Source organism: Almyronema sp., from assembly GCF_052168255.1.
In the GTDB taxonomy this organism is placed as follows: domain Bacteria; phylum Cyanobacteriota; class Cyanobacteriia; order Phormidesmidales; family Phormidesmidaceae; genus Sphaerothrix; species Sphaerothrix epifaneia.
In genome coordinates, this window is sequence record NZ_JBQLZL010000064.1 from 101,029 (window position 1) to 150,466 (window position 49,438).

A 49,438-nucleotide genomic window follows, 5' to 3' on the forward strand; every position below is an offset into this window, starting at 1 on the left:
ATAGTTGGGTGCGGTTCTTGACTGAAGCTATTTTACTGTCGGTAACAGGTGGTTTAACAAAAGCCCCTACTAGAGTGAGCGACGGCGGACTGATTGGTAGCGTAACGCCTTTTCAACCTCTAATTTCTTTAACAGCGGTAATGGTTGCCCGCAGCGTTTCTAGCGAAATTGGTCTATTTTGGGGGGTGATGCCTACCCGGCAAGCAGTCGAACTTGATCCCATTGTGGCGTTACGCCGTACTTAGATATAGGGGCTTAAGGAAAATTGCTTGCTGACATTTGCTTCCAGCGACTCTTTTGAATTCATGTCTTCTCATGCCCAGCTTAATCCTTGGATCATTTGCCCACAGCCGACTCCCCAAGCTCGACTACGGCTATTTTGCTTTCCCTATGCCGGGGGTGGGGCGGCTATTTTTCGGGCTTGGGCTTTCCAGCTACCGCCTGAAATAGAGGTTTGCCCCATACAGCTACCGGGTCGCGAAAACCGATTTTCGCAAGCGCCTTTTACCCGCATGCTGGCGCTCATCCATGCCCTATCGCCAGCCTTATTGCCCCTGTGCGATCGCCCTTTCGCCTTTTGGGGACATAGCATGGGGGCTTTGGTCAGTTTTGAACTGGCTCGCTACTGGCATTATCGAGGTTTGGCTTGTCCTCAGCATTTGTTTCTTTCCTCTCATCAGGCTCCTCACCTACCGCGCCAAGGCGTCAAAATGCATTTGCTGCCAGAGGCTGAGTTTATTGCCGAACTGCGTCGCTACAACGGTACGCCAGCAGCCATTTTGCAAGAACCTGAACTCTTAGAACTGCTCTTGCCAGTATTGCGAGCCGATTTTGCTGTACTTGAAACTTACACTTACCGAGCTGGCCCGCCTTTGCCCTGTGCAATTTCTGTTTTTGGCGGCGATCGCGATGCTAAAGTCAGCCAAAAACAGCTATCGGCTTGGCAGATCCATACTCAGGCGCAGTTTAAGCTGCGGCTTTTAGCAGGCGATCATTTTTATCTCAAAACGCAACAAACCAAGATTCTGCAGGCGGTAAGGGAGGATCTGCAGTGTCTCTAACCTGTACCTTAGCAACCCCCGACTGGCAGCCGCCGCCAGCTGATTTAGAACTGCCTGCAGGGACAGTCCATCTTTGGCAAATTCGGCTAACGTCTTCCTTGGCTCAACAATCGCTTTGGCGGACGCTACTCTCAGCGGATGAACATCAGCGGGCTGACCAGTTCCACTTTGAACGCGATCGCCAGCACTACATTGCCTGTCGAGGGCAGCTCAGACAAATTTTAGGACGCTATCTGGCAATCCCCCCTGCCAGGGTCAGCTTTGCCTACGGAGCTTATGGCAAACCGACCCTGGCCAACTGGGTTAGCCGTCCTCTCAGCTTTAATGTTTCGCACTCGCAAGCGATCGCGCTTATTGCCATTTGCCGCGATCGCGCCGTAGGGGTGGATTTAGAATACGAGCGACCCATTGCCGTGGCCTCGCTGGCACCCCAATTCTTTTCCCCTAGCGAACAGGCGCTCCTGTTAGCGGCTGCAGATCAGCAAGCTCTGTTTTTTCAGCTTTGGACTTGCAAAGAAGCCTACCTCAAAGCTACCGGACAAGGAATTTCTGGTCTGGAGCAGGCTATAGCAGAGCTGAATTTGCCAGCAGCTCAGCAAGTCTTTTGTCTAACTACATCAGCTGCCAACCGCCAAAGCTGGGTTTTCTTTCCCTTTCGGCCTGCGCCTGCTTACACAGCCGCCCTAGCCTTGCAGGGAACCCAAGCAGCGATCGCTTATTTTCGGCCAACCGACTAACCTGTCTGCGATAGCGTTTCTGCCGCTTTATTGACAGAGAGGGACAAAGCATGGTGAACCGCTTCTCGAAAAAGCGGTGCGGTTAGCTCACCTTTGACCAAAAAAGCCTGAACGCCTAACTGTCTAGCCTGCAAAGCTACCGCTTCATTGCCTTGACCCGTTAAAAGAATGACGGACGGCGATCGCTCAGGAAACTGCTGCTTTAGCTCAGCCAAAAACTCTAGACCATCAGCATCCGGTAGTAAATAATCCAGAACGATAGTGTCTGGAAACTGCTGATCGCATTGTTCCAGGGCAGTTTCGGCACAGGTGGCTTCTCTGATCTGGTAATGAAGATTTGAATCTTTTTCTAAGAAACGGCGATAGGTCACCCTATCTTCAAGACAGTCATCAACTAATAAAACCTGATGGCGAATCATAAAGCTCTTTACTGAGAACCCGGCAGCAAAACGGCTTTGAACCAGTAGTGAAAAAAGTCATCGACGGTTTTTTTCAAAGCCTCAATGCCAATGGGTTTAAGCATATAGCTATTGATTCCATACTGGTAACAGACATTGATGTCTTTAGGGTTGGAAGAGGTGGTCAAAACCACAATAGGGATGGTTTTAAGCTGCTCGTTTTGCTTGATCTCACGAATAACATCGCGGCCATCGGTGCCGGGTAAATTCAAGTCCATCAAGATGACAGAAGGTCGAGGATACTGGTCAAAATCCGTGTACTGCCCTTCATGATGCAAATAGTCCAGCGCGTCGTCGCCGTCGCAGACCCGACAAACAGTTTCAGCAATGTTCAACTGCTTCATCGCCCGGGTGAAGGCATGGAAGTCTTCGTCGCTATCCTCAACTGCCAGTATCAACCTGCCTCTATCTGTACTCACACTTAATTTTCCTTTGAGATGAGAGATTGAGCGAAGACCAATGATGGCCTGACGGTTCAAGTCGGCAGCGTGAAATAAAAGGTACTGCCTGTCCCATAATTAGATTCAATCCAAATCTTACCGCCGTGGCGCTCCACAATTTTTTTAACAATTGTCAGCCCGGCTCCTGTGCCTCCCCCATACTTGCCAGGGCCGTGCAACCGTTTAAAGATCCGAAAAACCGAATCTAAATGACGCTCGCGAATACCGATGCCGTTATCTCGAATGTAAAACGTCTGCATGGGTTGCTTCCCTTCTGCTGCAAGTGCCGCATCGGCCAGGGGCAAAACGCCTATTTCAATTTGTTTCTGCGTCTGAGTATTGTATTTAAGGCCATTGCTAATCAGGTTGGTAAATACCTGCTCTAGCAAAACGCGATCGCCTTGTACCCAAGGGAGCGGCTGGGCAATTTGTACAGTGACTTCTGTTTGGTCTTTACTCATATAAAAGACCTCAATGACCTCATTGACCAAACGATTGACATCGACAGGGCGCAGGTTCATTTCTTGCCGCCCTAGACGTGCAAACAGCAGCAAAGAGTTGATTAAATCCTCCATTCGCTTAGTCAAGCGAACTAAAGTCTGTAACCGCTCAACCCCCTCTTCGTCCAGGATATTGAGGTAGTCTTCTAGTAGAAACGTAGAGTAATTGTGAATACCGCGCAGGGGTTCCTTCAGGTCGTGAGAGGCAATATAAGTAAAAGCATCTAACTCTACGTTGCTACGCTCTAGCTCTAAATTAATAGCAGCCAGCTCATCGGCTTTACGCAACGCAATTCCTACAATTGCACTTTTTAGCTCTAGCGCTCCTTCAATTTCGCAGGGTAGCCAGGGTAACGACTGGCCAGTAACCGTTTGCTGCCAAGCTTCAAAAGATTTGCGCGGATAGATCGTATAACTGCCATCTGGCTCTACCTGAACAGGTTTATCAGGGTTGCCAGCCCAAGTCACCTGTTGCAAACGCTCTCCCCGAAACCACAAAACAAAGTTCTTTTGAACCCGCGTAATGGTCAGCGCCAGTAAGCCGCTGGCATCGGCTTGAAAGGTCGTAGCTGGCGGATACAGAGTTGACAGCGCATGAGTCACCAGAAGGTCGTTTTCTAGGTGGTTAGGCAGCCATTCGAGCAAATCTTGAATCTGGCTTTCACTCGGTACTTTACCTATTTGGGTTAAATGCCCCTGTGTACACACCACTGCTCCATCGGCACCGACTAGATCCAAAAGTTCCTGACGATCTTTGACAAGCGCGTCAGTAAATTCTTCCGCACACGATATCCGGTCAGTAAACTTCGCCTGAATAGACTTCAAGCGGACTTTATAGTCAAGATTTTCGTTAGCCTCTTTAGACGCTAGTTCTAAAGACATGACCTGACCTAAAAATTCGCAGATCGTTCGCGTATCGTAAGGTACAAACTTGGGAGTTATATGGTGACAAGAAATTAACCCCCACAGCTTTTTGTTTTGTACTAAAGAAATAGACATTGAAGCGCTGACCCCCATGTTTTTCAAATACTCAAGATGAACGGGGGAAACGCTTCTTAAAATGCTGAGGCTTAAATCTAACGGCTCTGCTGCTACGGTGGCTGATTCGGTACTCAAGAGGGGTACGGGCTGGTAGTCAACATCAGGAATCAGCCTGAGAGGGTTTAGCGTGTAAAGGAGTTTTGCCTGTTGGGGAACATCGGTGGCAGGGTAATGTAAGCCCAAGTAAGGTTCTAAATCAGGTTGCTTGTCTTCAGCAATGACAACCCCTGCGCCATCGGTATCGAAACGATAAATCATCACTCGGTCAAAGCCTGTCAGCCGCCGAACTTCTTTAACCATGAGTTCACAAAGCTGGCTAAGATTTTCGGCTTTCTGCATTTTTGCCAGAATGCCTTTGGTCGCGAGATGAAAGCCCCAAAAATTGCTTTGGGAGTCTGCCGTTTTGGGTTCAAGCTCTAAAATCAGTTTGTCTTGCAAAGATCGATGCAGGATGCCGTTAAAGTAAGCCAGCTGAGTATCTGTTTGGATCGTGATCTCAAGCGGATTGAGTACGGCAAAATCATCTTTAAGACTTTGCTGAATCACGTCTAGCTGCTGGGAGGTCAGCAGTTGAGATAGGGGACGGCCTAAAAGTTGGGTTGGTGGTATGCCTAAGTGAACTGCGGTGTTGCTGCTGAGCTGCACCAAGGTGAAGTCTGGCTCAGACAAAACAAAAAAGATGCCGTGCGGTTGAATAAGCCCAGGAATATGGATAGGTTCGCGATCGCAGTTGTTGAGTGTAACGGCTTCGTTAGCTGCAATAAATTGATGGAACGACATTTAAGCAAAGTCAGCAAAAACATTAAACAGCGGCGATCGCGGGTTGCCGCTGTAGAGTAAAGCCTCTAGGCTGGCAACTAACGAGAAAGAACGCTCAAAGACAACCTAGATCAGGTTATCTCTATCATAAAGTCCAGACTGCTGACTCTGGTTGAGCAGTCCTCAAGTTGAGTAAAACCGTCTCAACGCTTACAAGATATTTTTTAACGAGCAGAATTAGAGGTGATGACTAAAGCGGGCTGTGAAGCTTGCTGAATGTAGCTATCAGCATGTTTGGTACATTCTAAGAACTCACTATAATCACAGAGATCGTCGAGTCCAATAAGTCCTAGTAAACACTCAGCTGCCAACCAAACAGCCGTTTTGAAGAGGAGTGTTTTCCACTGAACCATAAGGGCACACTATCCCAAGCAAGCTAATCAAACATACGTCTGTGTTAGCTAGGGATATGCAAGGTCGTTATTCCACAACGCGAATACGCCCCTGATTTAAAGCTTCATAAATTCGATCAATTAAAGCCTGATCGTGGCGGCTAATTTGACGTTTGGCATACAAGCTCATGAGCAATCGTTGATCATATCGGGTTAATCTGCGCGTCGAAAAAATTTTTTCAACTGTTTCTTCGATTGAATTCATGTTCTTCTTCACCCCGTTCCAGCTGATAAGCACAAGCATTGAATCGTAAAATCTGCTTCTGAGACGCTCTCTCTGCTGAGTTAGCTGACTGTCTGTGTGCTTAACTTCGCTGCGTCTAGTTACAATTTAGACGTAAAAGAAACTACGCAAATCAGTGAATTTAAGTAATTCAAACCGTTTTAAGTCGGGGCTAACCGTCTTTACACGTCAGTAGAATCAAGCAACAGACTGCTTCAGTCGCAGATGATTTTGGGTTGTTTTCCCTATTAAAAATGTATAAAAGATATCTAATTATTTCATCCGCCATCCAAGTGGAAAGCTTCGGTCAGACAGCGGAAATCCAACCGCTTTTTTAGACCGCGAAGCTCAGCGGCTCTAGAAAGGGCTGGCAGAGCGGTAGTTACTCAAAAGCGCGATCGACTTAAACAAGCGATCGCGCTGGTTAGGGTTAATACGGAGTTAATACCGCCAAGAATTATACGGCAGCTAGCTCAGGGCGTTTGCTGTTGCGAATACTGCTGATTGCGTCGGCATAGTCATCAGCTTTAAAGACGGCAGAACCAGCAACGATAGCATTGGCTCCCGCTTCAAGCACCTGCCAGGTATTGTTTGCTTTCAAGCCGCCATCTACTTCAATCCAGGGGTCTAAGCCGCGTTCGTCACACATCTGACGCAGTTGGCGAATCTTTGGTAGTACGGCAGGAATAAAGCTTTGCCCGCCAAAACCAGGATTAACGCTCATGATCAAAATCAGGTCGCAAATCTCTAGTACATGTTCGATTAGTACCAGTGGCGTAGCCGGATTGAGCACTACACCTGCTTGCTTACCCAACTCACGAATCTGTGAAAGGGTACGATGCAGGTGAGGAGAAGCATTGTGCTCTGCATGAACCGAGATAATGTCCGCTCCAGCTTTCGCAAAATCAGCGACGTACTTTTCTGGTTCTACAATCATCAGATGGACGTCAAGCGGCTTTTGCGTCACTGGACGGATGGCTTCAACAATCAAAGGCCCAATGGTAATGTTGGGCACAAAGCGTCCATCCATCACATCTACGTGAATCCAGTCGGCACCCGCTTTGTCGGCGGCGCGCACTTCGTCTCCCAATCGACTAAAATCAGCCGATAAAATTGATGGAGAAATGACAATTGGCTTATTGGATTTAGTGTCAGTCATGATGGACGGATACTCCTGTCTCCTCGCTGCGTATTCATCGTAACAAAATCTTTAGTTTCCTCCTAGCTATTTGGACTTCAGACTTTGAGCAAATTAGCTCAACTGACGCTAGAGTAGGGGCAAGCTAAACTTTTGCTGCCAATTTTCTTCCAAGATTGCCTACGCATTTTTGTTAAAGGTCTATGAGCTGCCGTTTCCTCTCTCAGCTGACTTCTCGACTAACAACGCGTTCTCTGGGGCTGGGTAGTCTACTCAGTTTGACCGCAGGCTTGCCAGTGCTAGCCCTTTCTCTCTCGATTGGGCCAGAAGGAATTGATGCTAGACGCTTGCATGAACAGCCCTACGACTTGACGGGTCGCAAGATTGCCATCGGCCAGGTAGAAATTGGGCGTCCTGGTCAGTTTGGTCTAGATAAAGTGGCTTATGAGATGATGCCCGTAGCGGTACGTGCCGTTTTTTTTCGCGATCGCTTAGCTAGCCCCAATCAGTATGTAGATGGTCATGCCGCTAATGTGGCCAGCGTCATGATTAGCCAAGACAAAAACTTAACGGGAGTAGCGCCTGGGGCTACGTTATATTCAGCCGCCATTGGCCCCCTGCAAGGTCGCAATGGCCAACCGGAAGAATGTTTGGCCTCGCAACACGTAGCCCTGCAAAACGGGGGTGACGTCCGCGCTATGAACTTTAGCTTTGGAGAAGCGCTGGGACGCGATCCGCGCCCTGATCCGATGCTAGATGGTAATGCCCTGCTTACTCAATGCATAGATTGGTCGCATCGGGTTCATGAAATGCTGTACGTGATTGCCGGAAACCAGGGTTCGGGAGGAATTCCCATTCCCACCGATAACTTCAACGGCATCAATGTTGCTTTTTCTACAGCCATTGACGGTCGCTTTTACCGGGTAGACTACGCCAACATGGGCAGTGAGCCGATTTACCGCCCCCAGCGATCGCCTGCGCCTGAAACTAACGTGGGGCCGCGTCGCTCTATTAATTTGGTAGCCCCTGGCGGCAATTTAGAGCTTTTAGATCCAGATGGACATCCGCGTCGCACCAGTGGCACTAGCTTTGCCGCGCCGCATGTTGTGGCCACCATCGCTTTGTTGCAAGAATTTGGCGATCGCCAAATTCGTACTGGCCCTGACAACTGGAACTTAGATGCGCGTCAGCCAACGGTGATGAAAGCTATCTTGCTCAACTCAGCCGATAAAATTAAAGACTCAGGCGACGGCTTGCTTCTGGGCATGACGCGCACCTTACTAGACGAACAAAATACCACCTGGTTAGATTCTGACGCATACCGAGATCCGAAAATTCCGCTGCACGCAGAACTGGGGACGGGCCATCTTAACGCTTTTAGGGCTTATCAGCAATTTCAACCTGGCCCTCAGTCTGCAGACGCGGCTGTTCCGCTGATTGGCTGGAACTACAGCGCCCTAGAATCTCCCGTACCGCCGACTGATCTACCGCGATCGCAGCCAGCAGTGTTGTCTCAAGATTATGTTTTTGAGCAGCCTTTGCAAGGGGGCAGTTTTCTCTCGGCAACATTGGCATGGGAGCGTTTGGTTGTTCTTCAAGATGAGAATCAAAACGATCTCTACGACATTGGGGAAACTTTTGCCGATCGAGGGCTAAACAACTTAGATTTGTACTTAATGCCAGCCGAGGCAACAGACATCAGCCAAAGCCTCTGGTCTTCCGTCAGTGAAGCTGACAGCGTCGAACATATTTTCTTCCCTATTCCTGAAACGGGACGCTACAAGCTACGGGTAGTCTATCGTCAACAGGTTAATGACGAATTGCTGCAACGATATGCTTTGGCTTGGTGGGCGGTAGGTGCTAATTGATGGGGGGGCACTCAACCTTAAACGATTTGGGTGCCTATATAAAAGGGTAATGATTTTTTCTTGAAGAATCCGTAAATGTACGGGTCATTAACCTTTTGATAACCTTAGCTTGTGGGCTGCTTAATTTCTACTCAGTAGTTTTTTCTGAGTGGTCAAATTAACAACCTTTATGCACACTTCAAAGTTTTTGGGTTTGGTGGCGTCTAGCTTAACTTTGGGAGCGCTGGCGCTACCTGCAACGGCTGATGTTCAGTTAACGCCTGTCGGTGGCTATCTGACTAACGTTTTCAATGAAGGCGCTGCTGAAATTTCAGCTTACGACCCGGTCACGCAGCGTTTGTTTGTCACCAACGCCAACGCCAACACTATTGACATTATCAATATTGGTGATCCAACGCAGCCAACCCTGGTCAGCAGCATTTCACTGAATCTATTTGGTGGTGGTGTTAACAGCGTCGCTTTCAAAAATGGGGTGCTAGCGGCTGCTGTTGAGGCCGACGTCGCTCAAGATGCGGGTCAGGTGGTCTTTTTTGATGCGGATGGTGTGGTTCAGGGCGCTGTTGCGGTAGGAGCGCTGCCTGACATGTTGACGTTTACCCCAGACGGTAGCAAAATTCTTGTTGCCAATGAAGGCGAACCCAGCAGCGATTACAGCAACGATCCGGTTGGTTCAGTCAGTATTATCGATATCTCAGCCGGGATTGGCGGAGCCACTGTATCCGAGGCTGGCTTTACCCAGTTCAATGGAACTTCATTTACTCAAGCCAGCGGCGTGCGTATTTTTGGCCCTGGCGCAACCGTTGCCCAAGATTTAGAGCCAGAATATATTGCTATTTCAGCTGATTCAACAAAAGCTTATGTCTCTCTTCAAGAGAACAATGCCCTTGGTATTTTAAATCTAACGACGGGAGAGTTTGAACAAATTGTTGGCTTAGGCTTTAAAGACTACAGCCAGCCCGGTAATGAATTAGACAGCAGCGATCGCGACGATGCAATCAATATCGTTAACCGTCCGGTGTTTGGGCTGTATCAACCTGATGCGATCGCGACCTTTGAAGTAGCCGGCCAAACTTACATCATTTCGGCCAATGAAGGCGACGCTCGCGACTATGATGCTTTTGCCGAAGAAGAGCGGATCAAGGACTTGGTGCTTGACCCTAATGCGTTTCCCAATGCAGCCGAACTTCAGGCTGACGAGGCTTTAGGCCGCTTAGCCGTTACCAGTACCCTGGGAGATGCCGATGGGGATGGCCTTTACGAAGCGCTATATGCGTTTGGTGGACGTTCGTTTTCAATTTGGGATGCAGCAGGCAACCTGGTATTTGATAGCGGCAGCCAGTTTGAGCAAATCGTTGCTCAAGCGTTTCCTGAATTCTTTAATTCTGACAACGACGAAAACACCTTTGATACCCGCAGCGACGCCAAAGGCCCTGAACCTGAAGGGGTAACCATTGGCGAAATTGAAGGTCAAATCTATGCCTTTATTGGCCTAGAGCGTATTGGCGGCGTCATGGTTTACAACATCACCAACCCCACCGCCCCTACGTTTGTCCAATACGTCAACAACCGCGACTTTAACGGCAATCCAGAAGCAGGTACCGCAGGTGATTTAGGCCCAGAGGGGCTGCTATTTATCTCAGCAGCCGATAGCCCCACAGGCATTCCTCTACTGGCTGTCACCAACGAAATCAGCGGCAGTACTCGCTTGTACTCGATTACGGATAAACCGGCCTCGGTTCCTGAACCGATAGCTACTACGGGCATTGCCTTAGCAGGCTTGGTTGGGTTGCTGGGACTTAAGCGTCGTTCCTAAGGACTATCCCCGCAGTACGGCTGAGAGGGTTAGCTTAGAGATAGCCACAAGCATTGGAACCCTTCTGCTGCAAGTTGCTGACAGAAAAGCTTTCTTTCTTTTCCTAGCCCTCAGTCTGCTGCCTTTCGCCATGACCTAGACCGGGGGTGTCAGCATAATTCCAAATGATGACACCCCTTGGTCTGCTGGGACGTGCTGATCTAGATAACGTTCTATCGCTAAAGCTTGGGTAGTAATTCTGGTAGTAGGTGAGCAGGAATTTGTTGTAAAGCTTGCTGCTGGCGAGCAATGCCGAGTTGTTGCTGCTGTAGTCGCAGATTGTTGGCGATCGCCTGAAGCGTGGTTTCGCGGGCTTCGGGTGAAGTTTGCCATCCCTCCCAAGCTGTGAGGTAGTGCTGTAAGCCTTGAGTCAGGTGGTGAGTCTGTTCTGTCTCGCTGAGCTGTCCAGATGCGCCTAAATAGCCGTGAACCACCCCTAGACTGTAGTGGACTGAATAGAGGTCTAACGATTGGGCTGAAGCTTGTGGATGGCCGAGCTGTAGAACGTTTAGCGTTTTGCTATAAGCGGCGATCGCCTGCTGCCACAACTGGTCTCGCTGTTGAACTTGCTTTTGGTGGCTAGCCAGTTCACAGTAGGCGGTGCCTAAGTTGTTTTGGGTAGCGGCACAGGCCGCTGCATCTATTTCAGGTGTGCGGTAAACCAAAGCCTTTTGGTAGGCTGCAATGGCCTGCTCTAGGCTAACAACGGGTTGGTGGTGCTGAGCCAAACTCCAGTAAGCAACGCCTAAGTTGTTTTCAATCATGGCGTAGCGAAGGGGTTCTTGGTGGGGTTGGCAATATTGCAGGGCTTCTGTGTAAGCGGCGATCGCCTGCTGAAGGTGCTGTCTGGGCGACGCCTGCTGAGCCAGCCGCCAGTGAGCCGCCCCCAGGCTGTTTTGCAAAGAAGAATATTCTAAAGCGGCTGTTTCCGCAGAGCGATAGTTGAGAGCTTGGTGATAGGCGTCTACGGCTTGAGTCAGGTGGCTAAGCGGCGTTTGGAAATTGGCTAAAAAGCTGTGGGCAGCGGCTAAGTTACTGTACAAGCGTCCGGTCGCTTCTGGCGTTTGGTCAGCTCTTGTGTTTAGCGCCTGCTGATAAGCCCGAATGGCCTGTTCCATCAGCGGTAGCGCCTCCGCAATGGCTGAGGTTCGCTGGGCTTTAATCCAGTAGAGGCTGCCTAAATCGTTGAGGCTATCACTCCAGAGGGGAGAATGTTCTGGCAACCAGCGTAGACCTTCTTCATAGGCTTGAATTGCCGCAACCAGGAGTTCGCCATCGTCGTCACCCGCTACCAGGCGATCGCGGTAGACCTGGCCAAGCTGTAGATAGGCGTTGCCTGCGGCTGGATCAACCTCCTGGGTTAGCGCTGAAGGGGGTTTGGGCAAAAGCGCTACAGCGGTTGCCGTCTCTTGACGGGTTTGAGAAGAAGCCGCTGCGTCAGCCGCCGGAGATAAGGCCTGCGATCGCGAGGGCAAGTCTGTTTCAATCGGCACCAGCGGCTCAGGAATTACCGTTTCTAGCTCAGCGAGTTCAAGCTCTTCAAGCGTAATTTCGGTGGCTGGAACGACACTTGCTAAAGTCTCGGTAGGCGGGGGTGAAGTGTCGGCAAGCGATGAGCCAAAACGGGTTGCCAGATAACGCGAGGTAGCTGCTTTACCGGGCAGCGGTAGGGTGGCAGAAGGCTGCTCAGGCAAAGGGGCTAACGGGGTAGGATCACCAACAAATTCAAAAAAGCCCGTGTGGCAAGCCCAAAAGCTAGGTAACGACTGCTGAATCAGGCGGATCCAAGGCCAGGGCATCCATAAAAGCAGACTGTGCTCTAAAGCGGGTAAAAGCAGTTCAACTTGCCGCAGCGATCGCAAAAACTGGCGTTGTGTCGTTGCAGATTGGCGGGTTAGCTGCTCAATCCCAAGCACTTGTAGACTCATCCCCGTAGGTGGGTTGTCGCTGAGCCGCTGCTGTTGAATGCAGGCAACAATTTGCTGGGGCAGGTGAGGCTGTTTGGGGTCAAGTTGCAAGCATTGCAGAGGGCGCTGGTGTTCTTGCCAACCTTCTAAGGTGGTAGCTGCCGCGTCAGAACCCGCAGCTATTTCAGCTTCTAGCTGAGTGGCGAGGCGATCGCGCAGCCGCATATCATCGCAAACCGCAATCAGCAACTGACGTTTTAGATTGAGCTGCAGGGTTAGCTTGAGGCGCTGGTAGGTGCGCTGATTTAAACCGAGCACTTGACGAGAAGGGAGTTCAGTGACGACCATCGACCGGGGCATTGTTGGGAACCGCACATTTATTCCTTCTAAGATTGCCAGTCTAGGTCAGGAATAAAGACCGGAATCCCCACTGAAGCTGATATTCTAAAACTCTGAGAAGTCTGGCAAATGCAACTTTTCTTCATAAAACTGACTAACCGTTTTTATATCTGTTGTGTCTAACCCGTCTATTCGAGAGCGGCAACATCCGTTGATTCGTCAGCTAGCTGATCTAATCGAAGCTACCTGGCAAAAGCATTTGACTTTGGTACCCTACCAGCTACCTGAAGACTTGGGCTATGTCGAAGGACGGCTAGAAGGCGAAAAACTGGTGATTGAAAATCACTGCTACCAAACCCGTGAGTTCCGCAAACTTCATTTGGAACTGGCAAAAGTTGGACAAAGCTTAGACATTCTGCACTGTGTTATGTTTCCCCGCCCAGACTTTGCTCTACCGATGTTTGGCTGTGATCTAGTCGGCGGACGGGGGCAGATTAGCGCAGCGATCGCAGATTTGTCACCTGTTAGCGCCGACAATAGCCTGCCGCAGGGTTATCAAGATCGACTTAGGGCTTTACCTCAACCTGACTTTAGCCAGCCTCGCGAGTTGCCAACGTGGGGAAATATTTTTTCTGCTTTTTGTACCTTTGTGCGACCGGGTAACCTAGAAGAAGAAGCCGCCTTTTTAGACCGGGTTAAAAATTTTCTAGACATTCACTGCCAACAAGCGATCGCAGCTTCACCCGTACCCCAGCAACAGCCCGAAATTTTGCGCGGTCAGCAGCGCTATGTTCAGCAGCAACAGCAAAACGACAAAACTCGTCGGGTGCTTATTAAGGCGTTTGGGGATGAGTGGGCTGAACGCTATATGACGACAGTGCTGTTTGATTTACCAGACGTCGAGCTAAGTTTGAACTAACGGGTTTGTCAATGCCATATTCGTCTACAGCCATCCCTGAGTCTGAAAAGATCACAACCCAGTCCACCTCGGCTAAGCCAGGAAAACTGGTGGTCTTTACGGGGCCTAGCGGTGTCGGCAAAGGAACCCTATTGCGACGTTTGCTAGCGAGCCATCCTGAGCTTTATCTTTCAACCTCGGCTACCACTCGACAGCCCCGACCTGGTGAAATTAACGGACAGCATTACTATTTTGTCGATCGCCTAGCGTTTGAACAAATGGTGGCAGCGGGGGAGCTGCTGGAGTGGGCTGAGTTTGCTGGTAATTATTACGGCACCCCGATGGTTCCTGTGCAGCAGCAAATTCAAGCAGGGCATTGGGTCGTGCTGGAAATTGAGCTAGAAGGCGCTCGCCAGGTACAGCAGACTTGTCCAGAAGCGTTGCGAATTTTTATTTTGCCACCTTCTCTTCAAGAACTCGAAAGGCGACTTCGCGATCGCAGTCAGGATAGCGAAGCCGCGATCGCCCGACGCTTGCAACGAGCCAGAATTGAGGTTGAAGCGGCAGATGAGTTTGATATTCAAATTGTCAATGACGATCTAGATAAAGCGCTACAGCAGTTAGAAAAAGCGCTCTTTGGCAGCTAAGCGATCGCCTATTCAGCTTCGTTGGTGGCAGGGGTAGCTAAGTCGCTGGGGGGAATGCCCTCAACTGCTACCAGTGCTTCGGTAACGGCTTTAACGATAGGGGCGGCAACGGTTGAACCATAGGCATCATCTCCCCAAGGTTCATCGACAATTGCCAGTACCACGTAGCGGGGAGCTTCGGCGGGCAAAATGCCAACAAAGCTGGTGATGCGGGCATCGGTATAGTATCCATTCAAAGCTTTTTGAGCGGTACCTGTTTTGCCTGCCAGTCGATATCCGGCAACCTGGGCAGGCTTACCTGTGCCATCTTGGACGACGGTTTCCATCATGGCGACGACTTGCTGAGCAGTTTCGGCGTCAAACAAGTCTTGAGGTTGAGGCCGAGGGGGTTGCCAGCGCAGTTGCCCTTGGCGATCGCTGAGTCCTTTAACTACATGAGGACTGACTAATTTGCCGCCATTAGCTAAAGCTGCATGCAGCCGCAAAAGCTGAATAGGCGTGAGGGCAAATCCCTGGCCAAAGGCGGTGGTAGCAGGTTCAATTCGGCTACCAACAAACTGATTGCGCTCTTTCAACTGGCCGGCTGTTTCGGCCGGGAGTTCAATACCCGTGGGCTGATCGATTTTGAGCCGCTGCAGCCAATCAAAATATTGTTCGGGTGCCAGTGCTTCCATTAGATGCACCATGCCAACGTTGCTAGAGTATTTCAGCACTTCCGCCAGCGTTAGCCCGCCCCGTCCCCCTCTGGCACTAAAATCAGCATTTTGAATTGGCCACTCGCCAATTTGGATGCGGCCTTCATCGTAAACGGTAAAACCAGGTTCGACCGCTTTGGAAGCCAGCGCGATCGCTACGTTAATAGGCTTAAAGGTAGAACCTGGCTCATAGCTGTCGCTGACAGCCCAGTTTTTAAAGGCAGCTACCTCCGCTTCGTAATAGCGATTTGGGTCATAGGTGGGTTCGACCGCCATCGCCAGAATCGAGCCATCAAGCGCATCCATTACCAAAACAATGCCGCGTTTGGCGCTGTAGGTCTGCATCTGGCGGCGCAGGCTTAACTGGGCTGCTCGCTGGAGACGGCTATCTAGCGTTAGCTGCAACGTCAACTCATCTCCAGCAAGCAAAGCGGCTAGATCGGAGTCTTGAGCCTTCTCGACGGTAGCTGGGGCTGGCGTTGGTTGGGCAATGAGTAGCTGCTCTTGGAGGCTGTATTCTAGTCCGGCTTGGCCTTTTCCATCAACATCGACGTAACCGACAATTTGAGAAAACAAATCTCCTCGAGGATAAAATCGTCGCAGGTTAGGAATTAGCTCTAGACCGTTGATCCCTTGATTTGCAATCCGCTTAGCGGCTTCTTCCGGGAGCATCTCAGCGACTTTCAGCCCGGTTTCTTGGCTCTCGAATTGTTGCACAAGCTGGGCTGTTGGCTGCTCCAAAAGCGGACTCAGTTCAGTCGCGATCGCCGTTGCAGGCCGATCAAATAAGACCGGATGAGCGTACAGCGTATACTCAATTTGATCAACAGCCAGAGCATTCCCTTGACGGTCGATGATGCGATGACGAGCTTGAATCGGCTGTCGGCGTCTTTGCTGCTGCTGCTGTGCCATTTGCGCCAGCACGGGGCCTTGCATCAGCTGAATGTAGGCCAGTCGGCCTGCAAGGCCGAACATACTCAACATCAGCAAACTCCAAACCAGCAAAGCCCGGAAACGAGGAGAGTAGGAACGGGAGCGCTGCCGAGGTTTAGGTTTTCGGGACGCCGGACGCCGCGATCGCGTCGCGAAGCGAGAACGAGAAGACATAAGGCTCAGCCGTACTAATGGCAACAGTCACAAGAATTTTCAATAGCCCAAAGGTTGCGTCACCAGGGGTTGAGCGGGGACTGTAGCGGCCTCAGGCGTGGCGTTTGCTTCAGGAGCAGCCGGGGGTAGAAAAATCAAACTGTTAGGCTGAGGCAGTTCTAACGCGGCTCCCGGATCTTCTGCCTGCTCGGCTAGGTGCTGCTTAAGCACTTCATTTGCCGTGGTCAACTGCTGCTGGCTGCGGCGTAGCCCTTCTAGGCGTTGCACGCCCGCTTGTACCGACTTATCGACGTAAACCGTACAGCCATACAAAGCCAAAACCGCAATGAGAAGACCGCCTGTAAACAGGGTTGTCCCCCGGTACAGACCCACAAGCAGATGTAACCACAAGGGAACCTTAAAGGGATCGGCGATCGCCGTTGGGGACTTACCTGAAACGGCAGCACCCGATTGCTTGGCGGCCATCATCGGAATGACCCGGCGGCCTCGCCGTCGAGTCAAAGGTTTTTCGATATCACGTTTCAAGGCTGCCGCCATGCATTTCACTCCTTCCAAACAAATTCACCGTCTCTGGGGGGCAAGGCTGAAACTGCCCAGATGCAGCTAGCTTAATCTAAAACCTGCCGTCAACTGGGCAACGACCGCTTTGGGCTTTGGGTCTAGCCTCAGTCAATGGCTAACTGAGATGAGGTAGCCCCTGAGCATCCCAACAAAGTATAGCTGTAGCTGCTGGGTTGAGGTACTTAAATTGCTGAAAGCCTGTCACAGAAAAGCTTTCATTCTGACTTTTACGGTCAGCCTTCTACCTTTGGCCGTATAAGCCAGCGTCAAGATTTCAGGGTTATCGGCTAACCGCTATTTGATTGGGTTAGCCGAACCAGCGACTAACTGAATACCCCAAATTTCGAGATTGGCGACATAGTAACCTGCTGAAGTCGTAACAGCAATAGATCAGCCTCAGCAGGCTGTTACAGATTATTTCAAGCTGAGGAAAGCCTGTTTTCCTCAGCTTGTTTGCCCCTGCTTGCGCCTGACGCTAGCAGGCGGAGTTTGCTATAGCTTGGTGCCGCAATCAGGACAAAAGCTATTGGTTGAGGGGTTTTTGGCATTACAGCTAGAACAGTACACTAGCTCAATAGCCTGCTCTAGCTTGGGCGACGGCTGTAAACCCAGCATTTGAGCATTACTCTTACCGGGGGCAACCATCGGGTAGCAGTTCTCGTCTTTGCGTACCCGCACGTCCATCAAAACAGGGCCAGCCTCAGCCAGCATCGTGGCAATACTGGCTTGTAATTGATCCCGGCTGTGTACCACCATGCCTTTGACACCAAAAGCCTGAGCCAACAGCTCAAAATTAGGCATCCCCACTTCCATATTTGAGCAAGAATAACGCTCACCATAGAAAGCTTGCTGCCATTGCCTCACCATGCCTTGCCAGCCGTTATTGATGATCACAGTTTTAACCGCAATGCCATACTGAGCCAATGTGCCTAGTTCCTGGAGGTTCATTTGAAAGCTGGCATCACCGCTGATACAAATAACGGTCTCATCAGGCAGGGCAACTTTCACGCCCATGGCTGCTGGCATACCATAGCCCATAGTGCCTAGCCCAGCGCTAGAAATCCAGCGACGGGGGCCATTTTTAAGAAACTGAGCCGACCACATCTGGTGCTGACCGACATCTGTGGTGTAGTAGGCTTGGGGGGCTTGCTGGCTCAGGGCAACTATCACCTCTTGGGGTGAAAGCATATCTGAGTAGGTTGGTACAACCAGGGGATAGTCTTGCCGCCAGCGATCGATACGCTGTCGCCAGACTTGAGTTTGCTGGGGATCACCCACAACATTACTTTCTTGCAGGCGTTGTAGCAAATCTTCTAAGACGCTACGAACATCGCCAACGATAGGAACATGGGGTGCTCGGTTTTTACCCACTTCAGCGGGGTCAATATCAATGTGGATAACCTTGGCTCGCGAAGCAAATTCGTCTAATTTACCCGTAACGCGATCGTCAAAGCGGGCACCTACAGCAATCAGCAGATCACATTCGCTGACGGCAAAATTAGCGTAGGCCGTGCCGTGCATGCCCAACATACCCACAGCAAGAGGATGATGTTCGTCGAACGCCCCTTTGCCCATCAGGGTTGTGGTTACTGGAATTTGAAAATACTCAGCTAAGGCTTTAACTTCGGCATGGGCTCCTGCTGTAATAGCTCCTCCACCTACATAAAGCAAAGGTCGTTCCGACCGTTTTAACAACTCAATTGCGTGGTTGAGCTGGCGGGGATTGCCTTTGACGGTAGGTTTATAGCCAGGGAGCTTGACGGAGCGAGGTTCGACGGGTAAATAGTCAAATTCTTCTAGGCCAACGTCTTTAGGAACGTCGATGAGCACTGGGCCAGGACGTCCGGTTTGGGCAATGTAGAAAGCCTCCGCGACGACTTTAGCCATCTCTTGGGGATCGCGAACGACATAGGAGTGCTTGACAATCGGCAGGGTGATACCAAAAATATCGGTTTCCTGAAATGCATCGCTGCCGATCGCATTACGGGGGACTTGTCCTGTAATCACCACCATTGGAATTGAGTCCATCTGGGCGGTGGCAATGCCCGTGACAAGGTTGGTAGCTCCTGGGCCAGAAGTCGCAAAACAGACCCCTACTTTCCCGGTTGCTCTGGAGTAACCATCAGCGGCGTGGGATGCCCCTTGCTCGTGGCGGACTAGAATATGTTTGACTTGTCCGGCGGCTTCAGCCTGATAGAGGGCATCGTAAATTGGCAGAATAGCCCCACCGGGGTATCCAAAGATATGCTCTACACCATGTCGCACGAGGCTGTCGATGAGCGCGCATGCACCCGTTACCCGTTTGGGCGCAACTTTATGCTGAACTTGCACAGGAGATATCATTACACTGTTGCCGAACTCTTAGGGATAACTTTTAACTGTACTATCTAAGCGGTGCGAATACCTACAAACGGATATTCGTCAGTCCTTATCCTATCTTTTCCCTCTGGCTTCTGCAGGGGTGACAGGCAATAAATTCAAGTTTTCGAGTGGGGGCGGCAGCGGACACAAGCCGCAGTTAGACTGGCTTGAGCGGATGGCGGCTCAAGGGGCTGCGGAGCCAAAATGTTAGCAATCCTACAAAATTTAAAGTTTAGTGATGGCGATCGCTTGATAGCTAGCTTGCTGCTGCTGGGTCGGGGCTGTGCTGCTGCAGGAGCGTGGTTAGGAAAGTTGCGGCTGTGGTGGGGAATTTTGCCTGGGCGCTTTTTGAGGCTGGCTCAATCTGCCAACCTGTAACTTGAGTGGGCGATCGCCAAAGCGAATGATGGCTCACGGCTGGATCGGCATAAAAGCGACTACGACCTGCTCCTAGCAGAGCCGAACTCCAGTGAGTGTAATAGTCGTGGCTCAGACGATAAATAGGAAACTCCCCGGCTAACGGTACGCCCCAACCGTCTACAGCGATCAGCGCTCGTACGGACTGCCCCCGATGATAATGCCAAGCTTGAGCCGCCCCCATCGCCCCAACAACACCGGCACTAAAAGCCAAAAAAATTAGATCGCTTTGGCGGGGGGTTTCAATCTGCTGCTGTAAAAATTCCAGAATCAAAAAAGGTGAAAACGCCCAATACTCGGCTTGTGGAAAGGTCAGTATCCGCAGATTAAGCTTGGGCAAGAGAAGATCGATTTCGGTGAGTAAGCTCTGGGTCAAGCGGGGGGAATGCATGCCGGGACAAACAACCAGGCAAGTTTGAGATAAGGTTTGAACCATCCCGTTGAAACTCAAGACAACAAATTGCACAAAAAACTTACGATCAAGGAAAACTGCACTTTTCTCGTTCGGTTCTACTCATACCTTTATTTTGGCCTTACCAGTAATCTTGTTGTAGAGCGGGTGTTTCTGAGTTCTAGCAATAAGAGCCTGATTGGTTGAGATCTGGCTTTAGGAGCTTAGCAGCGCCTCCGGTGAAGCAGGGGGAGAGTTTGTGAGCCACCGTTTTCTTTCAACCTTAAGTGATCTTGTGGCACTGGATGAGCTAGCCTCACCGTTGACGGCTGATGCTACGCAGCCCATGCCATCTTCTAGGGCGGCGACTTCTCAACGGCAAACCTCATCAGATAGACAGCTCGGATTGCAGGCGGAAGCTGAGTGGCAAGGGGCGATCGCCGCTGTCAATCAATTGTTGCAAACAGTTGTAGCCGATGCCGAAGGTAGCCCTATCACTGAGGCTGATGGTAGTCGGCCACTGGCGGGTCTGGTTCTTTCTGGGCCTTTACCAGTAATCGAGCGACCAGATTTAACTTCACAGTTTTCTACCTGGATTTTTAACGCTCAATTGCTCAGTCCTTTGGGCTGGCCGCCCCAGCTACTACCTGCCGATTTCAACCGTCTGCCTGCAGCCAACACGTCTCAGATGTTGCCGCTGCTACCGGGAGATCCCCTCGGACAAGAGCGATTTTGTCTGGTGTTGACGGCTCGTTTTAGCCTGATTCTGGTACTCGGCCAGACGGCTTCTGGTTTACCTAAGTTTCGTTTTTCTTTCACGCCAGATATTGTTGAGCAGGCTTATCAGCTATTGCGATCGCGAGTGCTGATCGCTCAGCCCTATTATTTAGAGCGCTTAAACGTTTTAACCGACAGATTTCCGGCAGTTGAACCTAGCTATCAGCTAGTGACTCACTTTAGCCGCTATTTGCTAACGCATCAGTCTGAGGCTCGCTTGACTCATTTGCTTCAGGGCGGAACGGCGATCGCGGCTGACCCGGAATTGAACGGTCACGCTGCCATCGCTAGCCGCACACCGATGCCTTCGGCGGACGTTTCGGCGGCGACGATGTCGGTGTCGTTTATGCCAACCACCCCACTGCCTGAGCCAGAATCGGCGGATTGTTCGGCTGCGCTTAGCTCAGATGCTGAGTTACTGCAGGCAATGGCACACGAAATTCGGACGCCGTTGACGACAATTCGGACGCTCGTGCGATCGCTATTAAGGCGTTCTAATCTAGAGGCCAATGTCGCTAAGCGTTTGCGATCGATCGATCGCGAGTGTACGCAGCAAATCGATCGCTTTAATCTGATTTTTAAGGCGGTTGAGTTAGAAACCGAAGCGAGCAAACAACCCAAGTCGCCACTAACGCCAATCGCCCTTTCGCAAATTTTTCAAGAGTCTATTCCTGATTGGCAACAACAAGCTAGCCGTCGCAACCTGACGTTAGAAGTGTTGCTGCCGCCCAAGCTGCCTATGGTCGCCAGTGATCCAACCATGCTCAAGCAAGTGCTAACTGGGCTGGTAGAGCGATTTACTAACAGCTTGCCCTGCGATAGTCACCTACAGCTTTGTGTGATGCTAGCGGGGCATCAGCTAAAGCTACAGTTTCAGTCTACGGGGCAGAGCGAAGCGGCAAGTTCAGTCAATGGTTGCTCAAAGGAGAAGGCCGCCGCCGCTTCACCGCTCAAGTCGTTAGGGCAGTTGTTAATGTTTCAGCCCGAAACGGGGGGCTTAACGCTGAATCTGGATGCTACTAAGAATTTGTTTCAAGCGCTAGGGGGCAAACTCATTGTCCGCCAGCGCCCGCAGCAAGGTGAAGTGGTTACGGTCTTTTTGCCGCTGGAAAGCCCGGTGAAAATTTAAGCACAGACTGGCTATGGTTGGGGCGAAGCGGCAAAACTATTCATCGCTTTGCTGAGCTGCTAACGCGATCGCTTGCGGATAAATGCGATGTTCTTGCTGCTGAATTCGCGCCTGCAGCGTTGGCGCTGTATCGTTCGGCCAAACGGGGACAGCCGCCTGCATGATAATGGGGCCACTGTCTACAGCTAGTTCAACGATGTGAACTGTACAGCCTGAAATTTTTACGCCAGCTTTTAACGCTTGTTCCACCGCTCGCAGGCCGGGAAAACTGGGCAGCAAACTGGGATGAATGTTTAAAATTCGCTGTGGAAAAGCCGCAATCAAAACCTGTGTGACTCGGCGCATCCAGCCCGCCATAATCACCCAGTCCACCTCAGCCTGTAGCAACGTCTGAATAATGGCGGCATCTAGCAGTTCGCGGTTGGGAAAGGCGCGATGATCAAGCAAAACAGCAGGAATTCCCAATTGCTCAGCCCGCTGAGCGACCCTGGCCTCTGGCTGATTATAGATTAAAACTGCAATACTGGCGTTGAGCTGTCCGGCGGCGATCGCGTTGGCAATTGCGGCTAAATTGCTACCATTGCCCGAAGCCATAAGGCCCAGACGAAGGGGTTGAGCTTGGGCTGCTGGCCACTCCACCTGTGGCGAAATAATCGAAAGTTCTGCACCGAATTCGAGTTCATCTGGGGACATGGCATCAGCTTTGGCAACGCTTATTGATTTTCTCAGGCTTTGACATGATTAGCGGCTCTGGCATTCAAGTTTTTGCCGTCCGGTGGTAACTGTTCTCTGGTTCAAGGTCATGGCCAAAGGCAGCGGGCGGAGGGCAGCGGGCAGAAGGAAAAATTTTTGGGTAGCGGCTTGCAGTCAGTGAAGTGGCTTAAGGCTTGTGGCTACCGCTATAAACGCTGAGGAGAGGGTTTCACAACTGAGTGTTTAAGTTATAGAGTTTGAGAATATTGCTAAACCGTTAGCTTTGCAGCGGCTATATGACCTTAAAGTCTCGTTGGCTCAGTCAAGAAGCTACAGCAGCTTGGCTGCTGTTAACCCCAGCTTTGGTTTTGTTGGGCGTTTTTGTGCTCTGGCCCATTGCTTATTTGGTTTATCTCAGCTTTACGACGGGTAGTTTTACGCGATCGGGAATTCACTGGCAGGGTTGGCAAAACTATCAGCGGTTGCTGATGGATCCAGACTTTTGGCAGGTTTTGGCTAATACTCTTTACTTCGCGATCGCTACTGTAATTCCGAGCTTGGTTTTGCCGCTAGGGCTAGCTGTATTGCTCAATCGGGTTGTCGCTTTGAAGGGCTGGTTGCGTACTGCTTACTTTATTCCTTCTATTACGTCTTTAGTGGCAGTAGGTTTGGGCTTTCGCTGGTTGTTTCAGCCTGACGGGCCAGTCAATGATTTACTTCTGAGTTTAGGCGCTACGGCTATTCCCTGGTTGAGCAGCCCCGTTTGGGCAATGCCCGTTTTGATTTTGCTCAGTATTTGGAAACAGATTGGCTTTAATCTGGTGGTTTTTATCGCTGGCCTACAGGCAATTCCACTGACGCGATACGAAGCGGCGGCGTTAGATGGGGCAGGGGCTTGGCAAAAATTTTGGCACATTACGCTGCCGGGATTGCAACCCACGCTGGTGTTTGCCACGGTGACGACTCTCATTTTTACGCTGCGTAGTTTTGAGCAGGTTTACGTGGTGACGGGGGGCGGGCCGCTCAATTCAACCAACGTTTTGGTTTATTACATTTATGAGCAGGCTTTTGCTCAATTTGATTTTGGCTATGCGGCGGCGGCAGCGACGCTGTTGCTGCTAATGGCTTTACTTTTGGTCTATATTCAGTTGCGCACTTGGGATAAAGAAACTTCATAATTTCTCGCCCGAACTGGTCATTTTTGCGGATAGTCGGGAATAGTGAATTTACAGCCATGGTTAGTGGCACCGCTGTTGCGCCTAAGGGGCGCAAATGGTTCGAAACTTTATCTTTAACTAAAAGTTGGCTTTAATTCGCTGCTTATGAGCCCTCAACAACCCTCTCAGGTGGTCACCGATAGCTCAAGAGATGGGCGAGTTCTGTCTCAGCCTCTAGCGGCGGTGAACGATGAATGTCCAGAAGCAGAAAAGCTCTTGGGGGCGATCGCGCGGCAAGCGCTTGCACAAGAGAGTATTGAGGATTTTTTACAAAGCATCGCTGCCATTTTACGAACTCAGTTAGCCGTCGATCGGGTTTTAATTTATCCTTACGATCGCGCTCAGCGCAGTTCGGCGATCGCAGAGGCGACTATTGCTGAACTTTCGCAATTTCAGCTATTTTCTTTGACGGAACTGGGGCTAGAGGTAGCGGCTCAGAGCGCTTGGCAGCACCAAAGCAGCCAGATGATTCAACACGAGCCAGATAAACGCGTCTCTGCGCAGCCATCTCGCTTGCAGGCTAGCTTTGTCATACCGCTACAGGTGGCTTTGCAGCCTTGGGGAGTCATTGTTTTACAAACTCACAACCCAGCTTTATTGCAAAGCGATTTTGCATCCCGGCTAGACCCTTTGGCGATCGCCATTAGCCAAATTTTGCAACGCTTACAGGCTCACTACCAGCTACAGGTTCACAACCAAGCCTTAGCGGCTGAGGTACAGCAACGTACCGCCCAGCTTCAGACTGTATTAGATTTTGAAGCAACGCTCAAACGCATTACCGATCGCGTACGCGACAGCCTAGACGAAAAGCAAATTTTACAAAATGCGGTCAAAGAACTCACAGAGGCTTTGGGCATCAAAGGCTCTAACACTGCCTTGTATGACCTAGAGCAAGGTACCTCAACCATCTATTACGAGTACACCACGTCTCTGTCGTCTTCTCAGGGACGGGTTTCGCAGATGGAAGCTTTTCCTGAGGTTTACCATCAGTTGTTAGAAGGCCAGTATTTTCAATTTTGCTCTATTATCCCTAACCCAGTGCGGGGGCGGGTAGCCATGTTTGCCTGTCCCATTTTGGACGATCGCGGCGTTCTCGGCGATCTCTGGCTGATCAACGACAAAGGCTATGGCTTTAATGAAGTTGATATTCGTCTGGTGCAACAGGTTGCTAACCAGTGTGCGATCGCCATCCGTCAGGCTCGTCTTTACCAGGCAGCTCAATCGCAGGTAGAAGAATTAGAGCGCTTAAACACGCTCAAAGATGATTTTTTAAGTACCGTTTCCCACGAGCTACGCACCCCCGTTACCAGTATGCGAGTGGCGCTACAGCTCTTGGGTGTAACGCTTAATCAGGAGTTTGACCTCGATAGCGAACTGCAAAAATCTAAGGCTGAACAGGGGCGCATTGCCCGCTACTACCAAATTTTGCAAGAAGAATGCGAACGTGAAATTAGCCTAATCAACGACCTGCTAGATCTACAGCGGCTTGATGTCGGCAATCATCCCATTCACCCTCGCCCTATTCAGCTTCAGCACTGGCTACCTCGAATTGTCAATGGCTTTCAAGCGCGAGTCAAAAGCCGACAGCAGCAGTTGGAACTCCAAGTGCCTGAGTCTTTACAAAAAATCGTCTCTGACGAAGCTAGCCTAGAGCGCATTGTGGCAGAACTACTCAACAATGCCTGTAAATATACGCCCCCCGGTGGCAACATTTGTCTGGCTGTTAAACGCTCTAGCGATGACCAGATCCAGTTTTGTATTACCAATACGGGCATTGAGATTCCTGCCGACGAAATGCCGCGCATTTTTGATAAGTTTTATCGGGTTCCCAGTGCTGATCCGTGGAAGCAGGGGGGCACTGGTTTGGGGCTAGCGCTGGTTCAAAAACTGCTGATGCACTTGCAGGGCGATATTCAGGTTACCAGCGGCCAAAATCAAACCTGTTTTACGTTTGACTTGCCTGTGGCTTTGCGTAACTTTGGCTAGCAGGGGTGGATTTGGCGAAGCGATCGCTACTATAGAGACAACAGTTTTGTTGTTGCGCTTTATCGGTTTAGCCCATGACATCTGAGCAAGTTGCGGCCCCCGTCTATCAAGGCCAGTTCGGTACTTTTTCAATTACCGCTGCCGATCGGCAAGAGGTGAAGGTCTATCGCGGCGGATTGGCGATCGCAGCGCTTTGTTTAGCGATTGGTAGCGCTCTGGTGGGATGGCAGGGCAGCCAGCCTTGGGTGTTGCAAACGTTAACGGTGCTTTATGCGGGCTTCTGGCTGGCATTAGGTGTTAGCCTGATGAAAATTCACATTTACCTGAAGCCTTTACATCAGTTGCTAAAACTGTTTTGGCTAATGGGTGGGGTGGCGTCTCTAGCGTTGGCAATCATCTATCCGACGCCCTTGTTACTGACGCTCTATCAGCAACCGCTAACCTTGCTGGGGGCTGGTTTCACCTTTGCCGCGCTCACAGGCATCTTTTTTAAGGAAGCGTTTTGCTTTGGGCGGCTAGAAACGCAGCTACTGACGCCGATTGTACCCACGCTGCTGCTGGGTCATTTACTGGGCTGGTTGCCTCCCCTCTGGGAAGGGTGGCTGCTGGCAGCGTGGGCGAGCTTGTTTTTAATTTTTGCTGGTCGTAAAGCTGTACAGGCGATCCCGGACGATATTGGCGATAAAAGCGTGTTTGCTTATCTACAGCAGCAAGCGGCTCAGTAACTTTGATGATTGGGTTAGTCTGGGTGGTGGTTGGGGGAGGGGGGCTGCTGGCGATCGCCGCGATCGCTTTGGCTGGGATGCACCTACCGCGCTTTTTGGCCGTGACCCGGCCTTTGGCTGCCGACATTTTGGTGGTAGAAGGTTGGATTCCAGACCAGGCGGTTAAAGGGGTAATTTCTGAAGTTTTACAGCGACGCTATCGAAAAATTGTGGTGATTGGCCCTCCCCTGTGGAAAGGCTTTTACCTATCGCAGTACAAAACCTATGCCGAACTGACCGCAGCAACGCTCATTAGTTTGGGCATTTCGCCAGATTTGGTACAAGCTGTTCCCTGTCCAGCCGTTGAGTCTTTTCGCACCTATACAGCGGCTTGCCACCTTTACCGCTGGCTGCAACAGGTGACTCCAGCGATAAAAGCGATCAACCTCTACACCTATGACTGTCACGCACGCCGCAGTTGGCTAGTGTTTAAGCGGGTTTGTGCGCCTCAGATCAAGGTGGGCATTATTGCGGCACCCGCGCTCAATTACAATCCTCGGCGCTGGTGGCAAACCAGTGTGGGTTGTCGGCAGGTTGCGACCGAAGCGATCGCTTATGGCCATACTCGGTTTTTTAACTGGCGGGCCTAAAGGCGGCGGCCATATCCTATTGATGTCCTGGTTGGGGGCTGGGGAATAGTAAAGCCAGCGTTCTCGGCTAGGGTAGCATCGTGGTAGACGAAAAGGCGTATTGGTTGGCTTGGTCAGGCATTAGCGGTATTGGCCCTGTCTTGCTGAAGCGCATCTATGAGCAGTTTGGCAGTTTAAAAACGGCTTGGACAGCCCCGTCAGAAACGCTCCAGCAGGTTGAAGGCATTGGTCGGCAATTAGCAGAAACCATTCTCAAAAGCCGCTCCCAGTCTGAGCCGGAAGCGTTACTCAGCCAGCACCTAGAGCGAGGGGAAACGTTTATCACCCCAACGGATGCCGACTATCCTAGTTTGCTGTTTGAAATTGCCGATCCGCCCCCTGTTTTATATTACCGGGGTCAATTGCAAGCTGCGATCGCTCAACTATCCGGCTTGCCTGTTGGCCTCGTGGGTACCCGTAGCCCTTCAGACTACGGCAAACGCTGGACGCGCAAACTCACTCAGGGGCTGGTACAGCAGGGTTGCGTGATTATTTCGGGCTTGGCGGATGGCATTGATGCGGTGGCTCATCAGCAATGCTTGGCTCAGCAGGGGCTAACGATTGCTGTTCTGGGTACTGGGGTAGATGTGGTCTACCCGTTGGCTAATCGTCGGCTTTATGAACAAATTGCCGCTGAGGGACTATTGCTGAGCGAATATCCGCTGGGCACCGCGCCTAGCCGTAGCCACTTTCCGCAGCGTAATCGCATTATTGCTGGACTTAGCCGAGCAATTATTGTGACTGAAGCACCCCAGCGATCGGGGGCTTTGATTACGGCTCGGCTGGCCAATGAGTATGGTCGGGATGTTTATGTATTGCCCTGTTCACTCGATAACTCGCGGGGTTTAGGCTGCTTAGCACTCATTAACCAGGGAGGCCAGCCCATCTTAAGCGTGGACATGCTATTAACCCAACTGGGTAAAATGCCGCCAATGCCGACGGCTGCACCTAGCAAACCGCTTCCTGAGCTAGAGCCAACCCTAGCTCAGGTGATGGCAAGCGTGACCGATGAACCCTTAGCCCTCGACAAAATTGTGCAAAAAGCCGGGTTGGCGACGGGAGCCGTTTTGAGCGCATTGATGCAGCTAGAACTGCTAGAGCTTGTCAGCCAACTGCCGGGTATGCACTATCAGCGACGGCTTTAGCAACAGGTTTCTTCGCTATCGCGGAGCTGACTGCCACTGCCGCTGACAAAAAACTCAACCCGTAAACTACCAAACTCTAGCAGGTCGCCATGGTGTAGCGGTCGCCGTTCTAAAGAGTTGAGCCGCCGACGGTTGAGCCAGGTGCCGCGATCGCTGCCGACATCAGTGAGATAAAAGCCGCTGCTATAGGAAAACCCAATGACCGCATGGCAGCGAGAAACCTCAAGGTGATCAATGGTGACCGCACAACTTGAACTACTCCCCAGCAGCCAGTTAGAACTTTTGGGGAGTACCTTAATGGTTTGATCGGGATTGAGGTTGGTGACTAAAAAAGCCGATTGCTGAACAATAATACCTTGGATATAAAGTGTAGTGAGCTGACAGGCGGTTGGGGCTGAGAGAATGGGGTCAATAATAGCGTTGACCTGATCAAAGTCATAATTGCAGTTGTGAAAAAGCGCATCCAATAAAATGGGGTCTTGTTGACCGGAAGCGGGATCTTGAAGGGATAAATGATGAGCCGATTGACGGCTAGAACCTGATGGATAGCGAGGTGACATAGTGTTTGGTAAAGACATGACACAGCTAGCAAGGCCATCTCAAAATCAACAAGCGCAATCATTTGAGACAGCCATCAGCACCCCGTTAACCTCCAGGCCATAATGCTAAGCTACAGCCGTCTAGGTCAGTCATCAAAAATTATTGTGCCTGGTTCAATAAATCTATTGCTGGCACGATAGATTTTGAGGATTGAACTAGAGTCGCGATCGCTTTTGATTCAGGCGGGAGCTGACCAAACGGCCAGCTAACTAACTTGAATGAGACAGCGTCGCTTATCTGTCAGCTATTGAGCTGGAGTTATCATTCATTAAACGGGTGTTTTTCAGCTATTGCAATCCGAGTTTCGCGCGACTTTATAAAAGCTTTACGTAAACCTAGAATTGCAAAAACGGGGTTAATTTTAGAGTTTGAAGAAACAATTTTTTGAGTAGCTCTCCTCGCCAAAGAGCGAAAATTATTATCAGAAAGTTGTGGCTTAAAGCTTCCGTATTTACAACCAACTTGTTTAACCAATACGGAAAGCATCAGCCCGATTAAGGGGGACAAAAATTTATATTTGCTCCGTAGATATACCGATAGTATCGGTTTGAGAAACGACTCTATCTTTAAGGAAATTTGTTTTGCCGACTGTTGCTGCTCGTGCCCAACCGCCTTTAGCGTTCATTCCGCCTCAATTCAACCCAGTTGTTTTACAGAGCCTTCGATATGTGATGCCCTGGTGGATACGCTGGCGTACCCACCTTGCTCAGATTCAGGCTGAGGATGTAGAGAGGCTAGTGAGTGCGTATCAGCAGTTTCAGGCGGGGCAAACGCGGGTTTTGATCGCTTTTCGTCATCCCAGCCCGGACGATGCCTTTTGTCTGGCGTATTTGCTCTGGTATCTGTTGCCCCAAAAAGCCCGTCGGCTCAAAGGGGCGATCGCGGGGACACCTCATATTCACTTTATTTACGATCGCGGTATTCCGCTGTGGGCAGGGCAGTGGTTGGGCTGGCTTTACTCCCGCTTGGGCGGTACCCCCATTCAGCGGGGCAAAGTGGACATTATGGGGCTGCGTTCAGCTCGACAACTATTTGTCAACGGCCAGTTTCCGCTGGCGGCTGCCCCAGAAGGCGCTAACAACGGCCACAGCGAAGTGGTTAGCCCCTTAGAACCTGGAATCGCCCAGTTGGGCTTTTGGTGTGTCGAAGATTTGCGTAAAGCTCAACGGGAGCAAGCGGTGATGATTTTGCCATTGGGCATTCAGTACCACTATGTGCAGCCGCCGTGGCAGGCCGTGGCCCAGTTGTTAACCCAGTTAGAAGCTGAAAGTGGTTTGAGTCATGCTATAGAAGCTGGACAAATGCAGCGGCTCGCCGCGCCGTTGCGAGAGCGCTACCCTCTACCGGAAGTAGCAACAGCGCTCTATGCGCGATTGTTACGCCTAGGTGAACATTTGCTCTCTCAAATGGAAAACTACTACCGTGAGTTTTACCATGTAGCCCTTTCTCCTCTGGAAGCAACGGCGGATGACTTTAATACTCACCTTGCCCAGCGTCTCGATCGGCTATTGTCAGCCGCGTTAGCGGTAGCAGAAGCTTACTTTAAGGTAACGCCTCAAGGCAGCGTGATTGATCGCTGTCGTCGTATAGAGCAGGCCGGATGGGACTGGATTTATCGCGATGAGCTGCAAGCAGATAAAGCGGTGTCGGCTGTGGAGCGAGGGTTGGCTGATCGGATTGCTGAAGAAGCCAGTCTGCGAATGTGGCATATGCGTTTAGTGGAAAGTTTTGTGGCTGTAACGGGGCGCTATGTTTTAGAAAAGCCGACCGTTGAGCGCTTTGCTGAAACTGTGCTGCTGCTGCGAGATACGGTTGCTCGCATTCAAGGTCGCAATCCTTTCCCTCGGCCTCAACTAGGGCGGCAAAGGGTACAAATGCGGCTGGGTGAACCGCTTTTTGTCAGCGATCGCGCTACTGCCTATCGCCAAAATCGACGGCAGGCGGTGGCCGATTTAACGGCTGATTTGCAAGCGGCCTTAGAACGCCTGATCTTGCCTTAGGGCTTCAACTTTGGGTGACAATGAGGACAGTTCTTCCTCAAACCTATGCTGACGGCGAGTAAATTTAAGCAAACTTCATCTAAACCCTCACTTCAGCCAGCGTTGCTGGATCGACTGTCGCTAGCTTTTTTGGGCTTTGGCCTTGTGGCACGGCTGGTACAGTATGCGGCTAACCGTTCACTTTGGTTTGATGAGGCCAGTCTGGCGATTAATCTGGTCAATCGCTCTTATGGGGAACTGCTCAAGCAGCTCGATCATGGTCAGGCAGCTCCGCCGCTGTTTCTTTGGGGCGAAAAGCTGGCAATTCAGCTATTGGGCAATCACGAATATGCGCTCAGACTGCTACCGCTGCTGGCGGGCATTCTTTCGCTAGGGCTGTTTTACCACTTGGCCAAACAGTTGACGACGGGCATCACTACGCCCATTGCGATCGCTCTATTTGCCTGTTTGGAGTACACCGTTTATTACGCGGGTGAAGTGAAGCCCTACATGAGCGATTTAACGATCGCCTTATGGTTGTTTTTGCTGCTAATGCCGCTACATTGTCTTTACCTAAGCAGGAAAAAACGTATCTGGCTAAGTGTAGTTGGGGCGGTTTGCATTTGGGCTTCGTTTCCGTGCATTTTTGTGCTGGCGGCTGTAGAGCTAATCAATTTGCTCAAGCTGCGGCTGTGGCAGCGATCGCGGCTTGAGCTTCAGACCTGGCTATTGGCTCGCTTACCGATGTATGGGGTGTGGCTGACTAGCTTTGGGGTGTTATATACCTTGGTGATTCGGCAAGCCCTTGATAATGAAGGGCTGGTTGCTAGCTGGGCAGTGCGTTATCCCGATTCCTGGTTTGATGTTGTTTGGCTGCTGGATGCGCTGGGTCAGTTTTTCTACCGACCGCTAGGCTTTTTGGGCTTTACCGATGCGATCGCGGCGGTTGTGTTTATTTGTGGCTGTGTTTATCTCTATCGGCGCGATCGATGGCAACTGGCTTTGTTGAATGCGCCTCTGCTGGTTACGTTGATTGCCAGCTATTTTCACAAATACCCCTTTCGAGGACGACTGATTTTGTTTTTGGCTCCGTTTGCCCTGTTGATTGTGGCTGAAGGGTTGACGGTTTGTATGCACCAGTTAACTCAGCAGCGACGCTATCGAATGGCTTTGAGTGCAGTGGCTTTGATTGCGCTGCTGGTTTTTCCGGTCGGACGGATGAGCCTAAATATAGTTAAGCCTGAACGCTTTTTGTTTGACCATGTCCGCCCTGTGCTGGACTATATTCAAACCAACTGGCAGGCGGGCGATCGCCTCTATGTTTTGCCGGGGCCGCTACAGCAATTTTTGTATTATCGCCAGCGCTATGACTTCCCACCTGAGGCGACGCTGCTCAGTCCTCATCCGGTGCCTAGTAACCGCAGGCTAACGGCTGCAGAACTGCTGAGTTATCGTCAGGATTTAGCTCAGTTTAAAGATCAACCCCGCGTTTGGCTGCTCATGGCGCGTAAGCGGCCTCAGGTTGAAACGGCGCTTTTAGCCGAGTTAAAACAGTGGGGCCAGCCCTTAGACGTGGTAAAGCAACCGTTAGCTGTAGGACTGCTTCTAGATCTGAGCCAGTCTCACCCGTTTGATTCGGTGAGTTTGACAACAGCCACGCCATTAGCCAACGCTGGTTTGTCAGCAGAATCAGGCGCAGCGAAGCCTCGCTAAAGGCAGCGGCCAGAAAGAGGGTTTGCTATCAGGAACTGACAGCTATTTGCATGTCTCAACGCTTGTGGCTGCGGCTATAGAAGGCAAAATCAAAGGTTTGCTACAGAGGGCTGGCTACAAGTCACCCAGCAAAACCGCGATCGCTTTTTGGGCGATCGCGGTCAAATACGATGGGTAATCAAAACCCAAAGCTGAAGCGTCTAGCTAATTTATACCGTCGCCATTTGGCCTTCGGTTGGCCCAGAGATAGCCTTCCAAGCCGGCAGACCCCCTTTGATGCGAGCCACACTCGAAAAGCCTGCGGCGGCTAAGTCGCTGGCGGCTTGCCCAGTTTCTTCATCAGACTCACCGTAAACATAGATATCACGGTTGCTTTCGAGGGCGGACTGAGCCTCAGAAGCTAGGTCTGACATAGACATGGGGATAGCCCCGGTAATGCGCTCTTGGTTGTAGGCTTGGCGATCGCGTACGTCAATAATGGTTAAACCAGGCTCACCCCAATCTAAACGCTGCTTCAAGTCAGAAGCGGTGGCTTCTGGCTGCATTGGCGGCGGTGAAGGCAAAGGTGCTGTAACCGTTTCTTTTACCTGCTCTACAACCGCTTGCTCACGCTGATCGGCCTTGTCTAGGATGTTTGGGTCTGGGTTATTTTCCATAATGGATAAATCTATTGCTTCGTAAACTATCAGTAGAAATCTTAAAAAAGTAACTGCACTTTCTCATCCACCCATAGATACACTTTGCCAGCAACAGCCAAAACCACAAGTCAGACACAGGTGGCTTGGGTTTGATTTAGCTAAAGCTGACAACCCTGCCTTGGCTTAACCTTTTTAGGTAGAAAAATAATGGGTTTTAGCTAATACTGGCTGGCTCAAACAAAGCTGATGACAAGGTAAAATAAAGCGGCTGTTTGAAGAGAATAGCCAACAAAAATCTGTCTACGGCTTAACCTTGAATCGTCAGGTTGAAAGGAGGCGGGTAGGCAATATTTTGCTGGCTGAAGAGGGCTTTAGCCCGTTTGATCAAATCGGTTCGATAGTGGATTTCATCCCGAATATCCATTGGATACGCTTCTAAGCTGAACTGAGTTGATTCTGGATTTTCAACCAGTTCAACTGAAACGGGAAATCGCAGATCAGTATACTTGCTGGTCTGAGCTACTCGGCTCAAAATATGCATCACCTGATCTACATCAACTTGATGGCTTAAATAAAAATCAACCGTAACCAGCGCTTCGAGTTTGCCGCGATTGGCATTAATGACTGGCTGCGTCCAAACCTGATTGTGGGGAATAGTGACATCTCGATCCTCTAGCGTTCGCAGGCGGATACCGCGCAACCCATAGCGGGTGACTTCACCATATTGATCCCCAATTTGAATGCGATCGCCCACTTGATAAGGCCGCTCAAACAGCGAAATCAAACCAGCGCTGACAGAGCTGGCATAGTCTCGAAAAGCAAAGCCTAGCCCTAGAAATAGAAAAGCCGTTAGTGCTAATAAGTTACTGGGAGAAAGCTGCAAAAACCGACTCAGCAACAAAACAACAGCCCCTAAAAAGACAAGCGCTCGACAAAAAGGTAACGACTGCTTGATGCTAAGCCGAAACTGAAGCGGCACATGCTCAGAGAGCCAGTTAATCACTCTATCTAAAATCAAGAAAGCGAGATAGGTGATGCCTAAAATTAAGATCCCTTGGAAAAGTTTATCTAGGGTAATTTTTTGGACTAACGCCTTAATTTGATCGGCTGATTCGAGCAGTTCTTCAAACATGGGCTAATTAGTCAACTATAAAATTATTGCGTCTGAGATCAGCTCGTAGCGGCAAATAGTAAGCTGGATTGAGCTGATAATTTGAACCTGCGATCGCAATGAGATCTTGTCGCCGCAGCGGCAACGTTTGGTTGGTGACTTTGCCAATGCGATCGCCTAAGGTTCGTGCCAAGTGCGCCAAGCTCATCGAACGATGTAGCGTCAGAGAAAATAGCAGGTAGCGATCGTCAGCCGTTAAGGTGGGTAGCTCGGTGAAAGCCAGCTTTTTCAAAATGACTGAGGCTTCATCTTCCTGCGGCGAACCGTCCAGGGTGGCGGATGCCTCCTGGTAGCAGAGCGAACGTAACCAGAGAGCCGCAGCTACCTGGCTAATGCCACCAGCAGCCGTGGCGAGAGCGGCAAAGTATTGTTCTTCGGTTTCAGAAGCCCATAGCTGTGGCTGTTCTGACGATGTGGGAGCCGCTTTGGAAGCTGTCTGGGTTTGCTCAACGGTAGCAAAGGTATGCTCGACGGTGGCTTCTAACGGAGAAAGCCATTGCTTAACCGCTAAGCCATCCATCATGGGTAGAGTGAACGTCTGCTGAAAATAGGCTCGGATGTGACAAACACTGTCTAAATATTGCCAAGCCCATTGGTTGCAGCTTAAAACCCAAAAATGACGGCGATCGCCCGCGATGGCTTCTCGCAGATAATCGATCGCAGCTAGACCATCGGCACAACGCAAAAAACACTGATCTAAACTGGGCATCACGACCACCTGAGGCTGACCCTCGTCGGCTGATATAGTTTCGATTGCCTGGGCAAGCTTATCGGCAATGTCGGTGTAGGTGGAGGGGCGCTGGTTCCAGTCGGCGAACAAAGCCACCGGAGACCACGCCGCTTGATCTAAAACCCAGCGCTGATATTTTTCTAACGGTTCTGTAGGGTCAGCAAGAATGACCAGGTGATTGTGATTTTGCGGATCCGACCGCCATTTTTGCAGAGCAGTTTCTAGCTGCGATCGCAACTGTTCTTGATGCGGTTGGGGTAAAGGTAAATCAGCGATCGCTAAAGCAAATTTTGTTGCGATCGCGGTGGGTAAAGACCCTGGCGACAACTTAGACGCGGTTGTCTTAACTTCCCCTGCTTTAGCGTTAAAAGTGGTAGCAGCAAGCCAGCTACGAACAAATTTAGCTAGACGTTTCATAAACTATCAGCCTTGGAAATCAGCTTCTGCACAAAGGCTGACCCTGCCCTTAACTTGACAAACTACAGTCCGGAAAACGTCCGCGTTTGCAAGCGGTAACAATGGTATTACGGCATTCTAAAAGGCTGGCTCCTGTCCGCTCAGCGACCTCATGCAAACTAATGACCGGGTACTGAGATTCCGGCGCTTGTAAATACAGCTCAAAAGCCGCTTCTAAAATATGAAAGTTAAAAGATTCAGTCTGCAAAGTTTTTGCAACCAGGCCAAGCATGACTTACCTCACGGGCTAATCTTGCTGTAATTCTGCTTGTTGTTGATGAATTTGATCGTCTATCCCAGGAGGGGCATTACGAAACAGCAAGGTGTAAATTTCTGTGGGCATTTCAACAGCAGCGGCTTGCAAAGCTTCTTTTACTGCTTGCGCAACCGCCGATGAAGTACCCAAAAACTCACCTCGTCGAGAATCAACCCAAAACAGCACTTCTAAATTGACGGTACTAGCCGCTAACTCTTGCACAAAAACTTCTACTGGAAATTCCGGCGTTACCCCTTTAATTTGGCGCACAGCAGCGATAATTGCTTGTTTAGCCTTATTAATATCAGCGTCATAGTCAATGCCAACCATCACTGAACTGCGACGCTGGGTAGAGGCCGTGTTGTTAATAATGCTGGCCTGAAAAACTTCTTGATTGGGGATATAAACCATACGACCGTCGTAGGTTTTGAGCGTGGTGGCTCGTAACTGAATCTGGGTGATAGTGCCTTCGTATTCGCCAATGACTACCTGATCCCCTAAGCGAAACGGGCGGGCTGCGAGCAAAATGACACCCGAAATGTAGTTGCTCAACACGTCTTTGAGGCTAAAACCAATGGCAACGCTGGTTAGGCCAAGGGCTCCCAGCAAAGCACCAAAATCTAGCCCCATTACGCCTAGCGCCACTACCGAACCCAAAATCCAAACGCCGCCATAGCCTAAGCGACCAACTAAGACTTCGGTACTGCGATCGCCTTCAGTTTGTTGCGCCCAGCGAAAAGCGCCGTAGCGTACCCCGCTGGCTAAACTCCAGGTAATCAAAACGATAATAAAAGCGCCTGTTAACGCTGGTAAGCGATCGATAGTGTCTCGTCCGAGATCTCGCAGCGTCGTGTTGATGCGCTGAGCGACATCAATTGCCAGCGGCGGTTTATTAAAGGCTTGAGTTAGTTGCTCAGCCCAGCGCTGTGCCAAAGCTTCTAAAGGTAAGCCAAAGTCATCAGCATCTTGCTGGGTAATGGTCATCAAAACCCGATTGTTTAGCCGCAGCGTAGCCAGGGTTCGCTCAGCACTAAATTGAACGTCAACCTCGCCAGGATCTTCTGCATTTAGCACAATACTGGCAATTCGCCGATTGATGATTTGAGCGCGTTCTCTTGCACTAATGTCAGTGAGTCCGCCAATTTGAAAAATAGGACGCCCTCGCACAGCCACATCTGCAAAGTACAAGCCGTCGTCTTGCAAAGTAGCGTTGCTAGCGGGTGCGGCAATTTCGCTGGCTCCTTCTTCTAGCTGCGCTGGCAAAGCAGTGGCCATCATCACCCACCACCCGCTTGCTAAAAGCAGAAAAAAATAACGCTGATATCGCCGCAAAGTTGAATAGCCCGTCACGGTGGTTTTTACAGTTGAATCTTAAACTAAACCAGCGTAAATCTATCCGCTCATTTAGACAAGAAAAAACGGGCAGCAATAGCCGCCCGTTAGCTTAAAGAAAAGCTCAAAAATTAGTCAAGCTTCTTCTTGAGGTTGTCTTTTACGTCTTCTTTAGCATGTTGTGCTTGTGCTTCAACTTGCTTTGACTTACCTGCGGCCTTGTCTTGAGGATCGCCCGTCACTTCACCAGCGGCCTCTTGAACCTTGCCTTCGACGTTCTTGGCAGTAGCTTTCATTCTATCTTCAGCAGACATAAAGGTTCTCCTTTTTCTTACTTAATCAAAAAATTAGTGTATGCATAACTAACTATTAACCATGTTAGACAAAAGCATTTGAAGCCTCATCTATCGCTTGGACTATTTTGACCTGGACAAACCTAAACAAAATCAGAAATAGCGTTTTTATGCCCTAGGGTAGAACCCAGCATGGAAGAAAAAAGGTATGAAAACTTTTAACTCAAACTGGTGATTAACAGCCATAGGCAGAAGGCTCAAGGCAAAAGACAGAATAAACGGGTTTAATTAGCAGATTTCAGACATTTCATCGCCTCAAACTCAACGTCTACAGCCATACAAAGGCTGGCTTAAATCGCGACAACGAGCAAAGTAGAAAACCAATCTACGGCGCTTTTTTAACCAGACAGAATTAAATGCTTGGCGTTCTTGGTTCCGTTTGAGGAGTTAGCCCTTAGCAGTTTGAAGATTCTAATTTTCAATGCAAACCTGCTTTGCCCGGAACAGGAGTCACTAGGACAAACGTCACCTAAAGAGGCGTCAACACGGTGAGACGAGCCTAGACTGGACTCATTTCGTGGGCGATCGCCTGGTTGCAAAACTTAATAATTTGTCAAAAGTCCTGATTTTTAGGAATATCGACGTCACTGTTGAAGTATGAAAGTATGGGGTTGAGGGATGCGTTACCTTAATGCCATACAGGTTTGTATACGATAGGCGCAGTTGCGCTGCAATAATAGGATTCTTTTCGATGAAGTTACTTTCGAGTTCAATGTCTGTGGCGCTGGGGTTAATCGTTGCCAGTGGTGTGGCGATCGCTAGCTTGCCCGTTCAAGCCCAAGAGATTTTGCAGCAGCAAGGGCAGCTTGCTCCTGTAGAAGATGAGTACACGTTTGCAGGTGAAGCTGGGCAGGCCGTAACGATTCGGCTTTCGAGCAGCGATTTTGATCCGGTTTTGTCGTTGCTAGCTCCAAACGGTGAAGAAATTGCCGTCAACGACGATTACGGCGGCACCCTCAACTCAACCATTGTCATTACCCTGCCTAGTAGCGGCACCTATCGAGTAGTGGCGCGTTCCTATTCAGGGCAAGGGGGAAGCTATAGCCTCACGGTGGGAGCCGCTTCTGACTTTGAAATTTCCTTTACGGAAGCTTTGGCAGCCGTTCAGCAGGGTGAGTTTGAAGCAGCGATCGCTGACTATACTCAAGCGATTGAGATCGAACCCGATCGCCCTGAAGCTTACGTAGGCCGCGCTGACGCTTATTTCGGTATTGCCTATCAAGAGCTAGGGGATGCGTTGACCAGCCCTGACATGCTAGATGAAGAGATGCGAACTGCGATCGCCAGCGATTACGAAACGGCGGCAGATCTGTACGAAGCCCAAGGAGACAGCGACCTCGCCCAATCCTTGCGAGAGCAAGCTACTTACATTCGCACGGGCGAAACACCAGAAATTCCAGATGCGATTGAAGAAGGAGCTTAAGCTGCTTCTTTAAAAGCGCTTAACAGATCAGTAGCGTAGTTAAAAAACTACGCTACTGTCATTTACCCTAAATTATTCTGGCTGTGTCGGTCTACCGCCACGTCCGGTTGCCATCTTCGTCGGTGCGAGCCTGACGGATAACATCAGATATTTCTTCTGCATCGGTTACGTGATGGAGCGCTTCTCTTTCGCCATCTTCTTTATCAACTACAAAGTAAGTGGGAACAACCACTGGATCCCCTGTGATATCAGCGACATCTACGGCCACTTGCTTTGATTTTTCTTCTAGAGATTTGTGTTCCTGAACGCGATCGCCAGGGTTAACTGTCAGATTTTCGTTTCTAAGCGCTTCTTTGTGAGCTTGCTTTTGCTCAGGCGAAACCTCTTCCGGGGTGAGAGGCTGCTTAATTTGATTTTCTTTTTGCTCAGTATTATCGGTAGCCATAATAAACTTAATTCCCTATCTATAACGTTAGCTTTCTATTACTAATTTAAAAAAATCAGCCAGACTAGCACATCGCTCAAAGGAGGTAACTCTAGCAAAACGGTTTAGATTCCCCTAAATCTTCCTTACAAGGGGAGACTTCCAAGCCAATCCCCCTGCTTCAAAGTCGTAGGGGGGAGCGGTGAGTGCCTAAAATCACAATCATTGGCTTTCCCAATACCCTCCAAGGCAGATTTGGGGAATTCCGTAGATTGACTACCCGTGATGGAAACTCGAACAATATCCGCTAAAGTTACTCAATTGCAAGTGGCTTTTTAAAGAGCTATTTCTGCTAAATTTCTATCTTTAGATAGATGCTTATGTTCCGGGGGAAAAAACTAGTCAAAAATCATAATTCTGCTAGACTAATTAACATGAATTAGTATGCAAATGCTTTTCATAATGTAATTTTTTGTGAGTAACCATCACGCAATAGCTATAGTAGTGAAGGAAAATGGCAGAGATCAAGGAAGCTCCCCAAACTGCTCAGCAGCTAGAGCAATCGTTGTCTCGCGCAATTGAGTCGCTCTACATCAGTAAACTAGGGCAGCAGCCCAGTCAAATCACTTGCCAGTTTTTTGAAGCGAAACTGGCGATTGTTCTAGAAGAATCGCTTACGCATTTAGAGCAGTTATTGATTGGCGCTGAGCAAAACAAAACAGCGCAGCGAATGCGGGCTACCCTAAATCGTTCCTTACAAAATCGAATTAGCCGCTTACTGGAAGAAATGGCTGGAGTGGCTGTAATCGATTTTCTCAGCAGTACGACTTTCGCCACGCGCCGCACGGGGATAATCGTAGTGTTTCAGGATGCGCCTGCGGTTAACAATCCCTACGTTATTCCCAAATATAAAAGCCTGAAATCGACCAAAGATTAGACTGGCTGGAAAGAGTCCTCCAGCCAATATCTGTTTAAGATTTGCGATGGGGCAAAGTTGATTTGCTCTCGCTAACTTTGGTTGAGCTTGAAGACATTTTTAGCCAAAGCGCTACAAATACAGGGCTAAAATGCTGTTGAGATCTTCTAGCATATAAGGCTTGCTCAAATAGCTGGTAAACCCAGCGGCCATGATTTGCTTGCGATCGCGTTCACTAGCTAAAGCGGTCACCGCAACCACCGGAATCGAGCGGGTTTTGGCATTTTGCTTCAGCTTCTGCAGAATTTCGATGCCGCTCATTTGGGGCAAAAGAATATCTAGCAGAATCAGTTTAGGTTTAGCTGCTGCCGCGATCGAAAAAACGGCACTAGGATTATCGGTCGAAATGCAGCGACAGCCATAGAGTTCGGCAGCACAGGTGATGAGCTGTAGACTGTCTAAGTGGTCGTCAACAGCCAAAACTAAAGGCCCCTGATTGCCTTCAACATCCTCAGAAGTAGAAGACACGTTACCAGACGACACGGAAATGAGAGTCATACCTACTCCAGGGCTTGAGATAAAATAAACCGCTTGTAGAGAATTGAGTAGGAGTCACCAGATCAATGGATACCGCATTGAACATCAATTGGCCCCTGAAATGTTAGCTAAGTTCTCTAAACTTGCCAGGGATGGGAAGTTTATAAAGAAGTTGAAGAAGCCAGAACACTGCTTTAATGTTGGAGCCAATCTTAACAAAATCCTAAGACTCTTGCAATAACTTTACTCTGGTTTGCTAAAGGTTCACAGCTACGTGTAGCTTTGCGCTAAAGCCAAGTCATTTTGGCATTTTATCTCTACAGTATACAGATTTTACTACCCAATGCTATTTTGCCAATATTTCTACCTAGTGTTGGTCTAAAAAGCGTTTAACCCAAACTTCTTCTATCCAAATCTTGCTAACAATCGCCAGGGGCAAGGCTAAAATTAGCCCTAAAAAACCAAAAAATATGGTAAAAGCAATTTGAGATAACAAGGTCAAAGCAGGTAGCAAAGAAACTTGTTTTTCCATCACCAATGGAGTCAAAACGTTGCTTTCAACCTGCTGTACCAAAATGTACAAAATAATAACGGCGATCGCTTTCCAAGGGGCATCTAAAAGGGCGATCGCTGTGGGTGGAATAACGCTTAAAACTGGCCCCACATTAGGAATAAAAGCTAGCAAACCTGCCAGTAACGCATTAGCTAACGCCAGCTTAACGCCTAAAATGAGTAGCCCAATACCGCTAAGAGTAGCGATAATACTCATGTTAAAAACAATCCCCAAAAACCAGCCAACGATCGCCGTCTCGCATTCTGCGAGAATATCGTAAACTTTAGGTCTAAAAGAACTGGGAAACAGGCGAACAAAAACCTTCTGATAAGGTGTTGGATCTGCTAAGAGCATGATCGAAACCACCGTAATCAATAGCAGATTCAGAATAATAGACAGCGTGTTGGAGAAAAAAGTATACACCCTGCCAAATAGCATCCGCAAGTCAAACGACTGTAGCTGCTGAAGAAAGCTATTAAAGTCTTGTAGGTTTCTAGTTAAAACGCCGGGAATAATAGATTCTAGAGAATTGAACCAAGTTTGAATTCTTTCAATAATACTGGGGAAAAGCTGAATCAAACTTTGTAGCTGATCCACAAACGGTGGCCCAATGCCGCCAATTAAAATAGATAACACAATTAAACAACTGGCTACCGCAATTAAAACAGCAATACTTCTACGGTAAGTCACCCGCTCTAAGCGATAAACAAGCTGGTTAAGAACAGTTGCAATAATAACGGCGAAAAAAGTCAGCAGCAAAACTTGCCGAATTCGCCAAAGAATATAAAGGGATAAAACCAGCGCAACTAAAGCTATCCAATCTTTTAGTTTCAAAAGATGGCCTCTCTACCTCGTCAACGGCAAGCCTCTTCCGGTTAAAAAGTTGTCTAAGAAACAAAGACGAGTGGCTACAAAATAACCACTCATCTACGCTTTATAAGTTGAAAAAGGCAAAACTCATGTCAGCTTTTGTCGAACTAGCTGTCAGCTTCGGTGGCCTTACCCTGAATGACGGGATAGCGCTCACCCAGATAGTTACCCAGAAAAGTGCTGACCAAAGATAGGATGATAGGGCCAGCAATAATTGCTAAGGGGCCACTGACGCCAAACCCAGGAACGAGGACTGACGACAACCAGAAGCAAATACCGTTGACCACCAGTGAAAATAAACCAAACGTTACTAGGTTCAGCGGTAGAGAAAGCACCGAAAGAATTGGCTTAATCAAGGAGTTAACAACGCCAATAGAAGCCGCAGCAATCAACGCTGCCGGAAATGTGGCAATGTTGACACCCGGAACAACCAAATCAACAACTAGCAGACTCAGAGCCGTCACCAGTCCGGTTAATAAAAGTTTCAGCATAGATTTGTTTACCTCAAACAGTGTTTAATTATTAACTTAAGTTTTAAGCCGCTTAGCGTAGTTAGCTTTAGCTCAACTGACCGATTAAAACTGGCTTGCCGATCGCTCAAGTAGCCCAAGCTAAAAACCCAGCGGAACCTTAATTAAGCTTGGCAAATCACAACGCAGCTTACCTCTCTCAAAGGGTAGATTCCTCAGAGAGCCGGTTTTACAAAGGCGAGATTTTTCTGAGCCTACCTTGAGCAATGACCGCAAAAGTGCTTTATGGCCTTTCTTTTAGCCGACTATTGCTCAGCCCAGCAGAGCGTCTGATTCAGGTTCTAAAGGGCTAACCAAAGAATCACAAGGGTCTAAAACGTAAAATTTATCCAACACCGAGAATTATCTTCCTGGTGATAGATAAGGGTAAGAAAGGTATTGACATATATTAGAGTCAAAAGCAATATTTTGGGTAATAAGAAAGAAATGAAAATTTTACGATTTATTCTCGGTATTTTAATTCCACCCGTCGGTGTCTTTTTGACCTATGGTGTGAGCACCACCCTACTTATTAACATCTTGCTGACGCTGTTGGCTTGGTTGCCCGGTAGCATTCACGCCGTTTGGGCGATCGCTAAGCACTACGAAAAGACGGGCGAAGGCGCTTACTAAGTGAGCCTTTAGCGTTTAGCTACCTTTTTACTTTCTAGAACCAAAAGCTGCAACCGATCGCTGGCTTTAGCGGTAAGCGTATGCAGCTTTTCTTTTGTTTAATTGCTTTTTGCTGTTCTAAAAACTTTTAAGTGCGGCAGCAGTTTTTTCTGGTGACGCCCTTCGGTGACTAACCGCCAAGCTGGGGCTAAACACTTGGCGTTGCTGCCGCCAGTGGCGTCAGCAGCAACCTACTCTAAAAGCGGGCAAATTTTACTTTCGTAAAAGCTGCAACGCTAGCTTTTTTGCGTGTGTATGCTGAACCGCGTCTACGGCTGCGTTTTTAATATTAGCAGCCAGCTAGCGGCTTACGAATTGCCTCAATTAACAGTTTTGAAGCGGTTTACCTGAGCTTTCAATTCAATCACCAGGAAAATACGGTTCACCTGGCACTTTATAGGGTTTATTTGGGTGAACTGGCGACTGACCCTTAAATAGCCGTTTGCTTAGAGGCTGACTTGCTGCAAGTTTTGGCGAGGGTTGAAAGTGCGCTGATCGCGAATTTTTTCGTACAATTCTTTTTCCGCCGTTGTCAGGTCTTTGGGGGGCACAACCAGAACTTTTACCAGCTGATCGCCACGTCCGCCTTTGCGATCGGGCCAACCTTTGCCCCGTAGCCGCAACGACTGGCCTGAGCGAATGCCCGCAGGGACATTAACCGTTACTGGCCCATCGGGAGTTGGCACTTCGATTTTAGCGCCCAAAACAGCTTCGTCAGGCGCGATGGGAACTTCACAGGTTAGCTTGTCGCCTTCAAATTGGAAAAAGCTGTGAGGCAATAGCTCAACCGTTAAGTACACATCGCCGCGTCGTTGGGTGCGTGGGTCGTAGCTGCCTTTGTTTCGTAGCCGAATCTTGGTACCCGGTTTGGCACCCGGTGGAATGCGAACATCAACGACTTCGCTGCCAATGCGTAACCGCTTTTGAGTGCCTTGAAAGGCTTCGCTCAAGCTAAGCGAAATGTTGGCTTCTTGGTCTAATGAGGTGCTGCTACCTGCGCCCGTGGAGAAGCCATCAAACCCCGAAAACCCTGAGCCGAAGCCTGCCGACCCCGGCGAAGTGCGGTAGTTATAGGTTTGCCGCGAACCGCCCGTTGGCCCGCCTGTTCCCATGCGTCCCAACAGTTCGCTGATAAATTCTTCAAAGCTGCCGTAAGCGCCAAAGTCAAAGCCCCCAAAGTCACCCGGCGTGCCTTGATATCCGGCTTGACTCGCTTGCTTCCAATACTGGCCGAATTGGTCATACTTACGCCGCTTGTCGGTGTCTGACAAGACCTCGTAGGCTTCGCTGACTTCTTTAAATTTTGCCTCTGCGGCTTTGTCACCGGGGTTGACATCGGGGTGATACTTACGCGCTAGCTTACGATACGCCCGTTTAATTTCATCGGCGCTGGCCGACTTGCTCACGCCCAGAACAGCATAATAATCTTTGAAGTCAGTCGCAGCCATCGGCTGTCCTCCTCACCGAACGATTCGCTATTAAAAGAAACGCTAGAACCCTTTGAGGTGTCACATAGCAACCGAGGGATACGGGCTAGCTTAAGGCTAAACCGCCTCAGCGCACAAAACCTCGTAAACTTAGCCTAACAAACAGACCTGGCAGTCGAGGTTCGGTTCTCTGGATGCGGCGATCGCAATTTTTAGCCATCGGGCAATAGCCTAAACCCAACTCAAGGCGAAAGACTCTGGCGAACAGTTGCGTGCGGGGGATTGATTCAACGGCGATCGCCTACCTGATAACCCTGCGTGATAAGGTGCTTAGCAGAGTGCAAAAACTGCGATGCTAGCTAAGCCCAAAATCATTGTTTTAGATGATGATCCGACGGGGTCACAAACAGTGCATAGCTGCTTGCTGCTGTTGCGTTGGGATGTAGACACCCTATGCGTTGGCTTGCAAGATAGCTCACCGATCTTTTTTATTCTTACCAATACCCGCGCTTTGCCAACCGCCGAGGCTGACGCCGTCACGCGCGAAGTTTGCCGAAATCTCAAAACAGCGATCGCCCAAGTTGGCCTTCAAGACTATTTGGTGGTTAGTCGCTCTGACTCTACGTTGCGGGGGCATTACCCGGTAGAAACCGATGCGATCGCAGCCGAACTTGGCCCCTTCGACGCTCACTTTTTGGTGCCCGCTTTTTTTGAAGGGGGACGCCTTACCCGTGACAGCATCCACTATTTACTAATAGACGGCGTTGAGACACCTGTTGAACAAACAGAGTTCGCCCAAGATTCGGTTTTTGGCTATCATCACAGCTATTTGCCTGACTATGTGGCCGAAAAAACCCAGGGACGAATTTCGGCTGATCAGGTTGAACGCTTTTTGCTCAGCGATATTCGGCAAGGAAGCCGCGATCGCCTGCTGCAGCTAACGGGCAACGTCTGTGTGGCGGTAGATGGCGAAACGCAAGCCGATCTCGATCGCTTTGCGGCAGATTTACTGGCTACAGCGGCTCAGGGCAAAAAGTTTTTGTTTCGCAGCGCGGCCAGCATTTTAACGGCCTTAGCTAATCTCCCGCCTCAGCCTGTGCCAGCCGCTGACATGGCCACCTATCGTCGCAGTCACCAACCAGGGATTGTGCTGGTAGGTTCCCATGTGAAAAAGACAACTCAGCAGCTAGCGCCGCTATTGGCCGAACCCGGTGTAGTGGGCATAGAAGTTGAAGTCGCTCGTCTGCAAGCCGATTCAGAGTCTGCTTATCCGCAGTTGTTGCAGCAGGCGATCGCAGCGGTTGCAGCGGCCTATGAGCAGGGCAAAACGGCTGTGATCTATACCAGTCGCCAAGAGTTGACCTTTGCCGATACTCAGACTCGGCTAGCCTTTGGCGGCCAGGTTTCGGCGCTGTTGATGGATATTTTGCGCGGCTGTCCGGCTGACATTAGCTTTTTAATCAGCAAGGGGGGCATCACTTCCAACGACACCCTCAGCCAGGGGTTAGCGCTCAGAACGGCGCGGCTGCTTGGCCAAATTTTGCCGGGGGTTTCTATTGTGCGCACACCCGCTGATCATCCCCAGTGGCCTGAGCTGCCAGTGGTCTTGTTTCCAGGTAATGTGGGAGAGGCAACGGCTTTAGCCACGGTCTATCATCGGCTGAGCCAAAACGAAACCCCTTAAAACTCAAAGCTCACACTTTAATATCGCTATGAATCGCCAAGTTATTCAAACCGACCAAGCGCCTGCTCCTGTGGGGCCTTACAACCAAGCGATCGCGGCTTCTGGGCAATTTGTGTTTGTGGCGGGTCAAATTCCACTCGATCCCAAATCAGGCGAAATCGTCGGTGCCGCAGAAGTAGAGGTACAAACGCATCAGGCGATCGCCAATATGACTGCTATTCTCAAAGCGGCTGGCGCTCGGCTGGATCAGGTGGTTAAGACTACAATTTTCCTCAAAGATATGAATGACTTTGGCAAGGTGAACGGTGTCTATGCTCAGTATTTTGACGCAGAAACCGCGCCTGCCCGCGCCTGCGTAGAAGTTGCCCGCCTGCCTAAAGATGTCTTAGTTGAAATTGAATGTATTGCCGTGATTTAGATAAAGTCGCGACTCACCTGGCGGAAACGCTTGAGCAAAGTGGGTAGTCAAACGAAAGCGGCAAGGCCGTATATTCGTTTCGTTTAGATTATTTTATGAACGCTATTCGTAAGACCGCCGATCGGGTACTGGCAGGAATGCTGGCGCTGGAGTTTTTGCTGGCGGTGATTTACCTAGTCGGTGTGTTTCAAACCGGGCAACCTTGGGCAGCTTTTGATTTTGACGGCCTGCGAACGGTGCCGTCGTTGCTGCAAAGTGCTCACCTCTTTTTGCTGGGCTTGGTGCCTGCTGTGGTGATGGGGTTAGCGCAACCGAATAAGCGATCGCCTTCGCGATCGCTCCTGCTAGCGCTGACGGTGTTATTTCTCTATGCGGCTTTGGATGAAACGTTTAAGTTTCACTTAACGCTGGGGCATCAAGCTTGGCGGTTTGTCTATATTGGCGCTGGTACGGCTATTCCGGTAGTGTTTCATCGGCAACTGCATCGGCTCTGGCACCAGTATCGCCGCGCGGTTAAATTTGCGATCGCTGGATTTGTCGTTTTTGTGTTGGGTGGCTTTGGCACCGAGTTGCTGAAAATATATCTGCTAGCGCCTGCTTTTGCGGCTTTGCCTGTTCGCTATGGAGGGCTAACGGCGGAACTGGAGGCCGTACGGGTGGCAATCGAAGAGTTTGCCGAACTAGTGGGTGAAAGTTTGACGCTTTATGGAATGAGTTTGGTGGCGGCTGAGTGCTTAACCCCTGCTCCTGAGCCAAACGATCCACCTCAGATCTAGTCTTTGCCGGGGGCGATCGCCCTGCAAGCGATTGAGATCTGACCCCATACCCTGGCAAAGTCCAGTTTTTAGGTTTTTTATCGCAGTAGCCACCCAGATAAACCCCAGCAATGGCCGTAAACCTCTAATAGAAAGCCTTTTCGTTCTGCCTTTTGCCCTTCACCTTTGCCTTTAGCAATACCATGTGTTCTCGTCAAGCGGCTCAGTTAGATCCTTTTCAGTTAAAAAGGCGATCGCCTCAACCATCAACTACTGGCAAAACGTTGATTGTTGGGGCGGGGTTGGCGGGGTTGGTCGTGGCTTATCGGTTGTGGCAAGCCGGGATTGATTGCGAAATTATTGAAGCAAGCGATCGCGTTGGTGGCCGCATTCATACCTGCTTTAATGCCCTCGGTACTGGGCTTCCGGCTGAGCTAGGGGGTGAAGTCTTCGATTCCGACCATGCTCACTGTCTGCGTCTGATTCAAGAATTGGGGTTGCCGCTGGTAGATTTGCACCAGCAAGTGCCTAACTATGACGAGGCGACTTACTTTTTTCAAGGGCAACGGCTGGAGGTGGCAGCGCTAGCAGCCGATTTTGCCCCAGTTGCGCGGCAGGCGGCGGCTGACCTGCTACAAATTCAGCCTTTTTTACAGCAGGCTCAGGTGACAGAAAAAGCCCGCGCCCTCGATCGCCTCTCTATTATGGAATACCTTGATCGCCTGGGCGTTGCGGCACCGTTGCGAGATGTGATTCGGGTTGCCTATACCATTAAGTACGGCTGCGAAGCAGAAGAACAGTCTAGCCTCAACTTTATTGGGTTTAGCGGCACCCAACCTAATACCTTTGCCCTGTTTGGCCACAGTGACGAACGGTTCTATCTGCAAGGGGGTAACGAGCAGTTAATTCACCGTTTAGCCGCGCCGCTAGCTGCCAGCATTCAAACGGTAACTGCTTTAGAAGCGCTCTCGGCTTTGCCAGAGGGAGGTTACTGTGCCTATCTGCGATCGGGTCAACGGGCTTTTGAAAAGCGCTGCGATCGCGTTGTGCTGACAATTCCTTTTAGCGTGCTGCGCCAGATTCCACTCAGAGTTGAGCTACCAGAACGGCAAAGACAGGCGATCGCGCAGCTAGGTTACAACCACAGCCTTAAACTCATCACTGCCTGCAAACATCGCCACTGGCAACCCCAGTCAGCTTTGCTCTATAGCGACCTGCCTTTTCAACACATTTGGGAAACTACCGCTAGCTTACACAGCCCTCAAATGGGCTTGCTGACCAATTACACTGGCGGGCAGCAAAGTTTGCGTCACCTGAGCGAAACCCCCGAAGCTCAAGCCCGTCAGCTAATTCAGCAGCTAGAGCAGGTTTTTCCAGGAATTCAAGCGGTTCACCAACCGCAAGCCGTACTACGAAGTGACTGGTTGACCAATCCTTATACGCAAGGGGCTTACACCTGTTACCGCGTTGGGCAATGGACGCAGTTTTACGGAGCCGAAGGTCAGCGCACCGATAACCTCTTCTTTGCGGGTGAACATTGCTCTAGCCAGTACCAAGGCTATATGGAAGGAGCCTGCGAAACCGCTGAGCGGGTAGCAGCAGCCATTTTGCAAGACTTATCGCTGTCGCCACCCGCACTGAAACCCTTCAATGCCTAAAAGCCGCTGACAGAAAAGCTTTGCTTCTGCCCACTGCCCCTAGCCTTTTGTCTTTAGCACCGGGATATGACCAGCGGTGAAATGGTTCATACCGATTCTTCAAAGTAAAGGTACAGATGAGAATGCCGAAACGTCTGCAGAGCAAAGACTGTTCAATTCAAAATCGAAAATC

Annotated in this window: 44 protein-coding genes and 1 pseudogene; 22 read left to right on the forward strand and 23 right to left on the reverse strand. The window is 50.0% G+C overall.

Features of this window, described 5'->3' with window-relative positions:
* The 3 genes and pseudogenes from ACTS3T_RS14255 to ACTS3T_RS14265 all read left to right on the forward strand — a co-directional run.
* Positions 1 to 245: pseudogene (locus tag ACTS3T_RS14255) on the forward strand (ABC transporter permease); the annotation flags it as partial.
* 60 nt (positions 246 to 305) lie between these two features.
* On the forward strand, positions 306 to 1,061 hold the full coding sequence (locus ACTS3T_RS14260) for a thioesterase II family protein (RefSeq protein WP_377960566.1): 756 nt from the start codon (positions 306 to 308) through the stop codon (positions 1,059 to 1,061).
* Complete coding sequence (locus tag ACTS3T_RS14265) at positions 1,052 to 1,798, forward strand: 4'-phosphopantetheinyl transferase family protein (protein WP_377960568.1); 747 nt, start codon at positions 1,052 to 1,054, stop codon at positions 1,796 to 1,798. The genes ACTS3T_RS14260 and ACTS3T_RS14265 overlap by 10 nt, the downstream gene beginning before the upstream one ends.
* On the opposite strand, the gene ACTS3T_RS14270 is transcribed toward ACTS3T_RS14265, so the two are convergent.
* The 5 genes from ACTS3T_RS14270 to rpe all read right to left on the reverse strand — a co-directional run bounded on the left by ACTS3T_RS14270 (position 1,795) and on the right by rpe (position 6,830).
* The gene (locus ACTS3T_RS14270; protein ID WP_377960570.1) at positions 1,795 to 2,217 is read right to left on the reverse strand and encodes a response regulator; all 423 of its coding nucleotides are present in this window, start codon (positions 2,215 to 2,217) and stop codon (positions 1,795 to 1,797) included. The two genes, ACTS3T_RS14265 and ACTS3T_RS14270, sit on opposite strands and share 4 nt — an antisense overlap.
* An 8-nt stretch (positions 2,218 to 2,225) precedes the next feature.
* The gene (locus ACTS3T_RS14275; RefSeq protein WP_377960572.1) at positions 2,226 to 2,675 is read right to left on the reverse strand and encodes a response regulator; all 450 of its coding nucleotides are present in this window, start codon (positions 2,673 to 2,675) and stop codon (positions 2,226 to 2,228) included.
* Positions 2,676 to 2,731: 56 nt separating this feature from the next.
* Complete coding sequence (locus ACTS3T_RS14280) at positions 2,732 to 5,017, reverse strand: ATP-binding protein (RefSeq protein ID WP_462935227.1); 2,286 nt, start codon at positions 5,015 to 5,017, stop codon at positions 2,732 to 2,734.
* Positions 5,018 to 5,476: 459 nt separating this feature from the next.
* Positions 5,477 to 5,653, reverse strand: coding sequence for a hypothetical protein (locus ACTS3T_RS14285; RefSeq protein WP_377960576.1), 177 nt, complete (start codon positions 5,651 to 5,653; stop codon positions 5,477 to 5,479).
* A 475-nt stretch (positions 5,654 to 6,128) separates the two neighbouring features.
* On the reverse strand, positions 6,129 to 6,830 hold the full coding sequence (gene rpe / locus ACTS3T_RS14290) for a ribulose-phosphate 3-epimerase (RefSeq protein WP_377960578.1): 702 nt from the start codon (positions 6,828 to 6,830) through the stop codon (positions 6,129 to 6,131).
* A gap of 182 nt (positions 6,831 to 7,012) precedes the next feature.
* Here rpe and ACTS3T_RS14295 point away from each other — a divergent pair, with 182 nt between their 5' ends.
* Entirely contained in the window at positions 7,013 to 8,677 is a 1,665-nt protein-coding gene (locus ACTS3T_RS14295) for a S8 family serine peptidase (RefSeq protein WP_377960580.1), read from the forward strand.
* A 169-nt stretch (positions 8,678 to 8,846) separates the two neighbouring features.
* The gene (locus ACTS3T_RS14300; RefSeq protein WP_377960582.1) at positions 8,847 to 10,490 is read left to right on the forward strand and encodes a choice-of-anchor I family protein; all 1,644 of its coding nucleotides are present in this window, start codon (positions 8,847 to 8,849) and stop codon (positions 10,488 to 10,490) included.
* A gap of 218 nt (positions 10,491 to 10,708) precedes the next feature.
* On the opposite strand, the gene ACTS3T_RS14305 is transcribed toward ACTS3T_RS14300, so the two are convergent.
* The gene (locus ACTS3T_RS14305) at positions 10,709 to 12,796 is read right to left on the reverse strand and encodes a tetratricopeptide repeat protein (protein WP_377960584.1); all 2,088 of its coding nucleotides are present in this window, start codon (positions 12,794 to 12,796) and stop codon (positions 10,709 to 10,711) included.
* 145 nt (positions 12,797 to 12,941) lie between these two features.
* Between ACTS3T_RS14305 and ACTS3T_RS14310 the strand changes: the two genes are divergently transcribed.
* Complete coding sequence (locus ACTS3T_RS14310) at positions 12,942 to 13,694, forward strand: phycocyanobilin:ferredoxin oxidoreductase (RefSeq protein ID WP_377960602.1); 753 nt, start codon at positions 12,942 to 12,944, stop codon at positions 13,692 to 13,694.
* Positions 13,695 to 13,705: 11 nt separating this feature from the next.
* On the forward strand, positions 13,706 to 14,320 hold the full coding sequence (gmk, locus tag ACTS3T_RS14315; RefSeq protein ID WP_377960586.1) for a guanylate kinase: 615 nt from the start codon (positions 13,706 to 13,708) through the stop codon (positions 14,318 to 14,320).
* 8 nt (positions 14,321 to 14,328) lie between these two features.
* Here gmk and ACTS3T_RS14320 read toward each other — a convergent pair whose 3' ends face one another.
* The 4 genes from ACTS3T_RS14320 to ACTS3T_RS14335 form a co-directional block, all read right to left on the reverse strand.
* Positions 14,329 to 16,122: a peptidoglycan D,D-transpeptidase FtsI family protein gene (locus ACTS3T_RS14320; RefSeq protein WP_462935228.1), complete on the reverse strand. Its 1,794-nt coding sequence runs from the start codon at positions 16,120 to 16,122 to the stop codon at positions 14,329 to 14,331.
* A 39-nt stretch (positions 16,123 to 16,161) separates the two neighbouring features.
* Complete coding sequence (locus ACTS3T_RS14325) at positions 16,162 to 16,659, reverse strand: hypothetical protein (RefSeq protein ID WP_377965771.1); 498 nt, start codon at positions 16,657 to 16,659, stop codon at positions 16,162 to 16,164.
* Positions 16,660 to 17,175: 516 nt separating this feature from the next.
* Positions 17,176 to 19,014, reverse strand: a complete 1,839-nt coding sequence (ilvB, locus tag ACTS3T_RS14330; protein ID WP_377965769.1) for a biosynthetic-type acetolactate synthase large subunit — start codon at positions 19,012 to 19,014, stop codon at positions 17,176 to 17,178.
* 286 nt (positions 19,015 to 19,300) lie between these two features.
* Entirely contained in the window at positions 19,301 to 19,897 is a 597-nt protein-coding gene (locus ACTS3T_RS14335) for a hypothetical protein (RefSeq protein ID WP_377965767.1), read from the reverse strand.
* 214 nt (positions 19,898 to 20,111) lie between these two features.
* Between ACTS3T_RS14335 and ACTS3T_RS14340 the strand changes: the two genes are divergently transcribed.
* The gene (locus ACTS3T_RS14340) at positions 20,112 to 21,758 is read left to right on the forward strand and encodes a sensor histidine kinase (RefSeq protein WP_462935229.1); all 1,647 of its coding nucleotides are present in this window, start codon (positions 20,112 to 20,114) and stop codon (positions 21,756 to 21,758) included.
* 36 nt (positions 21,759 to 21,794) lie between these two features.
* Here ACTS3T_RS14340 and purN read toward each other — a convergent pair whose 3' ends face one another.
* Positions 21,795 to 22,451 (reverse strand): phosphoribosylglycinamide formyltransferase, encoded by a 657-nt coding sequence (purN, locus tag ACTS3T_RS14345; RefSeq protein WP_462935230.1) that lies wholly within the window; start codon positions 22,449 to 22,451, stop codon positions 21,795 to 21,797.
* Between the two features lie 296 nt (positions 22,452 to 22,747).
* Here purN and ACTS3T_RS14350 point away from each other — a divergent pair, with 296 nt between their 5' ends.
* From ACTS3T_RS14350 to dprA, 5 genes are all read left to right on the forward strand, one after another.
* Positions 22,748 to 23,629, forward strand: coding sequence for a carbohydrate ABC transporter permease (locus ACTS3T_RS14350; RefSeq protein ID WP_377965761.1), 882 nt, complete (start codon positions 22,748 to 22,750; stop codon positions 23,627 to 23,629).
* Between the two features lie 144 nt (positions 23,630 to 23,773).
* On the forward strand, positions 23,774 to 25,654 hold the full coding sequence (locus ACTS3T_RS14355) for a GAF domain-containing sensor histidine kinase (protein ID WP_377965759.1): 1,881 nt from the start codon (positions 23,774 to 23,776) through the stop codon (positions 25,652 to 25,654).
* Between the two features lie 74 nt (positions 25,655 to 25,728).
* On the forward strand, positions 25,729 to 26,379 hold the full coding sequence (locus tag ACTS3T_RS14360; protein WP_377965757.1) for a DUF2301 domain-containing membrane protein: 651 nt from the start codon (positions 25,729 to 25,731) through the stop codon (positions 26,377 to 26,379).
* 5 nt (positions 26,380 to 26,384) lie between these two features.
* Positions 26,385 to 27,008 carry a cytosine deaminase gene (locus tag ACTS3T_RS14365; RefSeq protein WP_377965755.1) on the forward strand — a complete coding sequence of 208 codons (624 nt, stop codon included), beginning with the start codon at positions 26,385 to 26,387 and terminating at the stop codon, positions 27,006 to 27,008.
* Between the two features lie 80 nt (positions 27,009 to 27,088).
* The gene (gene dprA, locus ACTS3T_RS14370) at positions 27,089 to 28,192 is read left to right on the forward strand and encodes a DNA-processing protein DprA (protein ID WP_377965753.1); all 1,104 of its coding nucleotides are present in this window, start codon (positions 27,089 to 27,091) and stop codon (positions 28,190 to 28,192) included.
* Here dprA and ACTS3T_RS14375 read toward each other — a convergent pair.
* Positions 28,189 to 28,752 carry an FHA domain-containing protein gene (locus tag ACTS3T_RS14375; protein WP_377965751.1) on the reverse strand — a complete coding sequence of 188 codons (564 nt, stop codon included), beginning with the start codon at positions 28,750 to 28,752 and terminating at the stop codon, positions 28,189 to 28,191. The two genes, dprA and ACTS3T_RS14375, sit on opposite strands and share 4 nt — an antisense overlap.
* A 621-nt stretch (positions 28,753 to 29,373) precedes the next feature.
* Here ACTS3T_RS14375 and ACTS3T_RS14380 point away from each other — a divergent pair.
* Together ACTS3T_RS14380 and ACTS3T_RS14385 are read left to right on the forward strand one after the other, a co-directional pair.
* Entirely contained in the window at positions 29,374 to 30,792 is a 1,419-nt protein-coding gene (locus ACTS3T_RS14380; RefSeq protein ID WP_377965749.1) for a 1-acyl-sn-glycerol-3-phosphate acyltransferase, read from the forward strand.
* A 45-nt stretch (positions 30,793 to 30,837) separates the two neighbouring features.
* On the forward strand, positions 30,838 to 32,484 hold the full coding sequence (locus tag ACTS3T_RS14385) for a glycosyltransferase family 39 protein (protein ID WP_377965748.1): 1,647 nt from the start codon (positions 30,838 to 30,840) through the stop codon (positions 32,482 to 32,484).
* A gap of 209 nt (positions 32,485 to 32,693) precedes the next feature.
* On the opposite strand, the gene ACTS3T_RS14390 is transcribed toward ACTS3T_RS14385, so the two are convergent.
* The 6 genes from ACTS3T_RS14390 to ACTS3T_RS14415 form a co-directional block, all read right to left on the reverse strand.
* Entirely contained in the window at positions 32,694 to 33,140 is a 447-nt protein-coding gene (locus ACTS3T_RS14390) for a rhodanese-like domain-containing protein (protein WP_377965746.1), read from the reverse strand.
* A gap of 289 nt (positions 33,141 to 33,429) precedes the next feature.
* Positions 33,430 to 34,254, reverse strand: a complete 825-nt coding sequence (locus ACTS3T_RS14395) for a mechanosensitive ion channel family protein (RefSeq protein ID WP_377965744.1) — start codon at positions 34,252 to 34,254, stop codon at positions 33,430 to 33,432.
* A gap of 7 nt (positions 34,255 to 34,261) precedes the next feature.
* Positions 34,262 to 35,440, reverse strand: a complete 1,179-nt coding sequence (locus tag ACTS3T_RS14400; RefSeq protein ID WP_377965742.1) for a hypothetical protein — start codon at positions 35,438 to 35,440, stop codon at positions 34,262 to 34,264.
* A gap of 49 nt (positions 35,441 to 35,489) precedes the next feature.
* On the reverse strand, positions 35,490 to 35,711 hold the full coding sequence (locus tag ACTS3T_RS14405) for a hypothetical protein (RefSeq protein ID WP_377965740.1): 222 nt from the start codon (positions 35,709 to 35,711) through the stop codon (positions 35,490 to 35,492).
* A 15-nt stretch (positions 35,712 to 35,726) separates the two neighbouring features.
* Positions 35,727 to 37,010, reverse strand: coding sequence for a mechanosensitive ion channel family protein (locus tag ACTS3T_RS14410; RefSeq protein WP_377965773.1), 1,284 nt, complete (start codon positions 37,008 to 37,010; stop codon positions 35,727 to 35,729).
* Between the two features lie 188 nt (positions 37,011 to 37,198).
* On the reverse strand, positions 37,199 to 37,381 hold the full coding sequence (locus ACTS3T_RS14415; RefSeq protein ID WP_377965738.1) for a CsbD family protein: 183 nt from the start codon (positions 37,379 to 37,381) through the stop codon (positions 37,199 to 37,201).
* A gap of 730 nt (positions 37,382 to 38,111) precedes the next feature.
* Here ACTS3T_RS14415 and ACTS3T_RS14420 point away from each other — a divergent pair.
* Complete coding sequence (locus ACTS3T_RS14420; RefSeq protein WP_377965736.1) at positions 38,112 to 38,843, forward strand: tetratricopeptide repeat protein; 732 nt, start codon at positions 38,112 to 38,114, stop codon at positions 38,841 to 38,843.
* 91 nt (positions 38,844 to 38,934) lie between these two features.
* Here the strand turns inward: ACTS3T_RS14420 and ACTS3T_RS14425 are convergent, their stop codons facing one another.
* Entirely contained in the window at positions 38,935 to 39,288 is a 354-nt protein-coding gene (locus ACTS3T_RS14425; RefSeq protein ID WP_377965734.1) for a hypothetical protein, read from the reverse strand.
* 493 nt (positions 39,289 to 39,781) lie between these two features.
* Between ACTS3T_RS14425 and ACTS3T_RS14430 the strand changes: the two genes are divergently transcribed.
* Positions 39,782 to 40,204: a Na-translocating system protein MpsC family protein gene (locus tag ACTS3T_RS14430; RefSeq protein WP_377965732.1), complete on the forward strand. Its 423-nt coding sequence runs from the start codon at positions 39,782 to 39,784 to the stop codon at positions 40,202 to 40,204.
* Positions 40,205 to 40,315: 111 nt separating this feature from the next.
* On the opposite strand, the gene ACTS3T_RS14435 is transcribed toward ACTS3T_RS14430, so the two are convergent.
* The 3 genes from ACTS3T_RS14435 to ACTS3T_RS14445 form a co-directional block, all read right to left on the reverse strand.
* Positions 40,316 to 40,741, reverse strand: a complete 426-nt coding sequence (locus tag ACTS3T_RS14435) for a response regulator (RefSeq protein ID WP_377965730.1) — start codon at positions 40,739 to 40,741, stop codon at positions 40,316 to 40,318.
* Between the two features lie 346 nt (positions 40,742 to 41,087).
* Positions 41,088 to 42,107: an AI-2E family transporter gene (locus ACTS3T_RS14440; RefSeq protein ID WP_377965728.1), complete on the reverse strand. Its 1,020-nt coding sequence runs from the start codon at positions 42,105 to 42,107 to the stop codon at positions 41,088 to 41,090.
* Positions 42,108 to 42,250: 143 nt separating this feature from the next.
* Positions 42,251 to 42,634: a phage holin family protein gene (locus ACTS3T_RS14445; protein WP_377965726.1), complete on the reverse strand. Its 384-nt coding sequence runs from the start codon at positions 42,632 to 42,634 to the stop codon at positions 42,251 to 42,253.
* 465 nt (positions 42,635 to 43,099) lie between these two features.
* Between ACTS3T_RS14445 and ACTS3T_RS14450 the strand changes: the two genes are divergently transcribed.
* Positions 43,100 to 43,285 carry a YqaE/Pmp3 family membrane protein gene (locus ACTS3T_RS14450; RefSeq protein WP_377965724.1) on the forward strand — a complete coding sequence of 62 codons (186 nt, stop codon included), beginning with the start codon at positions 43,100 to 43,102 and terminating at the stop codon, positions 43,283 to 43,285.
* Positions 43,286 to 43,770: 485 nt separating this feature from the next.
* Here the strand turns inward: ACTS3T_RS14450 and ACTS3T_RS14455 are convergent, their stop codons facing one another.
* Positions 43,771 to 44,772, reverse strand: a complete 1,002-nt coding sequence (locus ACTS3T_RS14455) for a DnaJ C-terminal domain-containing protein (protein ID WP_377965722.1) — start codon at positions 44,770 to 44,772, stop codon at positions 43,771 to 43,773.
* A 331-nt stretch (positions 44,773 to 45,103) separates the two neighbouring features.
* Here ACTS3T_RS14455 and ACTS3T_RS14460 point away from each other — a divergent pair, with 331 nt between their 5' ends.
* The 4 genes from ACTS3T_RS14460 to ACTS3T_RS14475 all read left to right on the forward strand — a co-directional run bounded on the left by ACTS3T_RS14460 (position 45,104) and on the right by ACTS3T_RS14475 (position 49,266).
* Positions 45,104 to 46,435 carry a four-carbon acid sugar kinase family protein gene (locus ACTS3T_RS14460; RefSeq protein ID WP_377965720.1) on the forward strand — a complete coding sequence of 444 codons (1,332 nt, stop codon included), beginning with the start codon at positions 45,104 to 45,106 and terminating at the stop codon, positions 46,433 to 46,435.
* A 28-nt stretch (positions 46,436 to 46,463) separates the two neighbouring features.
* On the forward strand, positions 46,464 to 46,853 hold the full coding sequence (locus tag ACTS3T_RS14465) for a RidA family protein (protein WP_377965718.1): 390 nt from the start codon (positions 46,464 to 46,466) through the stop codon (positions 46,851 to 46,853).
* A gap of 95 nt (positions 46,854 to 46,948) precedes the next feature.
* Positions 46,949 to 47,629, forward strand: coding sequence for a hypothetical protein (locus ACTS3T_RS14470; protein WP_377965716.1), 681 nt, complete (start codon positions 46,949 to 46,951; stop codon positions 47,627 to 47,629).
* 182 nt (positions 47,630 to 47,811) lie between these two features.
* A complete protein-coding gene (locus ACTS3T_RS14475; RefSeq protein ID WP_377965714.1) occupies positions 47,812 to 49,266 on the forward strand; it encodes a flavin monoamine oxidase family protein in 1,455 nt (484 codons plus the stop codon).
* Positions 49,267 to 49,438: the final 172 nt, after the last annotated feature.

What these genes read in the sequence shown, in the direction of transcription:
- ACTS3T_RS14365 (WP_377965755.1), top strand. Translation starts at nt 26,385, where the DNA reads ATGATTGGGTTAGTCTGGGTGGTGGTTGGGGGAGGGGGGCTGCTGGCG.
- ACTS3T_RS14425 (WP_377965734.1), bottom strand. Translation starts at nt 39,288, where the DNA reads ATGGCTACCGATAATACTGAGCAAAAAGAAAATCAAATTAAGCAGCCT.
- ACTS3T_RS14260 (WP_377960566.1), top strand. Translation starts at nt 306, where the DNA reads ATGTCTTCTCATGCCCAGCTTAATCCTTGGATCATTTGCCCACAGCCG.
- ACTS3T_RS14430 (WP_377965732.1), top strand. Translation starts at nt 39,782, where the DNA reads ATGGCAGAGATCAAGGAAGCTCCCCAAACTGCTCAGCAGCTAGAGCAA.
- ACTS3T_RS14335 (WP_377965767.1), bottom strand. Translation starts at nt 19,897, where the DNA reads ATGGTTCAAACCTTATCTCAAACTTGCCTGGTTGTTTGTCCCGGCATG.
- ACTS3T_RS14305 (WP_377960584.1), bottom strand. Translation starts at nt 12,796, where the DNA reads ATGCCCCGGTCGATGGTCGTCACTGAACTCCCTTCTCGTCAAGTGCTC.
- ACTS3T_RS14435 (WP_377965730.1), bottom strand. Translation starts at nt 40,741, where the DNA reads ATGACTCTCATTTCCGTGTCGTCTGGTAACGTGTCTTCTACTTCTGAG.
- ACTS3T_RS14360 (WP_377965757.1), top strand. Translation starts at nt 25,729, where the DNA reads ATGACATCTGAGCAAGTTGCGGCCCCCGTCTATCAAGGCCAGTTCGGT.
- ACTS3T_RS14385 (WP_377965748.1), top strand. Translation starts at nt 30,838, where the DNA reads ATGCTGACGGCGAGTAAATTTAAGCAAACTTCATCTAAACCCTCACTT.
- ACTS3T_RS14350 (WP_377965761.1), top strand. Translation starts at nt 22,748, where the DNA reads ATGACCTTAAAGTCTCGTTGGCTCAGTCAAGAAGCTACAGCAGCTTGG.
- ACTS3T_RS14450 (WP_377965724.1), top strand. Translation starts at nt 43,100, where the DNA reads ATGAAAATTTTACGATTTATTCTCGGTATTTTAATTCCACCCGTCGGT.
- ACTS3T_RS14300 (WP_377960582.1), top strand. Translation starts at nt 8,847, where the DNA reads ATGCACACTTCAAAGTTTTTGGGTTTGGTGGCGTCTAGCTTAACTTTG.
- ACTS3T_RS14355 (WP_377965759.1), top strand. Translation starts at nt 23,774, where the DNA reads ATGAGCCCTCAACAACCCTCTCAGGTGGTCACCGATAGCTCAAGAGAT.
- ACTS3T_RS14325 (WP_377965771.1), bottom strand. Translation starts at nt 16,659, where the DNA reads ATGGCGGCAGCCTTGAAACGTGATATCGAAAAACCTTTGACTCGACGG.
- purN (WP_462935230.1), bottom strand. Translation starts at nt 22,451, where the DNA reads ATGTCCCCAGATGAACTCGAATTCGGTGCAGAACTTTCGATTATTTCG.
- ACTS3T_RS14395 (WP_377965744.1), bottom strand. Translation starts at nt 34,254, where the DNA reads ATGTTTGAAGAACTGCTCGAATCAGCCGATCAAATTAAGGCGTTAGTC.
- ACTS3T_RS14410 (WP_377965773.1), bottom strand. Translation starts at nt 37,010, where the DNA reads ATGGCCACTGCTTTGCCAGCGCAGCTAGAAGAAGGAGCCAGCGAAATT.
- ACTS3T_RS14375 (WP_377965751.1), bottom strand. Translation starts at nt 28,752, where the DNA reads ATGTCACCTCGCTATCCATCAGGTTCTAGCCGTCAATCGGCTCATCAT.
- ACTS3T_RS14465 (WP_377965718.1), top strand. Translation starts at nt 46,464, where the DNA reads ATGAATCGCCAAGTTATTCAAACCGACCAAGCGCCTGCTCCTGTGGGG.
- ACTS3T_RS14420 (WP_377965736.1), top strand. Translation starts at nt 38,112, where the DNA reads ATGAAGTTACTTTCGAGTTCAATGTCTGTGGCGCTGGGGTTAATCGTT.
- gmk (WP_377960586.1), top strand. Translation starts at nt 13,706, where the DNA reads ATGCCATATTCGTCTACAGCCATCCCTGAGTCTGAAAAGATCACAACC.
- ACTS3T_RS14280 (WP_462935227.1), bottom strand. Translation starts at nt 5,017, where the DNA reads ATGTCGTTCCATCAATTTATTGCAGCTAACGAAGCCGTTACACTCAAC.
- ACTS3T_RS14295 (WP_377960580.1), top strand. Translation starts at nt 7,013, where the DNA reads ATGAGCTGCCGTTTCCTCTCTCAGCTGACTTCTCGACTAACAACGCGT.
- ACTS3T_RS14405 (WP_377965740.1), bottom strand. Translation starts at nt 35,711, where the DNA reads ATGCTTGGCCTGGTTGCAAAAACTTTGCAGACTGAATCTTTTAACTTT.
- ACTS3T_RS14470 (WP_377965716.1), top strand. Translation starts at nt 46,949, where the DNA reads ATGAACGCTATTCGTAAGACCGCCGATCGGGTACTGGCAGGAATGCTG.
- ACTS3T_RS14445 (WP_377965726.1), bottom strand. Translation starts at nt 42,634, where the DNA reads ATGCTGAAACTTTTATTAACCGGACTGGTGACGGCTCTGAGTCTGCTA.
- ACTS3T_RS14285 (WP_377960576.1), bottom strand. Translation starts at nt 5,653, where the DNA reads ATGAATTCAATCGAAGAAACAGTTGAAAAAATTTTTTCGACGCGCAGA.
- ACTS3T_RS14415 (WP_377965738.1), bottom strand. Translation starts at nt 37,381, where the DNA reads ATGTCTGCTGAAGATAGAATGAAAGCTACTGCCAAGAACGTCGAAGGC.
- ACTS3T_RS14460 (WP_377965720.1), top strand. Translation starts at nt 45,104, where the DNA reads ATGCTAGCTAAGCCCAAAATCATTGTTTTAGATGATGATCCGACGGGG.
- ACTS3T_RS14320 (WP_462935228.1), bottom strand. Translation starts at nt 16,122, where the DNA reads ATGTCTTCTCGTTCTCGCTTCGCGACGCGATCGCGGCGTCCGGCGTCC.
- ACTS3T_RS14455 (WP_377965722.1), bottom strand. Translation starts at nt 44,772, where the DNA reads ATGGCTGCGACTGACTTCAAAGATTATTATGCTGTTCTGGGCGTGAGC.
- ACTS3T_RS14475 (WP_377965714.1), top strand. Translation starts at nt 47,812, where the DNA reads ATGTGTTCTCGTCAAGCGGCTCAGTTAGATCCTTTTCAGTTAAAAAGG.
- ACTS3T_RS14390 (WP_377965746.1), bottom strand. Translation starts at nt 33,140, where the DNA reads ATGGAAAATAACCCAGACCCAAACATCCTAGACAAGGCCGATCAGCGT.
- ACTS3T_RS14270 (WP_377960570.1), bottom strand. Translation starts at nt 2,217, where the DNA reads ATGATTCGCCATCAGGTTTTATTAGTTGATGACTGTCTTGAAGATAGG.
- ACTS3T_RS14400 (WP_377965742.1), bottom strand. Translation starts at nt 35,440, where the DNA reads ATGAAACGTCTAGCTAAATTTGTTCGTAGCTGGCTTGCTGCTACCACT.
- rpe (WP_377960578.1), bottom strand. Translation starts at nt 6,830, where the DNA reads ATGACTGACACTAAATCCAATAAGCCAATTGTCATTTCTCCATCAATT.